52 protein-coding genes and 1 pseudogene (2 of these 53 running past the window's edge) are annotated in these 55,897 nt (G+C 71.2%); 32 read left to right on the plus strand and 21 right to left on the minus strand.

The features are described from left to right. Positions 1 to 746, plus strand: the 3' portion of a protein-coding gene (locus ACIGEP_RS01915) for a 1-deoxy-D-xylulose-5-phosphate reductoisomerase (RefSeq protein ID WP_396659943.1). The gene continues 337 nt to the left of window position 1, outside the view; 746 of the gene's 1,083 nt are visible here — the last part of the coding sequence; the start codon falls outside the window, past its left edge; its stop codon occupies positions 744 to 746. Here the strand turns inward: ACIGEP_RS01915 and ACIGEP_RS01920 are convergent, their stop codons facing one another. The 3 genes from ACIGEP_RS01920 to ACIGEP_RS01930 form a co-directional block, all read right to left on the minus strand. Continuing rightward, complete coding sequence (locus ACIGEP_RS01920) at positions 747 to 2,321, minus strand: Mur ligase family protein (protein ID WP_396659945.1); 1,575 nt, start codon at positions 2,319 to 2,321, stop codon at positions 747 to 749. A gap of 40 nt (positions 2,322 to 2,361) precedes the next feature. After that, the gene (locus tag ACIGEP_RS01925) at positions 2,362 to 3,039 is read right to left on the minus strand and encodes a DUF1775 domain-containing protein (RefSeq protein ID WP_396659946.1); all 678 of its coding nucleotides are present in this window, start codon (positions 3,037 to 3,039) and stop codon (positions 2,362 to 2,364) included. Between the two features lie 93 nt (positions 3,040 to 3,132). Then, positions 3,133 to 3,711, minus strand: a complete 579-nt coding sequence (locus ACIGEP_RS01930) for a hypothetical protein (RefSeq protein WP_396659947.1) — start codon at positions 3,709 to 3,711, stop codon at positions 3,133 to 3,135. Positions 3,712 to 3,796: 85 nt separating this feature from the next. Between ACIGEP_RS01930 and ACIGEP_RS01935 the strand changes: the two genes are divergently transcribed. Then, the gene (locus ACIGEP_RS01935) at positions 3,797 to 5,110 is read left to right on the plus strand and encodes a M50 family metallopeptidase (RefSeq protein WP_396659949.1); all 1,314 of its coding nucleotides are present in this window, start codon (positions 3,797 to 3,799) and stop codon (positions 5,108 to 5,110) included. A 9-nt stretch (positions 5,111 to 5,119) separates the two neighbouring features. Here ACIGEP_RS01935 and ACIGEP_RS01940 read toward each other — a convergent pair whose 3' ends face one another. Further along, complete coding sequence (locus tag ACIGEP_RS01940; protein WP_396659950.1) at positions 5,120 to 7,021, minus strand: chorismate-binding protein; 1,902 nt, start codon at positions 7,019 to 7,021, stop codon at positions 5,120 to 5,122. 239 nt (positions 7,022 to 7,260) lie between these two features. Between ACIGEP_RS01940 and ispG the strand changes: the two genes are divergently transcribed. Further along, the gene (gene ispG, locus ACIGEP_RS01945) at positions 7,261 to 8,391 is read left to right on the plus strand and encodes a flavodoxin-dependent (E)-4-hydroxy-3-methylbut-2-enyl-diphosphate synthase (protein ID WP_396660992.1); all 1,131 of its coding nucleotides are present in this window, start codon (positions 7,261 to 7,263) and stop codon (positions 8,389 to 8,391) included. A 45-nt stretch (positions 8,392 to 8,436) separates the two neighbouring features. Here ispG and ACIGEP_RS01950 read toward each other — a convergent pair whose 3' ends face one another. The 3 genes from ACIGEP_RS01950 to ACIGEP_RS01960 are packed head-to-tail and all read right to left on the minus strand — an operon-like array spanning position 8,437 to position 11,592. Further along, a complete protein-coding gene (locus ACIGEP_RS01950) occupies positions 8,437 to 9,456 on the minus strand; it encodes a 1-aminocyclopropane-1-carboxylate deaminase (protein ID WP_396659951.1) in 1,020 nt (339 codons plus the stop codon). Then, positions 9,453 to 10,115, minus strand: coding sequence for a GntR family transcriptional regulator (locus tag ACIGEP_RS01955; protein ID WP_396659952.1), 663 nt, complete (start codon positions 10,113 to 10,115; stop codon positions 9,453 to 9,455). The genes ACIGEP_RS01950 and ACIGEP_RS01955 overlap by 4 nt, the downstream gene beginning before the upstream one ends. Positions 10,116 to 10,161: 46 nt before the next feature. Continuing rightward, positions 10,162 to 11,592 carry an RNB domain-containing ribonuclease gene (locus ACIGEP_RS01960; protein ID WP_396659954.1) on the minus strand — a complete coding sequence of 477 codons (1,431 nt, stop codon included), beginning with the start codon at positions 11,590 to 11,592 and terminating at the stop codon, positions 10,162 to 10,164. 83 nt (positions 11,593 to 11,675) lie between these two features. On the opposite strand from ACIGEP_RS01960, the gene ACIGEP_RS01965 reads away from it, so the two are divergent. Both ACIGEP_RS01965 and ACIGEP_RS01970 read left to right on the plus strand, forming a co-directional pair. Beyond that, positions 11,676 to 12,494 (plus strand): cation-transporting ATPase, encoded by an 819-nt coding sequence (locus ACIGEP_RS01965; protein WP_396659955.1) that lies wholly within the window; start codon positions 11,676 to 11,678, stop codon positions 12,492 to 12,494. A gap of 40 nt (positions 12,495 to 12,534) precedes the next feature. Next, entirely contained in the window at positions 12,535 to 13,548 is a 1,014-nt protein-coding gene (locus tag ACIGEP_RS01970; RefSeq protein WP_396659956.1) for a hypothetical protein, read from the plus strand. Here the strand turns inward: ACIGEP_RS01970 and pcp are convergent. Continuing rightward, complete coding sequence (gene pcp, locus ACIGEP_RS01975) at positions 13,541 to 14,176, minus strand: pyroglutamyl-peptidase I (RefSeq protein WP_396659957.1); 636 nt, start codon at positions 14,174 to 14,176, stop codon at positions 13,541 to 13,543. The two genes, ACIGEP_RS01970 and pcp, sit on opposite strands and share 8 nt — an antisense overlap. Before the next feature lie 63 nt (positions 14,177 to 14,239). On the opposite strand from pcp, the gene ACIGEP_RS01980 reads away from it, so the two are divergent. From ACIGEP_RS01980 to ACIGEP_RS01990, 3 genes are all read left to right on the plus strand, one after another. Then, positions 14,240 to 16,033: a proline--tRNA ligase gene (locus tag ACIGEP_RS01980; RefSeq protein WP_396659958.1), complete on the plus strand. Its 1,794-nt coding sequence runs from the start codon at positions 14,240 to 14,242 to the stop codon at positions 16,031 to 16,033. A 61-nt stretch (positions 16,034 to 16,094) separates the two neighbouring features. Further along, positions 16,095 to 17,174 (plus strand): TIGR00730 family Rossman fold protein, encoded by a 1,080-nt coding sequence (locus ACIGEP_RS01985; protein WP_396659959.1) that lies wholly within the window; start codon positions 16,095 to 16,097, stop codon positions 17,172 to 17,174. 4 nt (positions 17,175 to 17,178) lie between these two features. Further along, positions 17,179 to 18,000 (plus strand): hypothetical protein, encoded by an 822-nt coding sequence (locus ACIGEP_RS01990; RefSeq protein WP_396659960.1) that lies wholly within the window; start codon positions 17,179 to 17,181, stop codon positions 17,998 to 18,000. Between the two features lie 3 nt (positions 18,001 to 18,003). On the opposite strand, the gene ACIGEP_RS01995 is transcribed toward ACIGEP_RS01990, so the two are convergent. Continuing rightward, complete coding sequence (locus tag ACIGEP_RS01995) at positions 18,004 to 18,804, minus strand: DUF1206 domain-containing protein (protein ID WP_396659961.1); 801 nt, start codon at positions 18,802 to 18,804, stop codon at positions 18,004 to 18,006. A gap of 120 nt (positions 18,805 to 18,924) precedes the next feature. Here ACIGEP_RS01995 and nusA point away from each other — a divergent pair, with 120 nt between their 5' ends. From nusA to rbfA, 4 genes are all read left to right on the plus strand, one after another. Continuing rightward, positions 18,925 to 19,914, plus strand: a complete 990-nt coding sequence (gene nusA, locus ACIGEP_RS02000) for a transcription termination factor NusA (RefSeq protein ID WP_396659962.1) — start codon at positions 18,925 to 18,927, stop codon at positions 19,912 to 19,914. A 9-nt stretch (positions 19,915 to 19,923) separates the two neighbouring features. Next, positions 19,924 to 20,190: a YlxR family protein gene (locus ACIGEP_RS02005; RefSeq protein WP_396659963.1), complete on the plus strand. Its 267-nt coding sequence runs from the start codon at positions 19,924 to 19,926 to the stop codon at positions 20,188 to 20,190. Positions 20,191 to 20,282: 92 nt separating this feature from the next. Continuing rightward, the gene (gene infB / locus ACIGEP_RS02010; protein WP_396659964.1) at positions 20,283 to 23,006 is read left to right on the plus strand and encodes a translation initiation factor IF-2; all 2,724 of its coding nucleotides are present in this window, start codon (positions 20,283 to 20,285) and stop codon (positions 23,004 to 23,006) included. A gap of 138 nt (positions 23,007 to 23,144) precedes the next feature. Next, entirely contained in the window at positions 23,145 to 23,579 is a 435-nt protein-coding gene (rbfA, locus tag ACIGEP_RS02015) for a 30S ribosome-binding factor RbfA (RefSeq protein ID WP_396659965.1), read from the plus strand. A gap of 9 nt (positions 23,580 to 23,588) precedes the next feature. Here rbfA and ACIGEP_RS02020 read toward each other — a convergent pair whose 3' ends face one another. Then, a complete protein-coding gene (locus ACIGEP_RS02020) occupies positions 23,589 to 24,455 on the minus strand; it encodes an A/G-specific adenine glycosylase (protein ID WP_396659966.1) in 867 nt (288 codons plus the stop codon). Between the two features lie 23 nt (positions 24,456 to 24,478). Between ACIGEP_RS02020 and truB the strand changes: the two genes are divergently transcribed. Genes truB through ACIGEP_RS02040 form a run of 4 tightly spaced genes read left to right on the plus strand, consistent with a single transcriptional unit; the run spans position 24,479 to position 27,199 of the window. Further along, on the plus strand, positions 24,479 to 25,372 hold the full coding sequence (gene truB, locus ACIGEP_RS02025) for a tRNA pseudouridine(55) synthase TruB (RefSeq protein ID WP_396659967.1): 894 nt from the start codon (positions 24,479 to 24,481) through the stop codon (positions 25,370 to 25,372). Beyond that, positions 25,369 to 25,737, plus strand: coding sequence for a hypothetical protein (locus ACIGEP_RS02030; protein WP_396659968.1), 369 nt, complete (start codon positions 25,369 to 25,371; stop codon positions 25,735 to 25,737). Before truB ends, ACIGEP_RS02030 begins: the two co-directional genes overlap by 4 nt. A 44-nt stretch (positions 25,738 to 25,781) precedes the next feature. Continuing rightward, entirely contained in the window at positions 25,782 to 26,237 is a 456-nt protein-coding gene (locus ACIGEP_RS02035) for a hypothetical protein (RefSeq protein ID WP_396659969.1), read from the plus strand. Beyond that, a complete protein-coding gene (locus ACIGEP_RS02040) occupies positions 26,234 to 27,199 on the plus strand; it encodes a bifunctional riboflavin kinase/FAD synthetase (protein ID WP_396659970.1) in 966 nt (321 codons plus the stop codon). Before ACIGEP_RS02035 ends, ACIGEP_RS02040 begins: the two co-directional genes overlap by 4 nt. A gap of 18 nt (positions 27,200 to 27,217) precedes the next feature. Here ACIGEP_RS02040 and deoC read toward each other — a convergent pair whose 3' ends face one another. Further along, positions 27,218 to 27,928: a deoxyribose-phosphate aldolase gene (deoC, locus tag ACIGEP_RS02045; RefSeq protein ID WP_396659971.1), complete on the minus strand. Its 711-nt coding sequence runs from the start codon at positions 27,926 to 27,928 to the stop codon at positions 27,218 to 27,220. Positions 27,929 to 28,166: 238 nt separating this feature from the next. Here deoC and ACIGEP_RS02050 point away from each other — a divergent pair, with 238 nt between their 5' ends. The 3 genes from ACIGEP_RS02050 (at position 28,167) to ACIGEP_RS02060 (ending at position 32,403) form a co-directional block, all read left to right on the plus strand. Continuing rightward, positions 28,167 to 30,323: a DEAD/DEAH box helicase gene (locus ACIGEP_RS02050; protein ID WP_396659972.1), complete on the plus strand. Its 2,157-nt coding sequence runs from the start codon at positions 28,167 to 28,169 to the stop codon at positions 30,321 to 30,323. Positions 30,324 to 30,416: 93 nt separating this feature from the next. Continuing rightward, the gene (locus ACIGEP_RS02055; protein WP_064001520.1) at positions 30,417 to 31,445 is read left to right on the plus strand and encodes an ATP-dependent 6-phosphofructokinase; all 1,029 of its coding nucleotides are present in this window, start codon (positions 30,417 to 30,419) and stop codon (positions 31,443 to 31,445) included. A 7-nt stretch (positions 31,446 to 31,452) separates the two neighbouring features. Further along, on the plus strand, positions 31,453 to 32,403 hold the full coding sequence (locus ACIGEP_RS02060) for a DMT family transporter (protein ID WP_396659973.1): 951 nt from the start codon (positions 31,453 to 31,455) through the stop codon (positions 32,401 to 32,403). 6 nt (positions 32,404 to 32,409) lie between these two features. Here the strand turns inward: ACIGEP_RS02060 and ACIGEP_RS02065 are convergent, their stop codons facing one another. Both ACIGEP_RS02065 and msrB read right to left on the minus strand, forming a co-directional pair. Continuing rightward, complete coding sequence (locus tag ACIGEP_RS02065) at positions 32,410 to 34,044, minus strand: protein kinase (protein ID WP_396659974.1); 1,635 nt, start codon at positions 34,042 to 34,044, stop codon at positions 32,410 to 32,412. 121 nt (positions 34,045 to 34,165) lie between these two features. Further along, a complete protein-coding gene (gene msrB / locus ACIGEP_RS02070; protein WP_396659975.1) occupies positions 34,166 to 34,570 on the minus strand; it encodes a peptide-methionine (R)-S-oxide reductase MsrB in 405 nt (134 codons plus the stop codon). Between the two features lie 87 nt (positions 34,571 to 34,657). Here msrB and ACIGEP_RS02075 point away from each other — a divergent pair, with 87 nt between their 5' ends. The 3 genes from ACIGEP_RS02075 (at position 34,658) to ACIGEP_RS02085 (ending at position 35,906) form a co-directional block, all read left to right on the plus strand. Then, positions 34,658 to 34,918 carry a DUF3263 domain-containing protein gene (locus ACIGEP_RS02075; protein WP_396659976.1) on the plus strand — a complete coding sequence of 87 codons (261 nt, stop codon included), beginning with the start codon at positions 34,658 to 34,660 and terminating at the stop codon, positions 34,916 to 34,918. A gap of 9 nt (positions 34,919 to 34,927) precedes the next feature. Then, a complete protein-coding gene (locus ACIGEP_RS02080) occupies positions 34,928 to 35,560 on the plus strand; it encodes a LytR C-terminal domain-containing protein (RefSeq protein ID WP_396659977.1) in 633 nt (210 codons plus the stop codon). A 142-nt stretch (positions 35,561 to 35,702) separates the two neighbouring features. Beyond that, positions 35,703 to 35,906 (plus strand): cold-shock protein, encoded by a 204-nt coding sequence (locus ACIGEP_RS02085; protein WP_064001526.1) that lies wholly within the window; start codon positions 35,703 to 35,705, stop codon positions 35,904 to 35,906. A 6-nt stretch (positions 35,907 to 35,912) separates the two neighbouring features. Here ACIGEP_RS02085 and ACIGEP_RS02090 read toward each other — a convergent pair whose 3' ends face one another. Next, positions 35,913 to 36,437: a DUF4303 domain-containing protein gene (locus ACIGEP_RS02090; RefSeq protein ID WP_396659978.1), complete on the minus strand. Its 525-nt coding sequence runs from the start codon at positions 36,435 to 36,437 to the stop codon at positions 35,913 to 35,915. Positions 36,438 to 36,709: 272 nt separating this feature from the next. Here ACIGEP_RS02090 and groL point away from each other — a divergent pair, with 272 nt between their 5' ends. Continuing rightward, positions 36,710 to 38,329 (plus strand): chaperonin GroEL, encoded by a 1,620-nt coding sequence (gene groL, locus ACIGEP_RS02095; RefSeq protein ID WP_396659979.1) that lies wholly within the window; start codon positions 36,710 to 36,712, stop codon positions 38,327 to 38,329. Between the two features lie 65 nt (positions 38,330 to 38,394). Here the strand turns inward: groL and ACIGEP_RS02100 are convergent, their stop codons facing one another. The 3 genes from ACIGEP_RS02100 to ACIGEP_RS02110 form a co-directional block, all read right to left on the minus strand. Next, entirely contained in the window at positions 38,395 to 38,682 is a 288-nt protein-coding gene (locus tag ACIGEP_RS02100) for a WXG100 family type VII secretion target (RefSeq protein WP_396659980.1), read from the minus strand. 113 nt (positions 38,683 to 38,795) lie between these two features. After that, a complete protein-coding gene (locus ACIGEP_RS02105) occupies positions 38,796 to 40,412 on the minus strand; it encodes a sensor histidine kinase (RefSeq protein WP_396659981.1) in 1,617 nt (538 codons plus the stop codon). 115 nt (positions 40,413 to 40,527) lie between these two features. Continuing rightward, the gene (locus ACIGEP_RS02110; RefSeq protein WP_396659982.1) at positions 40,528 to 41,220 is read right to left on the minus strand and encodes a response regulator transcription factor; all 693 of its coding nucleotides are present in this window, start codon (positions 41,218 to 41,220) and stop codon (positions 40,528 to 40,530) included. 99 nt (positions 41,221 to 41,319) lie between these two features. Between ACIGEP_RS02110 and ACIGEP_RS02115 the strand changes: the two genes are divergently transcribed. Then, the gene (locus tag ACIGEP_RS02115) at positions 41,320 to 42,681 is read left to right on the plus strand and encodes a type II CAAX prenyl endopeptidase Rce1 family protein (protein ID WP_396659983.1); all 1,362 of its coding nucleotides are present in this window, start codon (positions 41,320 to 41,322) and stop codon (positions 42,679 to 42,681) included. A gap of 21 nt (positions 42,682 to 42,702) precedes the next feature. On the opposite strand, the gene ACIGEP_RS02120 is transcribed toward ACIGEP_RS02115, so the two are convergent. Genes ACIGEP_RS02120 through ACIGEP_RS02130 form a run of 3 tightly spaced genes read right to left on the minus strand, consistent with a single transcriptional unit; the run spans position 42,703 to position 46,360 of the window. Then, positions 42,703 to 44,346 carry a DNA repair helicase XPB gene (locus ACIGEP_RS02120; protein ID WP_396659984.1) on the minus strand — a complete coding sequence of 548 codons (1,644 nt, stop codon included), beginning with the start codon at positions 44,344 to 44,346 and terminating at the stop codon, positions 42,703 to 42,705. A gap of 27 nt (positions 44,347 to 44,373) precedes the next feature. Beyond that, positions 44,374 to 46,080, minus strand: coding sequence for a helicase-associated domain-containing protein (locus ACIGEP_RS02125; protein WP_396659985.1), 1,707 nt, complete (start codon positions 46,078 to 46,080; stop codon positions 44,374 to 44,376). A 1-nt stretch (position 46,081) separates the two neighbouring features. Beyond that, a complete protein-coding gene (locus ACIGEP_RS02130) occupies positions 46,082 to 46,360 on the minus strand; it encodes a multidrug ABC transporter ATPase (RefSeq protein ID WP_396659986.1) in 279 nt (92 codons plus the stop codon). 107 nt (positions 46,361 to 46,467) lie between these two features. Between ACIGEP_RS02130 and ACIGEP_RS02135 the strand changes: the two genes are divergently transcribed. Continuing rightward, positions 46,468 to 46,851 (plus strand): cold-shock protein, encoded by a 384-nt coding sequence (locus tag ACIGEP_RS02135; RefSeq protein WP_396659987.1) that lies wholly within the window; start codon positions 46,468 to 46,470, stop codon positions 46,849 to 46,851. Then, entirely contained in the window at positions 46,835 to 47,611 is a 777-nt protein-coding gene (locus tag ACIGEP_RS02140) for a DUF3027 domain-containing protein (protein ID WP_396659988.1), read from the plus strand. Before ACIGEP_RS02135 ends, ACIGEP_RS02140 begins: the two co-directional genes overlap by 17 nt. Positions 47,612 to 47,682: 71 nt before the next feature. Here the strand turns inward: ACIGEP_RS02140 and serC are convergent, their stop codons facing one another. After that, entirely contained in the window at positions 47,683 to 48,801 is a 1,119-nt protein-coding gene (gene serC, locus ACIGEP_RS02145; RefSeq protein ID WP_396659989.1) for a phosphoserine transaminase, read from the minus strand. Positions 48,802 to 48,909: 108 nt separating this feature from the next. Here serC and ACIGEP_RS02150 point away from each other — a divergent pair, with 108 nt between their 5' ends. The 6 genes and pseudogenes from ACIGEP_RS02150 to ACIGEP_RS02175 all read left to right on the plus strand — a co-directional run. Further along, a complete protein-coding gene (locus ACIGEP_RS02150; RefSeq protein WP_396659990.1) occupies positions 48,910 to 49,614 on the plus strand; it encodes a metal-dependent transcriptional regulator in 705 nt (234 codons plus the stop codon). Positions 49,615 to 49,833: 219 nt separating this feature from the next. Beyond that, positions 49,834 to 50,697, plus strand: a complete 864-nt coding sequence (locus ACIGEP_RS02155) for a M23 family metallopeptidase (protein WP_396659991.1) — start codon at positions 49,834 to 49,836, stop codon at positions 50,695 to 50,697. Between the two features lie 305 nt (positions 50,698 to 51,002). Then, positions 51,003 to 51,500 (plus strand): HNH endonuclease, encoded by a 498-nt coding sequence (locus tag ACIGEP_RS02160; RefSeq protein ID WP_396659992.1) that lies wholly within the window; start codon positions 51,003 to 51,005, stop codon positions 51,498 to 51,500. Between the two features lie 75 nt (positions 51,501 to 51,575). After that, positions 51,576 to 53,625: pseudogene (locus ACIGEP_RS02165) on the plus strand (heavy metal translocating P-type ATPase). Between the two features lie 109 nt (positions 53,626 to 53,734). Then, the gene (locus ACIGEP_RS02170; protein ID WP_396660993.1) at positions 53,735 to 54,421 is read left to right on the plus strand and encodes a hypothetical protein; all 687 of its coding nucleotides are present in this window, start codon (positions 53,735 to 53,737) and stop codon (positions 54,419 to 54,421) included. After that, a protein-coding gene (locus ACIGEP_RS02175; protein WP_396659993.1) for a DNA polymerase Y family protein crosses the window boundary here: on the plus strand, positions 54,421 to 55,897 show its 5' portion. 107 nt of this gene lie beyond the right edge of the window; only the first 1,477 of its 1,584 coding nucleotides appear in the window; its start codon is at positions 54,421 to 54,423; the stop codon falls past the right edge of the window. Before ACIGEP_RS02170 ends, ACIGEP_RS02175 begins: the two co-directional genes overlap by 1 nt.

Here is a 55,897-nt window from a genome sequence, read left to right on the forward strand (position 1 = left end):
GCGCAGCGGCGCCCGGGCAGATCGTCCCCGTCGACTCGGAGCACTCCGCGATCGCCCAGTGCCTGCGCTCGGGAGACGGCGGCGAGGTGCGGCGCCTCGTCTTGACCGCGAGCGGCGGCCCCTTCCGCGGTCGGACCCGTGAACAGCTGCAGGACGTCACTCCTCGCGAAGCGCTCGCCCACCCCACCTGGGACATGGGTCGGGTCGTCACCACGAACTCCGCGACCCTCGTCAACAAGGGGCTCGAGGTCATCGAGGCGCACCTGCTCTTCGACGTGCCGTACGCACGCATCGACGTCACGGTCCACCCGCAGTCGATCGTCCACTCGATGGTCGAGTTCGTCGACGGGTCGACCATCGCGCAGGCCTCACCACCCGACATGCGACTGCCCATTTCGCTCGCGCTCGATCACCCGCGACGTGTCCCGGGCGTCGGCGTTCCCCTGGACTGGACGACGGCGTCGACATGGAGCTTCGAGCCCCTCGACGAGGCCGCCTTCCCGAGCGTCTCGCTCGCGAAACAGGTCGGCGCCGCCGGATCGACCTATCCCGCCGTGTTCAACGCCGCCAACGAGCAGGCCGTCGAGGCCTTCCATGACGGCGCCCTGCCCTTCCTGGGCATCGTCGACACGGTCGCGCGCGTCGTCGATGCGCACGAGGCCCCGTCCGAGCTGACGCGGGAGAGCCTCGCGGCGGCCGAACTCTGGGCGCGCTCAGCGGCCGACCGCCTCATCGCCGCCGGCTGATCACTCCGGGACGGGCCATCCCCCGCGTCGCAGGGCATCGGCGGCGGCGGCGACAGCGTCGAACGGCGTGCGGACGCCGCGGATCTCACGGTAATGCTGGTGGCCGGGTCCCGCCCACAGGATGGCGTCCCCCTCGCCGACGAGGGAGACCGCCGTCGCGATGGCCTCCTCGGGCGGGGTGACCTCGTGGATGACCGCGTCCGGGCGTGCCGCCCGTGCCCCGTCGATGAGGGCGCGCCGGATGAGAGCCGGGTCCTCGGACCGCGGGTGCTGATCGGTCACGACGAGGATGTCGCTACCCAGCGCGGCGACCGCACCCATGTCGGCGCGCTTGGTCGTGTCCCGGTCGCCGTTGGCTCCGCACACCATCACGACTCGCCCCGCGGTCACCCGGCGTACGGCGTCGAGGGTCTTCGCGAACGCGTCGGGGGAGTGCCCGAAGTCGAGGTACAGCGCCGGCCCGCTCTCGCCGGACAGCCGCTGGATGCGTCCGGGCAGATGCGCGTCGATCCGACGGTCGCCGATCAGCGCGGTCAGCGCGGTCCAGTCCCAGCCGGCCTCGAGCAGCATGACGATCGCGAGGCCCGCATTCGAGGCCATGTGGGGTCCGATGACGGGCACCGTCGTGGTGACCGAACCCGCCGGGCCCGACAGGGTGAAAGTCGTCCCGTCGGGCGTCTCGGCCACGAGGTCGACGCGCCAGTCGGCATCCACCGTCGCATCCTCGGCGATCGCGGCGGTCACGATCGTCGTCACCGGGATCTGGGCGCCCTCCGCGATCGCCATCCCGGCCGGCTGGTCCACGCACACGACCGCACGCCGAGCGCGCTCGGGCGTGAACAGCGCCGCCTTCGCCGCGAGGTACTCCGCCATGTCGGCGTAGTCGTCGAGATGGTCGTGGGAGAGGTTCGTGAACCCGGCGACATCGAAGACGAGACCGTCGACGCGGTGGCGGGTCAGGGCCTGCGCGCTCACCTCGACGAGGATCGCATCGACGTGACGCTCGCGCATGAGGGCGATCAGCGCGTGCATCTCGGAGGCTTCGGGGGTGGTCAGCCGCGAGGGGATCACCTCACCCGCGATGTGCCGCTCCGCCGTCGAGGACAGGCCCGTCGTGACGCCGAGCCCGTGCAGCATGCCCTCCATGAGATGGGTCACGCTGGTCTTGCCGTTCGTCCCGGTGACGGCCAGGAGCGGCGGGAGGTCGGCATCCGCTCCCGTCCCGTAGACGAACGCGGACAGGTCGCCCAGGCGCGCCCGGGGCTCGTCGACGACGAGCACGGGCACGCCGGTCGCGGGGAGCAGAGCGGCACCGTCGGCATCCGTCAGGATCGCCACGGCCCCCTTGTCGACGGCGTCGGGCGCGAACTCCGCACCGTGCCGGTGAGCCCCGCGGAGCGCGACGAACAGCTCTCCCTCGCGCAGATCGGCGGTCGCGAGGGTCGCACCACGGACGGACACATCCGCGAGGTCGTCCGCCGTCGCCGCCCCGAGGCGGTCGGCGACGGCCTGCAGCGGCACCGCGCGCGGGTGCGACGGCCGGAGGACGGGGGGCGGTGCGGCGGGGTTCTGCATGGTCCCACCATCATCGCATCCGGCCTCCGGCCGTCCGGGGTCAGACCCGTCGGCGGTTCAGCAGTGCCACGACGAGCGCGGCAGCCGCGAGGACGAGTGCACCGCCGCCCAGCCACGTCGCGACCGGCGCGCTCGCCGCGGCATCCTCGGCGGGCGCAGCCTCCGCGGCGCCGTGGTCGTCACCGTGCTCCGACGAACCCGCTTCCGACGCCGCGGCGACCGCGACGATCGGTGCGGGGGACTCGAGCTCCTCGGGGTCCTGACCGTCCTCGGCGATCTGGGTCCACGCGGTATCGCCCGTCTCGCAGACCTGGGTGACGGGGAACGCGATGTCGGTGTCGCCCGCGTCGGACGAGAACAGGGCGTCGAAGGATGCCGACGCGGCCAGACCGTCCTCGACGGGGGTCACGGCGGTGTAGGTCACCTGCGTGGGGGTGCCGTCGTCGCCGAGGACGCGGTCGATGGTCCAGACCCCGTCGACGACCGGGGTGACGTTGGACACACCGGCCGGGATGTCGAAGACGAGCGCCGTGGTGGGCGAGCCGTCGCATCCGTGCTGGAAGGAGAACTCCAGCCGAGAAGTGGCACCGGCGGCGGCGCCGTCGGCGTGGACGTGGACGTGCGCGGATGCCGCCAGCGGGGCGGCGAGGACGAGGGCACCGCCGAGGGCGACGCCGGTCAGGGCGAGCGCCGAACGGCGCGCGGAACGAGTGGTCATGAGTCGAGATCTCCCGTGAAGGGTGCGGGGCGCTCTTGTGGGCGCAGCCCCGCGGAGGAAAGGTGAGCAGCGTGCCGCCAGGGGGCGGCCGGCTCAGCGGGGAGGTCCGCGTCGAAGAAGGTCGGTGAGCGCGAGGCGGGGGCGGAGACCCCGCGGAGTGGCGGCGTGCAGCGCGGCAGTGCGCGGTTGCGCCGCGGGCAGCCGGGGCACGTGTGAGCGCAGAAGCGCGCGGATGCCCCGCGCCACGACCCGCAGCATCCGCTCGCCGTGGCAGACCGCCGCCGCGGTGACGATCGCGGCCGCGGCGTGACCGGTGAGCATGGTCCCGTCGAGCGGCATCGCGCCGCCGCCGGCGCCGGTGAGGGCGAGCGCCGTGTGGTGGTGGCCGGCGGCGAGGGTCGGGTGGACGTCGCCCACGAGGGCGAAAGCAGCGTGCAGGAGGGCCTGAGAGGCCGCGACGGCGAGTCCCGTGCGGACCGCGGACGGCCGCGACCCCACGATCGCCAGTGCGATCGGCCAGGCGAGCAGCATCACGGTCGCGACGAGCCAGGGCGCCGGCGCGGTCCCCCCGCCGAGGGTGTGGGCGGCGGCCGCCGTGAGCGTCGCGATCGCCGCCGCGCCGCCGGCGCGCACGACGCGCACGCGTCGCGCGTCGACAGGGCGGGGGATCACCCTCCCAGCCTAGATCCGCGACACGAGGACGACGGCGGACGAGGTCATCGCCGGCTCATAGCGTGCAGGGGTAGCGTGTCGGCTCGTGACCGTACTCGCATTCATCATCGGCGTCGTGGTGCTGGTGGTCGGGCTCGCCGTGTCGATCGCCCTCCACGAGGTGGGACACCTCGCCCCCGCGAAGGCGTTCGGCGTCCGCGTCGGCCAGTACATGATCGGTTTCGGCCCGACGGTGTTCTCGCGCCGCATCGGCGAGACCGAGTACGGCTTCAAGCTGCTGCCACTGGGCGGCTACATCTCGATGGCGGGCATGTATCCGCCCTCGGCAGCGACCACCGGCGAGGGCGAGAACGCGCGGCCGCGACGCCGGCGCCTGTTCGAGACGCTCATCCAGGACGCCCGCACCGCGAACGACGAGACGCTGAAGGGCGACGGTGCTGGCCGTGCGTTCTACCAGCTGCCGGTCTACAAACGCGTCATCATCATGCTCGGCGGGCCGGCGATGAACCTCGTGCTCGCCATCATCCTGTTCGCGATCATGTTCTCGGGTATCGGCGTGCAGACCGCGACGACGACCGTCGCCGCCGTCAACGAGTGCGTCCTCCCGGCAGGGAGTGCACAGTCGACGTGCACGGCGGATGATCCGGTGTCGCCGGCGGCGGCCGCCGGCATCCGTCCCGGTGATGTCCTCGTGTCCGTCGACGGCACCCCCGTCGAGACCTTCGCCGAGGCGTCGGCGATCATCCAGAAGTCTCCGGAGGAGACGATCCCCGTCGTCGTCGATCGCGACGGTGCGCAGCAGACACTGCAGGTCACCCCGGTACTCGCCACTCGCGAGGTCGCCGCGGCGGACGGTTCCACGACGACGGCCGAGGTCGGCTTCGTCGGGATGTCGGCGACCGTCGCGTTCGTGCCGCAGCCCATCTGGGACGGCCCACAGGCAGCCCTCGAACAGACCGGCCAGGTCGTCGGGATCATCTGGCAGCTGCCCGCCCGCGTCTACCAGACGGCCGTGGACACCGTGACAGGCGCCGGCCGTGACCCGAACGGGCCCCTCTCGGTCGTGGGGGCCGGGCGTCTGGCGGGCGAGGTCGCGGCGACGGAGACGCCCATCCTCAACCGGGTCTCGGGCATGCTCGCACTGCTGGGCTCGCTCAACATCGCCCTCTTCGTCTTCAACCTCGTGCCGTTGCTGCCACTGGACGGCGGTCATGTCGTCGTCGCCCTGTGGGACGGGCTGAAGCGCGTCTGGGCGCGGATGACCGGCCGCCGGGCTCCCGGCCCGGTCGACGCCACGAAGCTCGTCCCGATCACCTACATCGTGGTGATCGGCCTCGTCATCATGGGCGGCACGCTCATCCTCGCCGACATCGTCAACCCGGTGCAGTTGCTGGGCTGACGTGCCTCATCAGGCCTCGACGGGGCTCAGTGCGTGCGTGACGAGCCGTTCGAGCGTCGTCAGGCCGTCGCGCGAGAGGATCGACTCGAGGTGCCCCTGCACCGACGCGTACGCCGGTCCCCGCAGGGCGTAGACGTCGCCGGTCTCGGGGTCTGCGGACACCTCGGTCGCCTCCACGACGGTCGTGCCGGGATCGACCCGCGCGGTGAAGGTGTTGTAGAAGCCGATGGATGCCGGGGTGCCGAACACGTCCACGGTCTTCTGCAATCCCTGGTGCGGGCTGGCGAGCGGCGCGAGGTCGAGGCCGAGGTGATCGGCGAGGACCTGATGACTCAGGCACACCGCGAGCAGCGGTGCGCGTGCGTCGAGGCGCGAGGCCACGACCTCGCGGACGCGGGCGATGCGCGCGCTGTGCCCGTCGCGCGGGTCGCCCGGTCCCGGCCCCGACACGACGAGGTCGGCAGCGGCGACGGCCGAGGCGGAGGCATCCGACCAGTGCACGATCGTCACGTCGAAACCGAGATGGCGGAGTTGGTGGGCGAGCATCGTGGTGAATCGGTCCTCGGCGTCCACCACGAGGGCGCGGCGGCCGGCCAGCGGACCGCGTCCGGGCTCGCCCTGCGGGTTCAGCCAGAACGCGGCCAGGCGGGCGTTGCGGGAGGCGAGCAGCTCCGCGATGGCGGGGTCCTCGGCGAGCGGCCGGGAGACGGGTGCGGGGGCGTCCTCGTCGACCGTGCGGGCGACGACGTCGCGAGGGATCGCGCCGATGGCGCCGAGTACACCGGCAGCCTTGCCGTGCGTCTCGCCGACTTCGCCGTACGGGTCGGAGTGACGCACGAGCGTCGCGCCCACCGGGACCCGCAGGCGGCCGTCGACGACGTAGGCGGTGCGGATGAGGATGGGGGCGTCGAGGTCGTGTCCGCCGTCGCTGCGCGGGGTGAACAGTGCGGCGACGCCCGAGTAGTAGCCGCGGGGACTCTGCTCGTGCCGGGCGATGACGGTGCAGGCGTTCTGCATGGGGGAGCCGGTGACGGTGGGGGCGAACATCGTCTCGCGCAGGATGTCGCGCGGGTCCATCGTGCTCGTGCCGCGCAGCATGTACTCGGTGTGGGTCAGACGGGACATCTCCTTGAGGTGCGGACCCGTGATGCGGCCGCCGTCGCTGCAGACGGCCGACATCATCTTCAGCTCCTCGTCGACGACCATGAACAGTTCCTCGGTCTCCTTCGTCGAGGAGAGGAACTCGGTGAGGGTCTCGGCGGTCGCGCCGCCCGCGGGGTGCCGGAAGGTTCCCGAGATCGGGTTCATGGTCACGATGCCGCCCTGCGCACTCACGTGCGCCTCGGGGCTCGCACCGACCGCGAGGTGGTCGGGTGTCGACACGAGGAACGTCCAGTAGGCGCCGCGTTCGTGCTCGAGCAGCGCACGGAACCAGGTGAGACCGGCGGCGAGAGGATCGCCGCCGACCTGCGCAACGTAGTCCCGGCGGATGACGAAGTTGGCGCCTTCTCCCCGGCCGATCTCGTCGGCGATCACCCGGCGGACGATGTCGGCGTACGCCTCATCGTCGATGTCGAAGCCCGCGTCGTGCAGGGCGACGGGAGCGGCCGGCAGCTGCTCGAGCGCGTCCGCGAGCGGCAGGGAGTGCCGTTCGCCGACGACGAGGCAGCGCAACGGGGCACCGTCGTCGTGGCACGCGAAGCCGCGCTCCACGACCTGGCGGAACGGGACGAGGGCCAGGACCTCACGCGGGGAACCCGCCCGGTCGGTGAGGGGGATGTCGGCGAGTAGCTCGACGTCGACGACGTCGCCGGTGAGCACCTCGACGGTCGCGCCGTCGCGGGCGAGGAGGGCGAAAGGCGTGCCGCTCGCGGCGAGGTCGGCGAGGATGATCGGGGCGGTGCCGGTCATGGGGGATCTTCCGTTCGGGGCGGTCGCCGGGTAAACGAGAAACGACCGCCGGGCTGTCAGCTCAGGCGGTCGTCGGGATGCACGTGGCGTCCGCCTCAGGCGGAGCGCCACCACGTGCGGTTCGCGAACATGGGGCCGAACCTACCACAGGCGACCCTCGCGGCATCCTCTCGGCCAGCTGCCGTGCCCGAGCGCCCCCCGCGGCTTAGGCTGGAACCGTGCCAGCTGTCAACATCGGGATGCCCCGCGTGCCGGAGGTCCTCGCGCCTCGTCGCAAGAGCCGTCAGATCAAGGTGGGGAAGGTCCTCGTCGGTGGGGATGCTCCGGTCAGCGTCCAGTCGATGACGACGACCCCCACCACGAACATCAATGCGACACTGCAGCAGATCGCGGAGCTCACCGCCTCGGGCTGCGAGATCGTCCGCGTGGCCGTCCCTCATCAGGCCGACGCCGATGCGCTCAAGATCATCGCGATGAAGAGTCAGATCCCGGTCATCGCCGACATCCACTTCCAGCCGCGCTACATCTACACGGCGATCGATGCTGGCTGCGGCGCGGTGCGGGTGAACCCCGGAAACATCCGCGAGTTCGACGGCAACGTCGGGCAGATCGCGGCCGCGGCGAAAGCGGCCGGAGTGTCGCTGCGCATCGGCGTCAACGCCGGGTCGCTCGACAAGCGGATTCTCGACAAGTACGGCAAGGCGACGGCGGAGGCCCTCGTCGAGAGCGCCGTGTGGGAGGCATCCCTCTTCGAGGAGCACGACTTCCACGACTTCAAGATCTCGGTCAAGCACAACGACCCCGTCGTCATGGTGAAGGCGTACCGGTTGCTCGCCGAGCGGGGCGACTGGCCCCTCCACCTCGGCGTCACCGAGGCCGGACCCGCCTTCCAGGGGACGATCAAGAGCGCGACGGCCTTCGGCATCCTGCTGGGTGAAGGCATCGGCGACACGATCCGCGTCTCGCTCTCGGCGCCCCCGGCCGAAGAGGTCAAGGTCGGGCACCAGATCCTGCAGTCCCTCAACCTCCGCGAGCGCAAGCTCGAGATCGTCTCCTGCCCCTCGTGCGGTCGTGCCCAGGTCGACGTCTACACCCTCGCCGACAACGTCACCGAGGGTCTGAAGGACATGACGGTGCCCCTGCGGGTCGCCGTCATGGGTTGCGTCGTGAACGGCCCGGGCGAGGCCCGCGAGGCCGACCTCGGCGTCGCGTCGGGCAACGGCAAGGGGCAGATCTTCGTCAAGGGCGAGGTCATCAAGACCGTTCCCGAAGAGGACATCGTCGCCACCCTCATCGAGGAGGCGAACCGCCTCGCCGACGAGATGGGACCCGACGCGCCCCTCGGGACGGCGCAGGTCGTCACCTCCTGACACGACACGGATGCCGAGGGCCGGGCCCCCGGCATCCGCTTCTCGTCAGCTCCAGAGAGAGTGGTAGGCGTTGATCGCCGGCTGCCCGCCGAGGTGTGCGTACAGGACGGTCGAGTCCTTCGAGATGTCGCCGCCCTTCACGAGGTCGATGAGGCCGGCGAGCGACTTGCCCTCGTAGACGGGGTCGGTGATCATCGCCTCGAGCTGCGCGCCGAGGGCCATCGCCTCCATCGTCGAGTCGACGGGGAGGCCGTAGAGCTCGCCCGCCCATCCCTCGAGCACCTGGATCTCGTCGTCGCGGAGGTCCCGCCCGAGTTCGATGAGCTCCGCGGTGTTCCGGGCGATGCGCGCGACCTGGTCGCGCGTCTTCTGCAGCGTGGCAGAGGCGTCGATGCCGAGGACCCGGCGCTTCACCCCGGTCAGCTCCTCGAGGGCGGCGAAGCCCGCGATCATGCCCGCGTGCGTGGAGCCGGTCACCGTGCAGACGATGATCGTGTCGAAGAACACACCCAGCTGCTTCTCCTGCTCGGCCACCTCGAACGCCCAGTTCGCGAATCCCAGGCCGCCCAGTCGGTGCTCAGAGGCCCCCGCGGGGATCGGGTAGGGGGTGCCACCGGCATCCTCCACCTCCTGCAGCGCCTGCTTCCAGGAGTCACGGATCCCGATGTCGAATCCTGCGTCGTCGAGGCGGGAGTCGGCGCCCATCATCCGCGACAGCAGGATGTTGCCCACCTTGTCGTTGACGGGTTCGTCCCAGGGCACCCATTTCTCCTGCACCAGGCGGGCCTTCAGACCCAGGTGAGCGGCGACAGCGGCGACCTGACGCGTGTGGTTCGATTGGTAGCCCCCGATGGACACGAGGGTGTCGGCGCCGCTGGCGAGGACGTCCGGGACGATGTACTCGAGCTTGCGGGTCTTGTTGCCGCCGAAGGCGAGGCCGCTCGAGACGTCCTCTCGCTTGGCCCAGAGTTCGGCCCCGCCGAGGTGCTGGGTCAGACGCTTCAGGTGGTGCACCGGGCTCGGCCCGAAGGTGAGCGGATGCCGGGGGAACCGGTCGAGGATCACGGGGTCTCCTGGGGGGTGGGGTCGGTGAGGAGGTCGAGCCACAGGCCCTCGGCGACGGCCGCCGCGGCCTGGGCGTCACGCGCGGCGCAGTGACGGATGAGTTCGGCATGGCGGGCCGCGGAGGCGTTCGCGTCGTTCGAGGCGAAGCGCAGGCGTTCGGCGCGCTCGAGGACGGGGCCGTAGAGGGCGAGGACCGTGCGGACGGCCTCGTTGTCGGCGCGATCCACGGCGACCGCGTGGAACTCGTGGTCGGCCAGGAGCGCCGCGGTCGTGTCGCCGGCGTCGTGCGCGGCGACGAACGCGTCGTTGGCCGTCCGCATCCGCTCGATGTCCTCGTCGGTGAAGCGCGGGGTGGCTTCGACGACCGCGATGCGGTGCATCGCGGCGACGACCGCTGCCGCGTCCCGGACCTTGCGGTCGTCGACGGGCGCGACCACGGTCGACCGCCCGGGAAGGGCGAGCACCAGTCCCGACCGCGCCAGATCGAGGAGCGCCTCGCGGACGGGTGTGCGGGAGACGCCGAGCCACGCGGCGAGCTCGACGTCACGCAGCTGCTCGCCGGGCGCGAGGGTCCCGTCGACGATCGCGTCGCGCAGCCGCGCGCGGACCTCGTCGCGCAGCAGTCCGCGCGGTGGGAGGGAGGTGGAGGGAACCGGCATGCAATATATTGCACACGTCCCCCCTCGCCGATGCAAATCGACGCGCTCAGGCGACGGCGAACTCGACCCGCCCGGCGTTGATGTCGGTGGCGACCAGACGCACCCGGACGGCGTCGCCGGGCTCCGCGTCCACCCCAGGGAGGGTCGTCTCCACGGGTGGCGACGCGAGGGCGATCCGGGCGCCGTTCTCACGGCGACGCAGGACGATGGCGTCGAAGACCTCGCCTTTCCGTCCCGACAGGACAGCAGCGGCGACGTGGTCGATCGCGGCGGCATCCACCTGCGAAGCGACCCGCGACGAGCGCTCCATCACCTCGGGAAGCTCTGCGAGCGACGCGCGGACCTCGCCCGGCACCTCTCGACCGTTCGCGAGCGCGTGGCACACGAGCAGCGACCACCGGTCGACGAGGCGACGTAGGGGAGCGGTCGTGTGCGCGTAGGGCGCGGCGATGGCCGCCTGGGTGGTGAGTTCGGGCAGGTCGCCGTCGAAGACGGTGTAGCCCGCGCCGCGGAAGAGCCCCGCCGCCTGCTCGCGCAGGGCACGCCCGATCGGCGTCGCGGGGAGGTCGCGGAGATAGTCCCCGTACGCGACCTCCGCATGCCACGGCACACCGAGTGCGACCGTCTGAGCCCGGAACGCCGCGACATCCGCGTCGGATGCCGGTGGCATCGTCCGCAGGATGCCGACCCCGCCGGCGAGCATGAGCTCGGCTGCGGCCATTCCGGTGAGCAGCGAGACCTGTGCGTTCGCGTCTTCGAGCGGCACACCCGCATCCGCCTCGAGGTCGTAGCCGCCCGGAGTCGTGACGACCCGGATCTCGGGCAGGTTCAGGCTGGCGCCGCCGCGTTCGCTCTCGCGGCAGGCGCGTTCATCGCCGAACCACACCAGGTTCGCGATGGTGGCCGGGGCGTCGCGGCGTTCGAGCGCCGCCTGTGCATCGACGTACGACCACTGAGCGCGGGAACGGATGACCGCCCGGGTCAGCGTCGTGACGAGCGGGCGGGCTCCGGCATCCACCTCGAAACGCCAGACGAAGGCGCGACGGTCACGGTCGGGCAGGAGCGACGCGGCATCCTCGCCGAGCACGGCGGGGTGGAGCGGGATGCGGCCGTCGGGTGCGTAGATGGTCTGACCGCGCCGGCGGGCCTCGGCGTCCACCGCCCCGCCGAAGGGAACGAAGGCGGGGACATCGGCGATCGCGTAGTGGAGGATGCCGCCCTCGGCCGTCCGCTCGAGGTGGAGGGACTGATCGAGATCGGTCGAACCTTCGGGGTCGATCGTCAGGAACGGGATGTCCCGCAGGTCGGTCAGCTCGGCGGAGGGGACCGCCGCGACCTCGCGCGCCGCTCGCCCCGCTTCGGCCTCGACGGGAGCGGGGAACCCATCGGGGAGATCGAATCGATCGCGCAACGACGCGAGGGCCGCACGCAGCTCCGACGCGGGAGGGGAGACCAGGCGAGCGCGGCGGGAGGGCACGCGGTCAGTGTAGGCCGGGTCTGTCAGGGGGTTCCTCAGAACCGTCCAGGGCGCCCATAGCGCCGATGCATACCGTTATCGGCATGAGCAAGCTCTCGCGTCTGATCGGAATGGCGGCCAAGGCCCTGGATTCCTCCTCGTCGTCGGCCTCGACAGCCGGCCGGCCCACCGGAGCGGGGGACTGGCGCGGTATGGTCCGCTCCGCTGCGGACGCCATCGCGGGAGATGGCCGGGGCGCTCCCGACACCCGGACGGCCGCGCCGAGCTCCGCCGGCTCGCCGGTGGGCCTGACGCCGCCGCCCGCAGGCGCCCCGGCATCGGCAGCCACGGGTCGACTGTCGGCGGCGGACCGCCAGGCCATCGCGCGCTACGACTACCTGCTGCAGACCGCCGATCCTCGTCAGGTGGAGCAGATCCACCGCGAGGCGTTCGCGCGGCTGACACCCGAGCAGCGAGCGCACGTGCAGTCCCGGATGGCGACGGAACTGCCCGCCGGCGAACAACCGCTCTCGTCGTCTCCGGCGGACCTCGCGCGTGCCGCGGCGCGCGGGGAGGCGACACGGCCCGGGATGCTCCGAGGGCTCCTGGCCCGTGCCGGGTCGAACGGCGGTGCGGGGCGCCTGGCGGGAGGGGCCGCGATCGGCGTCGGCGCGGGCGTCCTCGGAGCGGTCGCCGGCGGCGCCATAGTCACGTCGGTCGCCGGTCCTCTCCTCGCCCAGGCCGCGGGTCTCGGCGTCGACTTCGACGCGCTCGCCGCCGGGATGGATCTCGAGGGGATCGCGGGGGACACCCTCTCGGGTGTGGGGGAGCAGGTCTCCGGGCTCGGTGAGCACGTCTCCGGTCTCGGTGACGACCTGGGCGGCTTCGCGCTGCCCGGCCTGGACGACATCTTCGGGCGCTGAGTTCCTCGCCTGCGTGGGCGCCATGGAATAGGGTCGCCCCATGCGCCGCCGGGGGAACATCGGACGTCATCGGGTCATCGCTGCGGGCGCGGCTGCTGCGCTCACCGCTCTTCTCGCGACGGGCTGCGCGGGCCCGATCGCTGCCGCCCCGTCGCCCGGCCCGACGTCGGCGCCCACGGCATCCGCCGGAGAGACACCGTCACCGGAGGCGACGGATGCCGCCGCTCGAGGGATCTCGTCGACGTGCGACGAGATGCTCGCGGATTCCGCACTGAGCGAGGCGACGGGGTCCGCGGGCGCGACGGAGCCGGACGGGCTGTGGTCCACCGCGGCCGAGGTGGCGGGCGGACTCGTCTGCGGGTTCGACTCCGACGCGCTGTCGGGCACCATCGTCGCGCTCCCCGCCGATCGGGCGGAATCGCTGGTCGCCGGAGCGGAGGCCGAGTGCGCCCCGTCCTACGACGCGATCGAGTGCATCGGGACCGGGGCTGCTGCCGGCATGGTGGTCGCCGTCTCGTTCCTCGCGGCGGAGCAGACGCCGGCCGAGACCGACACCGTCGTGCGGCTGCGCGACGCAGCCCTCGACGCCGTACGCGCCGCTGACCGGACCCCGCTCGCCGAGCCGGCGGCCGCACCCCCGTCCTGCACCGATCTCGCCGAGATCGTCGACCCCTCCGCCGTGCTGCGCGCCGACGAGGTGTTCCCGGAACCGATCATGGAAGGGGACTTCCCGTTCGATCGACGGACCGTCGAGGCGGCGGATCTCCTTCGTGCCTGCGACTGGTCCGAGCTCACCGATTCCCGGGAGTTGCAGGTCGTCATCGTGCCGGGCGCTGCGGGGACGTGGGAAGAGGTGAGTGACCGGTTCGGCGGCACGACCGGGGCGATCGACGGCGCGGACGCCGCGGAGGTCCAGGAGGACAACCGAGCACGCCTGCTCGTACGCGGAGCGGACGCCCTGATCCTGGTCGAGGGTCGGTTCGGCGACCCGGAGCGCGGCGTGAGCGCGGATGACCTCCGTTTCGTGGCGGAGAAGCTCCTCGCCCTCAGCTGATCTCGCCGCCGACCGCGTCGATGTCGGCCTCCGCACCAAGCGACACCCGGACCGCCACCTCGAGTGCGTCGACGAGCAGATCGAACGGCAGTGACGGTGCGCCGTCCGGGCCGCTCCCGTCCGCCCACGGCACGTGGACGAAGCCCGCTCGCAGCGATGTGCCGGCGCCGGCGTGCAGGGCGGCGTACATCACCGCGTTGCACACGAACGTCCCCGCGGTGTGCGACACCGACGACGGGATGCCGTGCTCCGCGAGCGCCGCATCGATCGCCTTGACGGGGAGCGTGGCGAAGTACGCCGCGGGTCCGCCGTCGACGACCGGAGCGTCCTGCGGCCGGTGACCCTCGTTGTCGGGGATGCGGGCGTCAGCGAGGTTCACGGCGACGCGCTCGGGCGTCACCGTCGCGCGCCCGCCGGCGAGCCCCGCGCCGATGACGATGTCGGGCCGGTGCTGCTCGAGGAGCGCGGCCAGGCGGGCCGTCGCGGCGTCGAAAGCGACCGGCAGGATGTCGGTCACCAGGCGCTCCGGCCCGGACCAGCGCGCGGCGACCGCGCGGACGGCGTCGCCGGAGGGGTTCACCGCGTCGCCCGCGAACGGTTCGAACCCGGTCAGCAGGACGGTGCGCATCGTTCCAGGCTAAAGCGCCCTGACGCCACGGCGGTCGGGTGCGCGCACCTAGACTTGTCGCTCGTGGTCACCCGTCTCTCGACATACTTCCTCCGCACGCTCCGCGAAGACCCGGCCGACGCCGAGGTCACCAGCCACCGTCTGCTGGTGCGCGCCGGCTACATCCGCCGCGCCGCGCCCGGTATCTTCACGTGGCTGCCGCTGGGGCTGCGCGTCAAGGCGAAGCTTGAGCAGATCATCCGCGAGGAGATGGCGAACGCCGGGGCGTTCGAGGTCCACTTCCCGGCCCTCCTGCCGCGCGACCCCTATGAGCAGTCCGGACGCTGGACGTCCTACGGCGATGGCATCTTCCGTCTGCAGGACCGCAAGGGTGCCGACTATCTCCTCGCCCCGACACATGAGGAGATGTTCACGCTCCTCGTGAAGGACCTCTACTCGTCGTACAAGAACCTGCCGCTGACGATCTTCCAGATCCAGGACAAGTACCGCGACGAGGCGCGCCCCCGTGCCGGTCTGCTGCGCGGTCGCGAGTTCACGATGAAGGACGCGTACTCGTTCGACTACACCGACGAGGGCCAGGACGTGTCCTACCAGTCGCAGCGCGATGCGTATGAGCGGATCTTCACGCGCCTCGGTCTCGAGTACGTCATCGTCGCCGCGGACAACGGGCTCATGGGCGGTGCGCGCAGCGAGGAGTTCCTCCACCCGATCGCCGTCGGCGAGGACACCTTCGTCCGTTCGGCCGGCGGATACGCGGCCAATGTCGAGGCCTTCGCCACCGTCGTGCCCGACGCCCTGCCGATCAGCGACGGCGCGCCCGTGGTCTTCGACTCGCCGGACACCCCCACCATCGAGACGCTCGTCGCCCATTCGAACGCCCACCTCGATGCACCCGCCCCCGGCATCGCCGGTCCCGCGACCGACGGCGCGCACACCTGGACAGCGGCGCACACGCTCAAGAACGTCGTTCTGGCCCTCACGCACCTCGACGGCGCCCGCGAGCTCGTGGTCGTGGGTCTCCCCGGCGACCGCGACGTCGACGACAAGCGCGCCGAGGTCGCCTTCGCTCCCGCCGCCGTCGAGGCGGCGACCGAGGCGGACTTCGCGAAGCACCCCGGTCTCGTGAAGGGGTACATCGGCCCCTGGTCGACGAACGGCCCGGTCCTGGGCGAGGAGTCGGCCACGGGCATCCGCTACCTCGTCGACCCCCGCGTCGTCGACGGCACCGCCTGGGTCACGGGTGCGAACGAGCACGAGAAGCACGCGCACTCCGTCGTCATGGGCCGCGACTTCACGGCCGACGGTGTGATCGACGTCTCGGACGTGCGCGCCGGGGACCCGGCTCCGGACGGATCGGGTCCGGTCGAGCTGGCGCGCGGCATGGAGATCGGGCACGTCTTCCAGCTCGGGCGATTCTTCGCCGAGACGCTCGGGCTCAAGGTGCTCGATGAGAACGGCAAGCTCGTCACGGTCACGATGGGGTCGTACGGCATCGGTGTGACGCGCATCCTCGCGATCCTCGCCGAGCTGAACAACGACGACCGCGGGCTCGTCTGGCCCGAGTCGATCGCGCCGTTCGACGTGCACGTCGTCGCGACCGGTCGCGACGCGGCCGCGTTCGAGCTGGCCGAGAAGCTCGCCGCCGACCTCGAGACCGCCGGTCGCGATGTGCTGCTCGACGACCGGCCGAAGGTCTCGCCGGGCGTGAAGTTCGGCGACGCCGAGCTCGTCGGTGTGCCGTGGATCCTCATCGTCGGACGCGGTGCCGCCGAGGGACAGGTCGAGCTCTGGGATCGCCGCACGGGCGAGCGCTCTACGCTGGCCGCCGCTGAGGCGGTCGCGGCGCTCACCGCCTGAGCTGCGGCATCCGTCGTCATCCGTTCACCCGACGGATGCCGGATCGTGACAGCCTGGGAGGATGTCGCCGAGTTCCGCCTCCACCCTCGACGGGGACGTCACCGACGCCGTCCGCGCCCTCCTGACCGAGGCGGGTGTGACCGACGACGCCGATCTCGTCGCCCGCATCCTCGTCACGGGTCTCGGGATGGGTGTCGACGACACCGACCGGCTCGATCTGAAGATCGCTTCGGCCGCGCTCGCCGAGATGCGATCGGCGTTCGCGCTGTTCGCCCCCTACCGGGGGACCCCCAAGGTGACGATCTTCGGATCGGCGCGCACCCGCCCCCACGACCCGCTGTACCGGGCCGCCGCCGACATCGCCGGCGCACTCGCGCAGCGCGGCTGGATGGTGGTGACGGGCGCCGGTCCCGGCATCATGCAGGCCGCCGCCGAGGGTGCCGGGCCGGACCACTCGCTGGGGGTCTCGATCCGGCTGCCGTTCGAGGAGAAGCCGAACGCCGTGATCGCCGAAGCCGACCGCGTCGTCGCCATGAAGTACTTCTTCACGCGCAAGCTGATGCTCGTCAAGGAGTCGCGAGGTTTCGTCTGCGTCCCGGGAGGCTTCGGCACGCTCGACGAGCTGTTCGAACTGCTCACGCTGCAGCAGACCGGCAAGGCCGAGCCGACGCCGATCGTGCTGCTCGACGCGCCCGGGGGCACGTTCTGGCAGGGGCTCAAACGTTTCGCGACCGACCACCTGATCCCGTCGGGGGTGATCTCGCCGGACGACCTCGATCGCGTGTACGTGACCGACTCGGTGGAAGCCGCCGAAGCCGAGATCACCGGCTTCTGGCGCAACTACGACTCGCTGCGCTGGATCGGTTCCCGCCTCGTGCTGCGACTGTGCGCGGAGCCGACGGATGCCGAGGTCGCGGATCTCAGCGAGCGGTTCTCCCATCTGCTGACCGGCGGACGCATACAGCGCACGGCTCCGCTGCGCCGTGAGCGGCAGGACGACGACCGGCTGGAGCTGCCGCGGCTGCTCCTGGACTTCGACCGGCACCGCATCGGCGAGCTGCATCACCTCATCCGCGCGATCAATGCACTGCCCTCGGCGCCTGCGGCGACCCCGCCGACCGAACCGCACGCCGTACCCTGAGCGCATGATCCGGATGCCGCGTCGCGCCGTCCTGGCGGTGCTCCTCGCGGCGGCGCTCGCCCTTCCGGCCGGCTGCGCGTCGGCGCCGATGCCGGCCCCGACCCCCGACCCGGCCGTCCGGGTGTGGCTGCATCAGGAGCGCTCGGACGAGGCCGCCCGCAGGGCTCAGGTGCGGATCGCGAACGACTCCTCGGGTGCGCTCGACGTGCGGAGCGTCCGTCTCGTCGACGACCGCCTCGGCTCCCCCATCGAGGCGGAGGGGTGGACGGTCGGTCCCGGCGAGTCGGTCGACGTGCCCGTGACGCTCCCGGTGGTCGCCTGCGAAGACGGGTCGCCCGACCGATCCTGGGAGCTCTCCCTGATCGACGGCGAGAGGCTGCGGGGCACGCTCGACGATGCCCTCGGCTTCTTGGATCGGCTCCGCAGCAGGGAGTGCCTCGCCGCGGAGGTCGCCCGTGCGGTGCGGGTGACGTGGGGCGACCTGCGCGTGTCGGCGTCCGGGGACGCGGCGCTGCCGCTGCGGATCGAGACGATCGACGCCGAGGCCGATGTCGAGGTCGTCGCCGTCCGGTCCACGAACCTGCTGCAGTTCGGCCACGGTGTGGCGACCTACCCGGTCGAGGGACGCGTCGGGACCCTCGAGGTTCCGCTCGCGCCGCAGCGGTGCGATCCGCATGTGGTGCAGGAGGACAAGCGGGGGACCGTCTTCGGCGTGGACGTCGAGGTGCGCGGAGAGACGGGCCGGATCGAAGTGGCGGCGGGGGAGCGCAACCGGGCGCGGATCCTGACGTGGGTCGCCGAGACCTGCCGATTCGGCGAGCAGTGAGCGTCAGAGCTTCGCGTAGCGCGTGCGCAGGAAGCTGAACACCGCGTAGACGACGAGGCCCAGTCCCACGAGGAAGACGAGGACGGGGCCGATCATCTGCTCGAGGAGGGCCTCGATCGCGGCGTCGAAGCCGCCGGCGGCTGCGGAATCCTGCTTCACCGCCGCGACGATGAGGAGGATCCCCACGATGAGCACCGACATCCCCTTGCCGATGTATCCGAGGATCCCCGACGCCGTCACCGCCGCACCCATTGCACCGCCGGGGATGGTCACCTGCTTGTCGAAGGATCGACGGACCCCGATCGAGGCGAAGACGAGGGCTCCGATCACCAGGCCGGCGCCGGCCGCGGCCACGACGAAGACGCCGCCGGGCGTGTCCAGCAGGCCGCGCGTGATCTGCTGCGCGGCGCGGTCGCCGTCGGGGCGGGCGCCGAGCGCGATGGTGATCGCGATGGCGCCCAGGGCGAGATAGACGAGCGACTGGCCGGCCGCCGAGCCGCGCCGTCCCCAGGCCGCGGCATCCTTGCCCTCCGCGAGGAACGCCCGCAGAGCCTGGAACAGTCCCAGGGCCGTGAGGAGGAGCCCGAGGATCCACACGAGCAGCAGGCCGAGAGGAGCCTGGAGCAGGGCTGTGAAGACCCCCGCCTGGTCGGACTCGCCGCGCCCGCCGAAGGAGATGACGATGACGACGATCCCGAAGACGAGGTGCACGACGCCGTTGGCGGCGTAGCCTCCGCGCGCCAGCACCCGCGCGACGGGAGAGCGGCGCACACTGCGCGCGGCATCCTCCACGGCATCGGTCATCCGTCGATCTTCTCAGGTCGTGCGCGGTCCGATCGGGTAACGTTGATGGGATGCCGCGACGCACCGGGAGACCGGGCGTGATCGCGGCGCCGTGTTGAGCAACTGAAAAGGGAGGCACCTGTGGACATCGACCTGGGGCTGCTGCGGACTGTCGAGCGCGAGCGGGAGATTCCGTTCGAGGAACTGATCCGGATCATCGAGCAGGCCATCCTGACCGCTTACGCGAAGCACACCTCTCCCGACGGTGAACTCCCTGACGGCGCGCGCGCCCACCTCGACCGCAAGACCGGTCACGTGGCGGTGTACATCCCGCTGCGCGACGAGGAGGGCGCGGTCATCGGCGAGGAGGAATCCACGCCCGACGACTTCGGCCGCATCGCCGCCTTCGCCGCCAAGCAGGTCATCAGTCAGCGCCTGCGCGACATCGCCGACGACGCGGTGCTCGGCGAGTTCAAGGGCAAGGAGGGCGACATCGTCGCCGGTGTGGTCCAACAGGGCCCGAACCCCCGCATGGTGCATGTCGACCTCGGCACGATCGAGGCGATCCTGCCCCCCGAGGAGCAGGTCCCCGGAGAGGACTACGCGCACGGCTCGCGCCTGCGTGTCTACGTGACCTCGGTGTCCAAGGGACTGAAGGGCCCGCAGATCACCGTCTCGCGCACGCACCCCGGTCTCGTCCGCAAGCTGTTCGCCCTCGAGGTCCCCGAGATCGCGTCGGGCGTCGTCGAGATCGTCTCGCTCGCGCGTGAAGCCGGCCACCGCACCAAGATCGCGGTCAAGGCGAACGACCCCGCCGTCAACGCCAAGGGCGCCTGCATCGGTGAGCTCGGCCGTCGCGTGCGCGCGGTCACCGAGGAGCTCGGCGGCGAGAAGATCGACATCGTCGACTACGACGAGACGTTGCCCAAGTTCGTCGCCAACGCCCTCTCGCCGGCCAAGGTGACCTCGAGTTTCGTGCTCGATCAGGCCACGAAGGCCGTGCGCGCGCTCGTCCCCGACTACCAGCTGTCGCTCGCGATCGGGAAGGAAGGGCAGAACGCCCGGCTCGCGGCCAAATTGACCGGCGCGAAGATCGACATCCAGCCCGACAGCATTCTCGACGAGTCCTGACGCGGTAGGATGGAAGCTGTTCGAACGTGCGTGGGATGCCGCGCGCGTGCCCCCCGGTCCTCGTTGCTCCGCATCGTGGCCCGGGACGGTGCCCTCGTCATCGACGAGAAAGCCGTCCTGCCGGGTCGGGGCGCGTGGGTGCATGACACGGACCGGTGCGTGAGCACCGCCCTCACACGACGCGCATTCGGACGCGCACTACGGGTATCCACTCCACTGGACACAGTGGAACTGGATGCGCGGACCACCAGAGAACCCCTCCAGCGAAACGGCTGAACGGCTATGGACACAAAGTGAACGGCTCGAAATGAGACCCGTCCGCGAATGACGGTCCGCCCTGTCCGGGGCGGGCCCCAGACAGGAGAATTGTGGCAAAACCACGCGTGCACGAGATCGCTTCCGAGCTCGGCGTCGACAGTAAAGTCGCCCTCGCGAAGCTGAAGGAGCTCGGCGAATTCGTCAAGAGCCCCTCATCCACCATCGAGCCCCCCGTGGCTCGCAAGCTCCGCGCCGCCCTCGAGGCGGAAGGCGTGAAGGCACCTGCCGCCGCGCCCGCGAAGCCCGCGGCGAAGGCCCCGGCATCCGGTGCGACCCCCGGGCCGCGCCCGTCGGCACCCAAGCCCGCGCCAGCTCCCGAGCCCGCTGCTCCCGAGCCCGCAGCGCCCGCTCAGCCCGCCGCTGAGAAGCCGGCCACGGCGGCACCCGAGGGCGGCGCGCCGAAGCCCGGCGCCCCCGCTCCCGCGAAGCCGGCGTCCCAGGCCCCGCGTCCCGGCGGCGCTCCGCGTCCCGGCAACAACCCCTTCGCGAGCTCGCAGGGCATGGGTCAGCGTCCCGCCGGCCCGCGTCCCGGCAACAACCCCTTCGCCTCGGCGCAGGGCATGGGTCAGCGTCCGACCCCCGGCAACATCCCGCGTCCGCAGGCGCCGCGTCCCGGCGCTCCGCGTCCGGGCGCGCCGCGTCCCGGTGGTGCTGGTCGCCCCGGTGGCGGCGGACGTCCCGGTGCACCGTTCCAGCAGCGTCCGGGTGGCCCCGGTCGCCCCGGCGGCGGTGGCGGCTTCGGCGCTCCGCGTCCGGGAGCCCCGGCCGGTGGTTTCGCCGGTCGTCCCGGTGGCGGCGGTGGCCGCGGTCGTGGACCCGGCGGCGGTACGGCCGGTGCCTTCGGTAAGGGCGGCGGCAAGTCGAAGCAGCGCAAGTCGCGTCGGGCGAAGCGGCAGGAATTCGAGATGCGGTCGGCGCCGGTCGTCGGCGGCGTCAACGTCTCCAAGGGCAACGGCGAGATCATCCGGCTGCGCCGCGGCGCGTCGATCGCGGACTTCGCCGACAAGCTCGAGGCTCTGCGCGGTTACACCGTTCAGCCCGGCACCCTGGTGACGATCCTCTTCAACCTCGGCGAGATGGCCACGGCCACCGAGTCGCTGGACGAGGCGACGTTCGAGATCCTCGGCGAGGAGCTCGGCTACAAGATCCAGATGGTCTCGCCCGAGGACGAGGACAAAGAGCTCCTCGAGGGCTTCGGTCTCGACCTCGAGGCCGAGCTGGAGGCGGAGGACGAGGACGACCTCGAGATCCGTCCTCCCGTGGTCACCGTCATGGGCCACGTCGACCACGGTAAGACCCGACTGCTCGACGCCATCCGTCAGACCAACGTGGTCGCGGGCGAGGCCGGCGGCATCACGCAGCACATCGGTGCGTACCAGGTCTGGACCGAGCACGAGGGCATCGAGCGCGCCATCACCTTCATCGACACCCCGGGTCACGAGGCGTTCACCGCCATGCGTGCCCGTGGTGCGCAGGTGACCGACCTCGCGATCCTCGTGGTCGCGGCCGACGACGGCATCATGCCGCAGACGGTCGAGGCGCTGAACCACGCGCAGGCGGCGAACGTGCCGATCGTGGTCGCGGTCAACAAGGTCGACAAGCCCGACGCCAACCCGGCCAAGGTCCGCCAGCAGCTCACCGAGTACGGCCTGGTCGCCGAGGAGTACGGCGGCGACGTCATGTTCGTCGACGTCTCGGCGCGGCAGAACACCGGCATCCAGGACCTGCTCGACGCCGTGCTGCTCACCGCCGACGCGGGCCTGGACCTCACGGCCAACCCGAACAAGGCGGCACGCGGTGTCGCGATCGAAGCGAAGCTCGACAAGGGTCGCGGTTCGGTCGCCACGGTGCTGATCCAGTCCGGAACGCTCCGTGTCGGCGACGCGATCGTCGCGGGCACCGCGTACGGACGCGTCCGCGCCATGATCGACGAGAACGGCGATGCGGTCGACGAGGCCTACCCGTCGCGTCCGGTCCAGGTGCAGGGTCTGAACTCCGTGCCCCGCGCCGGCGACGTCTTCATCGTCACCGAAGAGGACCGCATGGCCCGCCAGATCGCCGAGAAGCGTGAAGCGGTCGAGCGCAACGCCCAGCTGGCCAAGGCCCGCAAGCGCATCTCGCTCGAGGACTTCACCCGTGCTCTCGAAGAAGGCAAGGTCGAGTCGCTCAACCTCATCATCAAGGGTGACGTCTCGGGTGCCGTCGAGGCGCTCGAGGAGTCGCTGCTCAAGATCGAGGTCGACGACAGCGTCCAGCTGCGCATCATCCACCGCGGTGTCGGTGCGATCACCGAGTCGGACATCAACCTGGCGACGATCGACAACGCGATCGTCATCGGCTTCAACGTCCGTCCCGACACGAAGGCCCGCGAGCGTGCCTCCCGCGAGGGCGTGGACGTCCGGTTCTACTCGGTCATCTACAACGCGATCGACGACGTCGAGCAGTCGCTCAAGGGCATGCTCAAGCCGGAGTTCGAAGAGGTGCAGTCGGGTGTCGCCGAGATCCGCGAGGTGTTCCGCTCCTCGAAGTTCGGCAACATCGCCGGTGTCATCGTCCGTTCGGGCACGATCACGCGCAACGCCAAGGCGCGGGTCATCCGCGACGGCGTCGTGATCGCCGACGGCCTGGCCATCGAGTCGCTGCGCCGGTTCAAGGACGACGTCACCGAGGTCCGCACGGACTTCGAAGCCGGTATCGGCCTCGGCAAGTACAACGACATCCAGATCGGCGACGAGATCGAGACGACCGAGATGGTGGAGAAGCCGCGCGGCTGATCCTCAGGTCGCTACGGACTCGGATGTCCGTCCTCGGCAAGAGCGGGGCCCCTACCCCGATTGCCTCGGACGGACATCCGAGTCCTCCGCAGTTTCCGGCCAGCCGTATCGCGGGCCGGGTAGAGAAGGAGAAGGACTATGGCCGGGGAACGGCAGGCACGGTTGGCGGACCGCATCCGCGTGCTCATCGCGGAGCGACTCGAGAAGGGGCTGCGCGACCCGCGGCTCGGATTCGTCACGATCACCGACGTGCGCGTCACGGGTGACCTGCAGCACGCGTCGGTGTTCTACACCGTCTACGGCGACGACGAGGCCCGCGAGGGCACGGCTGCGGCATTGAAGGCGGCGACGGGGATGCTGCGCAGCGAGGTCGGGCGTCAGCTCGGCACGCGTCTCACGCCCTCGCTCGAGTTCATCCTCGACGCGCTGCCCGAGAACGCCGGTCACATCGAGGACCTGCTGCGCGAGGCGCGCGAGCGCGACGCGGCCGTGGCGGGCATCGCGGCGTCGGGCACCTACGCCGGTGAGACCGACCCGTACGTCAAGCCGCGCGAGCTCGACGACGAGGACTGAGCGGCACGGTCACCGGGGCAGGTGCAGCGCACCGTCCGTGACCTCCACCAGCCCGTCGGCGATCAACGAGTCGATGGCCCGATCCCGCTGCGCGGGGTCCGGCCACTCCGAGGCCACCTCGTCCGCAGGGACGGGGTGGCCTTCGGCATCCCGGAGCACCCTCATGACCGCGCCACGCGCCTGGCGGTCGCTGCCCTCGTAGCGCGCCTGCTTGCGCCTGTCGTCGCCGGTGTCGGGGTATCCCGCCGCGCGCCAGGCGCACAGTTCCCGGAGCGGGCACACCCCGCAGCGGGGTGACCGCGCCGCGCAGACCACCGCGCCGAGTTCCATCGCGGCGGCGTTGACGACCGCCGCATCGTCATCGTCTTCGGGGAGGATCGCGGCCATCGCCGTCAGATCGCCCTTGCCGGGCGGACCGGGCTGCGATCGTCCGTCGACGGCCCGGGCCAGGACGCGGCGGGTGTTCGTGTCGACGACGGGATGCCGGTCCCCGTACGCGAAGACCGCCACCGCGCGTGCCGTGTAGTCGCCGATCCCGCTGAGGGCCAGGAGCGACTCCACGTCGCGGGGGACGATCCCGTCGTGACGGTCGCGGATCTCCGTCGCGGCCCGGTGCAGCCACAGCGCCCGGCGGGGGTAGCCGAGGTTCGCCCACAGCCGCACGGCGTCGGCCGGGGGAGCGGCAGCGAGGTCGGCGGGGGTCGGCCAGCGCTCGAGCCACTCCTCGAGCCGGGGGATGACGCGCGCCACCGGGGTCTGCTGCAGCATGAACTCGCTGACGAGCGTGCCCCATGCCCCGAATCCCTCGCGTCGCCAGGGCAGGTCGCGGGCGTTCTCGCGGTACCACGCGATGAGCGCTGAGGCGAGGTCGGGCACCGCTCCAGCCTAGGCTGGAAGCCATGCAGCAGACCCAGGGGAGCGGCGGGATCCTCCTCGTCGACAAGCCGGGCGGCGTGACCAGCCACGACATCGTGGCGCGCGCCCGCCGTGCGCTCGGCACCCGCAAGATCGGCCACGCCGGCACGCTCGACCCCATGGCGACCGGCCTGCTCGTCCTCGGCGTCGGCCACTCGACCCGGCTGCTCACGTACGTCGTCGGGCTCGACAAGACCTACGAGGCCACGATCCGCCTCGGGGTGGCCACCGACTCCGACGACGCCGACGGCGTCGAGACGGCGCGAACGGATGCCGGTGGTGTCGCCGACGAGGCGATCCACCGCGGCATCCGATCACTGACCGGGGCGTTCTCGCAGGTGCCGAGCACCGTGTCGGCCATCAAGGTCGGCGGGCGTCGCGCCTACGACCTCGCCCGCGCGGGCGAGCAGGTCGAACTGAAGGCGCGGGAGGTCGTAATCAGCCGGTTCGACGTGCGCGGCATCCGTCGGGGGGACGGGGTCGTCGACGTCGACGTCGTCGTGGACTGCTCCAGCGGCACCTACATCCGTGCGCTCGCGCGCGACCTCGGCGCCGACCTCGGGGTGGGCGGCCACCTCATCGCGCTGCGTCGCACGCGGATCGGACCCTTCGAGGTCGCCGACGCCGTCACCGAGCTGACCCCCGATGCGCCGCTGCAGGATGCCGCGGATGTCGCGGCATCCCTGCTCGGGGCGTTCCCGGTCACCGCGGACGAGGCGAGGGACCTCCGCCACGGCAAACGCCTGCTCGGGGCGGTGGACCGGCTGCAGACCGAGACCCCCGCCGCGATCGCCCCCGACGGCACGCTCATCGGGATCGTCGGTCGACGCGGCGACGACGTGAAGAGCCTCATGAACATGCCCGAGGAGCAGCCGTGATCGCCTGGTTCACCGTCGTCCAGATCGCGGTCGCCTGCGCGGCGGGGCTGCTGTGCACCGTGCTCGGGCTCGCCGGGCGCCGCCCGAGCGACCTCTCGGTGGGCACGCAGGCCCTCGTGCTGCTGCTGCTCATCGTGCAGGTCGTCATCGCGATCATCGCCCCGCTCGCGGGCAACCCGCCGACCGGCGACCTGCTCGAGTTCTGGGTGTACCTGGTCTCTGCGGTCCTCATCCCGCCCGCAGCGGTCGCGTGGGCCCTCGTCGAACGTGGTCGCTGGAGCACCGTGGTCATGGGTGTGGCCGCGTTCGCGATCGCGATCATGATCTGGCGCATGAACGTCATCTGGACGGTGCAGGTCGCCTGACCCGGGCAGACCGGTCGCCGCGGCGGTCGTAGGATTGAGGTGCCATGCCTGAGACCGCGCCGACCTCGACCGCTTCCTCGGCCGCACCTCGGCGTCGGATGACGGGTATCGGTCGCGTCCTGGTGGTCGTCTACGCGATCATGGCGCTCGGCGCGACGGGTCGCTCGTTCGTCCAGATCGTCCGCGAGTTCGACGAGGCCCCGCTCGCCTACTCGCTGTCGGCGCTCGCGGCCCTCGTCTACATCCTCGCGACCCTCGCGCTCATCTTCAGCGCGTCGGAGCGGTGGTACCGCGTCGCGTGGGCGGCCATCGTCTTCGAGCTCGTCGGCGTGCTCGTCGTCGGGACCCTCTCCCTGACGCATCCCGAACTGTTCGATCACCCGACGGTGTGGTCGGGGTACGGCATCGGCTACGTCCTCATCCCGCTCGTGCTGCCGTTCCTGGGGCTGTGGTGGCTCATCGCCCACCGACGCGTCCGTCCCGCGGGGGGCTCCGCATGATCGTCTTCCGCGACCCTGCCGAGGTGCCCGCGGGCTTCGGGCCGAGCGTCGTCGCCATCGGCAAGTTCGACGGCGTGCACTCCGGCCACCGCGCCGTGATCGACCGTGCGCGCGTCGCCGCGATGGACGCCGGCGCGCGGGTGGTCGCCGTCACCTTCGACCGCAACCCGCTCGCCCTGCTGCGACCCGACCGCTGCCCGGAGCCGCTCGTGAGCGTCGAGCAGAAGATCGCCCTCCTCGCCGACTCCGGCGTCGACGCGGTCCTGGTGCTGCGCTTCGATGAGGCCCTCGCGGGCCTCGCGCCCGAGGACTTCGCCCGGCGGGTCCTCGTCGACGCCCTGCACTCGGTCTGCGTCATGGTCGGCGTCGACTTCCGGTTCGGCCGTGAGGGAGCGGGCGACCCCGCGTTCCTGGCGACCTTCGGCGCGGCGCACGGCTTCACCGTCGACGTCGTCGGAGACGTCCAGGGAGGCGGCCGCCGGGTCTCGTCGACCTGGGTGCGCGAGATGCTCGCCGCCGGCCAGGTCGAGGACGCGGCACGCCTGCTCGGGCGTCCGCACGCCGTCCGCGCCGAGGTCGTCCACGGACTGCAGCGCGGCCGGGAGCTGGGCTACCCCACGGCCAACCTGTCGCAGACCGCCGAGGGGTTCATCCCCGCCGACGGTGTGTACGCCGGTTGGCTGATCGATGAGGGGGCGGATGCCGGGCGCGTCCGGCCCGCGACGCGATACCCCGCCGCGATCTCGGTCGGGACCAATCCCACGTTCGACGACGTGCCGCAGCGGCAGGTCGAGGCCTACGTCCTCGACGAGACGGACCTCGACCTTTACGGGCACACCGTGCAGGTGCAGTTCACCGCGCGCATCCGCGGGATGGTCCGCTTCGAGGGTATCGAAGCCCTCATCGATCGCATGGATGCCGACGTCGCCGAGGTCCGGGCCGCGCTGCAGCCCGGGACCTGAGGGACGGAGCTTTGGGGGTCAGTACGACGAGGAGTCGACGGCCCCGGTGGCCCGATCGCCCGCGTCGACACGGCGAGCCTCGCCGAGGATGACGGCGCTGCCGCTCGTGCCGAGTCGCGTCGCGCCGGCCTCGAGCATGGCGATCGCGTCGGCGTAGCTGCGGACGCCGCCCGATGCCTTCACCTCGACGTCCGCACCCACGGTGCGGCGCATGAGCTGCACGTGCGGCACCGTCGCGCCGCCGCCGGCGAACCCGGTCGACGTCTTCACGAAGTGCGCGCCGCCCGCCTCGGTGAGCCGGCTGCCGCGTTCGATCTGCTCGTCGTCGAGCAGAGCGGTCTCGAGGATGACCTTGGTGATCCGGCCACCGGCTGCCTCCACGACCGCGCGGATGTCGTCGACCACGACGTCGTCGAAGCCGGAGCGCAGGGCGCCGATGTTCACGACCATGTCGACCTCGCTCGCGCCGTCGGCGACCGCCTGGCGCACCTCGGCCACCTTGGCCGCGGTCGAGGTCGTCCCGTGCGGGAAGCCGATGACCGTGCCGACCGCGACGCCCGTGCCGGCGAGTCGCTCCACGGCGTGGCGGATGTCGCTCGGGCGCACGCACACGCTGAACACACCCCATTCGGCGGCGATGTCGAGCTCAGCGTCGACGTCGGCGCGCGTGAGCTCCGGCTTGAGGATCGCGTGGTCGATGGTGGCGGCGAGTTCGCGTTCGGTGGGCATGTCCACCAGCGTACGCGGCGGCGTGCTCGATGCCGGCGCGCGCCGTCTGCGGGCGGCGCCGGCGAGGCGCTAGAATGGCGGTAAGGGCCCGTCCCGTCGCCGCAGCTCGCAGAAGCGAGTACCCGCAGCCGTGACGACCCGGGGACCACATCCGCGCCGCGACCGACCTCGCGGCCCCGCACACCGTCGTCTCGTACGACGCTCGCCGGCATCCGCCGGTGTCACGCTCAGGAGGAGCATGCCGACCACGGCAGCCACCGCCCCCAAGACCGCCGCTCGGCGTCGCCGGGGATCATCGTCGCGCCGAGACGACGAGGCACCCCTCATCCCGATCCTCGCCCGCAAGGTGCGTGAGGTCGAGGCCAAGTCCCAGCGCGGCAAGCTCGGGCCGACCAACCGCGTCAAGTTCCAGGTGATCGCCTTCCTCGTGCGTGAGGAGCGCGCGCGGGTGAAGGCGGCGGCCGACATCGCCGACGGCGCCCGCGCCGAGCTGCTGAAGCGTCTCGACGGCGTGGCGACGATCCTCGCGAAGACCGCTGCCCGCGACACCTCGCTCATCCAGCTGCTCGAAGTCGACCAGGCGACGTCGCCGGTCGCGCGCCGCATGCGCCGCGACTGGCTGCTCGAGTCCGGGGCGGAGTTGCCCGAGGACGAGCTGATCATCACCGACGCGAAGCCCGCGCAGGCGCCCGTTGTTCCCGAGGCGATCGCCGACCGTCAGGTCGTCCCCCCGCAGGTCGAGGCCCGCAAGGAGTCGAACCCGTTCCTCGCGCCCGATGTCGCCCTCCGCGCGCCGGTCGCGACCCCGCGACGTCGGCTCGACGGCTGGGAGCTGATGGGGCCGCTCTACAAGGCCTTCGAGACGGGCGCCGGAGGCGGGGCCGCGTCGATGGACCTCCCTCTCGTCCCCGAGTTCGACCGCATCTCGCCCAGAGGCCTCGACGTCATGCCGCACCAGTCGCGGTTCCTCGAGGCCGTCCGCACCGGACACCGCAGCTTCCTGCTCGCCGATGAGCCGGGTCTCGGCAAGACCGCGCAGTCGGTGCTCGCGGCATCCGTCGCCGACGCCTACCCGCTGCTGGTCGTCGTCCCGAACGTCGTGAAGATGAACTGGGCGCGCGAGGTCGAGCGGTGGACCCCGCAGCGTCGCGCGACCGTGATCCAGGGCGACGGCGAGACCATGGATGCCTTCGCGGACGTCTTCATCGTGAACTACGAGATCCTCGACCGCCACCTGTCGTGGCTCAGCTCGATCGGGTTGAAGGGCATGGTCGTCGACGAGGCCCACTTCATCAAGAACCTGACCTCGCAGCGCTCGCGGAACGTCCTGGCCCTCGGTTCCCGCATCCGCGAGCAGGTGCGCGACCCGCTGCTGCTCGCTCTGACGGGAACCCCGCTCATCAACGACGTCGAGGACTTCGACGCGATCTGGCGCTTCCTCGGCTGGACCAACGGAGAGAAGCCCGGCCCCGAGCTGATGGCTCGCCTCGACGAGACCGGTCTGACCCCCGCCGACAAGGCGTTCTACCCCGAGGCCCGCTCCGCGGTCATCTCGATGGGCATCGTCCGACGCAAGAAGAAGGATGTCGCCGCCGACCTCCCCGACAAGCTCGTCGCCGACCTCCCCGTCGAGCTCGACGACGAGTTTGGCCGCTCGATCCGCGCTGCCGAACGCGAGCTGGGCGAGCGACTGGCGGCGAAGTACCGTCGCATCATCGAGGCCCGCGGCGACCGCGTCATCCGCGGCGACGTCGACGACGACATCGTGCGCCTCGTCGCGCACGGCGAGCTCGAAGAAGCCAAGGCCGCCGGCTCGGGCTCCGAGAACGTCTTCACGATGGTGCGTCGCATCGGCCAGGCGAAGTCCCACCTGGCCGCCGACTACGCCGTGCAGCTGCAGCGCTCGGTCGGCAAGGTCGTCTTCTTCGCCAAGCACATCGACGTGATGGATGCCGCCGAGGCGCACTTCGCGTCGGCCGGACTCCGTACGGTCTCCATCCGCGGCGATCAGACCACGCCCGTCCGCCAGCAGGCGATCGACGCGTTCAACGGCGACCCGGACGTCGCCATCGCGGTGTGCTCGCTCACGGCTGCCGGCGTCGGCCTGAACCTTCAGGCAGCGTCCAACGTCGTGCTCGCCGAGCTCAGCTGGACGGCCGCCGAGCAGACGCAAGCGATCGACCGCGTGCACCGCATCGGGCAGGACGAGCCGGTCACCGCCTGGCGCATCATCGCGGCGCACACGATCGACACGAAGATCGCCGAGCTGATCGACAGCAAGCAGGGGCTCGCACAGCGCGCCCTCGACGGCGACGCGGTCGACCCCACATCGAGCGACTCCGTGCAGCTGTCGGCGCTCATGCACCTGCTGCGGCAGGCGCTCGGCGCCGCCTGAAGCCGCTCGGCTGGCAGGCGATGCCGTCGCGGCGATAGTGTCATCGAGGCAGCGTCGCCCCCAGCACCAACCCGAGATCACCTAAGGACCCTCATGAAGATCGGTATCCTCACGAGCGGCGGCGACTGTCCAGGACTGAACGCCGTCATCCGGGGCATCGTGCTGAAGGGCACGACGACGTACGACATCGAGTTCGTGGGCATCCGCGACGGCTGGCGCGGCGTCGTCGACGGTGACTTCTTCCCCCTCACCCGTCACGAGGTGAAGGGCCTGTCCAAGGTTGGCGGGACGATCCTCGGCACGAGCCGGACGAACCCCTACGAGGGTCCGCGCGGCGGCGCCGAGAACATCTCCAAGACCATGTACGGTCACCGCCTCGACGGCATCGTCGCGATCGGCGGCGAAGGCACGCTCGCCGCCGCCGACCGGCTCCACAAGGACGGCATCAATGTCCTCGGCGTGCCCAAGACGATCGACAACGACCTCCACGCCACCGACTACTCGTTCGGCTTCGACACCGCCGTGAACATCGCGACCGAGGCGATGGACCGCTTGCGGACGACCGGCGACTCGCACCAGCGCTGCATGGTCGCCGAGGTGATGGGCCGTCACGTCGGCTGGATCGCGCTGCATTCGGGCATCGCAGCGGGCGCGCACGTCATCTGCATCCCCGAGCACCCGATGTCCATCGACGAGATCGCCGAGCAGGTCCAGAAGGCGCACGACCGCGGTCGTGCCCCGCTCGTCGTCGTCTCCGAGGGCTTCACCCTCACCGGCATGGACGAGGCCTACAGCGACAAAGGCCTCGACGCCTTCAACCGTCCCCGTCTCGGCGGGATCAGTGAGATCCTCGCCCCCGAGATCGAACGCATCACGGGCATCGAGACCCGCGCGACCGTCCTCGGGCACATCCAGCGCGGCGGATCGCCGTCGGGCTTCGACCGCGTGCTCGCCACGCGGCTCGGCCTCCACGCGGCGGATGCCGTCGTCGACGGCGCCTGGGGTCAGATGGTCGCCATGCAGGGGACCGAGATCGTGCGGGTGCCCTTCGCGGAGGCGCTCGGATCGCTGCACACCGTGCCGGCGCACCGTTACGAAGAAGCCGCCGCGCTGTTCGGTTGAGCGCGCGGTGACGAGCGCGTCATCGCCGTCGTCGCGGCTCGCGCCGGCGCTGCTCGGAGCGGTGTCGGTCGGCATCCTGACCGCCGTCCAGGCGCGCATCAACGGTCAGCTCGGCGTGCGCCTGGAGCACGCGATGGCGGCCGCCGTCATCTCGTTCGGCAGCGGACTGCTGCTCATCGCTCTCGTCTCGCTCCTGACCCCCGCAGGCCGTCGCGGCGCGGTCGTGCTGACCCGCGGCATCCGTGAACGCAGTATTCCGTGGTGGATGCTGGTGGGCGGCGCCGCGGGAGCGCTGACGGTCGGCACGCAGGCCGTCGCCGTCGGGATCGTGGGGGTGTCGCTCTTCACGGTCGGCATCGTCGCGGGACAGATGGTGGGCGGTCTGATCCTCGACCGCGTCGGCTACGGGCCGGGCGGAGTCGTCGCTGTCACTGTGCCGCGCCTGGTCGGCGGCGCGCTCGCGCTGGCCGCGGTGGGGGTCGTGCTGATCTCGGGGGACGGACTCGCCGGGGTGCCCGTCTGGATGGTCGTGCTCCCCGTGATCGTCGGTGCGGGGCTCGCCTGGCAGCAGGCGACCAACGGGAGACTGCGCGCCCGCGTCGGGACCCCGGTCACGGCCACGCTGGTGAACTTCACGCTCGGCACGGCGATCCTCGCGGTCCTGGCCGCGATCGTCACGATCGTCGACGGTCCGCCGGCGGCGCTCCCGACCGAGCCGTGGCTGTACCTCGGCGGTGCGCTGGGCGTCGCGTACATCGTGCTGTCGGCGGCGATCGTCGCCAGGACGGGAGTGCTCCTGTTCGGCCTGGCGGCGGTGTCCGGCCAGCTGCTCGCGTCTCTCGCGCTCGACGTCCTCTGGCCCGCTCCGGCCGGTCCCGGCGTGGTCATCGAGGCCGTCACGGTCGTCATCGGGCTGGCGTCGGTGTTCGTCGCGGCGTTCTGGCGCGTGCGGCGCTGAGGCGGGTCAGCCCGTCGGCGCGGGCGACGGTGCCTCCGGCGCCGGACTGTCCGCCGGATCGGGCTCGGTCACGGTGTTGTCGGAAGGCGCGGGGCTCGGTTCAGCGGGGTCGGCGGCGCCGTCTTCGGTGACGCCCTCGTCGGAACCGTCGGTCGTGCCGGTGTCGTCCGCGGGATCGGTGGCGCCGTCGTCGGGTGTCGCCTCGTCGTCGGGCGTCGCCTCGTCGTCGGGCGCCTCGGTGGTCTCTTCCGGCGTCGGCGTCGCCTCCTGCTCCGGCGTCGTACCCGTGTCGCTGACCGTGTCGACCTCCTCGGGGGTGTCGTCCTCGACCACGGGAGCGGTCGGGCTGACCCCCGGCGTCGGGTCGGTGACGGGAGCCGGGTCCGCCGGAGTCACCTCGTCGCCGCCGGCGGTGAGGGCGAGGATGCCGCCGGTGCCGGCGACCAGCGCCGCCGCGGCCGCCGCGGTGATCCAGACCGCCGCCCGCCGCCGCGAGCGTCGTCGGGTCCGGCGGCCGGCCGGAGGCATGGCTCCGTCGTTCTGCGAGGCAAGGGGCGCCGAGGCAGGCGCCGCCGATGCGTCCGTGGCAGATGCGTCCGCCACCGGGGTGCGCGTCGCGTCGGCGGCAGGCAGGGCCTCGGTCGCGATGGCGAGCAGGCTCGTGGGAGCCGTTGCGGGCTCGGACCGAGCGGGAGCGGCGGCGCCGGCGGGCGGGAGCGCCTCGGTCGCGGCATCCGCCGCCGTTGCACCGGCGACCGCCGCCACCGCGGGCGGAGCGGGCAGCGCGGGTGCGGGATCGTCCTCCGGCGCGGCCGCGGCGAGCGAGCGCGCACGCATCGCGACCTCGAGCGCCGTGGGGCGATCGAGGGGGTCGACGCGGGTCATCTCCCGGAGAAGTTCCTGCCAGTCCGGCTCGAGTGCCGACGGAATGACCGGCGGGGCGTCGAGTCTGGCCAGGGCGGTCGCGACACCAGCCGCATCCGGGAAGGCGCGTGTCCCCGTCAGCGCCTCGATGAGGACGAGCCCGAGAGCGTAGACGTCGGCGGGCGGTGCCGGGTCGACGCCCCGCACCTGCTCGGGCGCAAGATAGGCGGCCGTGCCGACCACCTCACCGGGATTGGTCACCCGGGCTGTGTCGACGAGATAGGCGATGCCGAAGTCGGCGAGTTTGGCGCGGAATTCCTGATCGGGCAGGTGCGAGGGTGCGAGCAGCACGTTCGAGGGCTTCACGTCGCGGTGGACGACGCCGGCTCCATGGGCGACATGAAGGGCTTCGCCGAGCTCGGCGGCCATCGTCACCGCCGCGGACGGCGTCAACGGGGACTGGGCGATGCGCGTCGTGAGGGTGGGTCCCTCGACGAGTTCCATCACGAGATAGGGCGGGTCGGCATCGAGCTGAGCGTCGTAGAGCGTCACCAGCGACGGGTGATTGAGGGCAGCCAGCACGCTGACCTCGCCGCGCGCACGGCTGTCTGCAGCGACCCCGTCGGCACCCGAGCGCACGATCTTGATCGCGACCTCGCGCCCGAGGACGACGTCGACGCCGCGGTGGACGTCGGCCATGCCGCCGCGTCCCAGTGTCTCGCCGAGGCGGTAGCGCCCGCCCAGCAGGTCGTCGGCGGGGTCGGTGCTGTCGGGCATGTGCATCCTCCGACCGCGGCGACTCTCACCGCGCTCGCCCCCTCGCTAGATGCGACAGGCCGCGACGACACCAGGGTTGACGGTGTCGACGCGGCCTGCAAGCGGACGTGCGCCGCCGGGGTCAGTCGTTCTTCGGGGCGAACGAGAGCGACAGCGAGTTCATACAGTAACGGTCGCCCGTGGGGGTGCCGAAACCGTCCGGGAACACGTGCCCCAGGTGCGAACCGCAGTTCGCGCAGCGCACCTCGGTGCGCACCATCCCGTGACTGCGGTCCTCGATGAGCTGGACCGCCTCGGGGCGGACCGACTCGTAGAAGCTCGGCCAGCCGCAGTGCGAGTCGAACTTGGTCCCGCTCTGGAACAGCTCGGAGCCGCACGCCGCACAGGTGTAGAGGCCGGCACGGTCCTCGTCGAGGAGTTCGCCGGTCCACGCGCGCTCCGTTCCCGCCTGCCGCAGGACGGCGTACTGCTCGGGAGTCAGCTCCTCCCGCCACTGCTCGTCGGTCTTCTCCACGCGATAGCTCATGTGTTCTTCCTTCCCTCGACATATTCAACCGGACGAACCGCCCCGATGTTCCGCTGTGGCGGACGACGACCGTCGTACCGTGGGGGAGTGCCCCTCTCAGATCGCGACCGCGCCGTGCTCGACTTCGAGTCGCAGTGGCCTGGGCACTCCGGTGCGAAGGAGGAGGCGCTGCGCGCCGAGCTCGGTCTGACGCCCGCACGCTACTACCAATTGCTCGGACGGATCTTGGACTCGGCGGATGCCGTCAGCTACGACCCGGTCCTCGTCCACCGGCTGCGGCGACTCCAGGTCGCGCAGGAACGGGAGCGCCGCTCCCGCGCCAGGATCCTCCCGGCATCGGCCCGGTAGCATTCTCGGGTGCCGTCTCCGACCTCCCCGCCCGAGCCAGAGCAGCCCACCTCCGCGGAACCCTACGCATCGGCGGTGCGCGCCGCCGCGAAGGACCGCTTCGACGACGTGCCGCGTCACCCGGCCCGGGTCGGCGCGCATCGGGCGGAGAACCCGCGACTGCGCGTGGGGGTCATCGTCCTCTGGTCGGTGGTCGCCACCGTCGCGATCGTCGCGGCCGGTGTGCTCAGCACGATGTTCGCGACCGGTCGTCTCGACTTCGCTCCTCGCCCGGAATCCACCAGCACATCGCAGGTGGTCGCCCCGCAGATCGACACGTCGTATCAGGTGCTCGTCCTGAACGCGACGCCCGACGCCGCGCTGGGGGAGGCCGTGCGGAGCGACGTGATCGCGGCGGGATGGGCGGAGGCGGACGTCGAAGAGAGCAACGCCAGCTCGGACGACTTCCCGACCACGACCGTCTACTACGGCACCGCGGCCGACGAGGCTGCCGCCCGAGGATTGGCCGACGCGATCGGCGGTGCGGAGGTCTCGCTCGACGACACCTACCAGGTCGTCGCACCGCCCGAGACGGCGAGCGCGGGCGGCGAGCCGCGCTCCCAGCTCGTGGTGGTCGTCGGGGTGGACTTCGGCTCGGAGTGACCCCGCCCGCGGCGGCGTGATCGCCCCGTGTTTCGCTGTCGTAAACACTTCGGTTCAGCGGTGTCAACAAAGCCTGGAACCGCCGAATCCAGCACTGCGGCGTGGCTAGCATTTCGATGTCCCACAGCTTCAGGAGATTCGCATGACCCAGGGAACCGTCAAGTGGTTCAACGCCGAGAAGGGCTTCGGTTTCATCACCCTCGGTGACGGACAGGATGTCTTCGTCCACTACTCGAACATCGAGATGTCGGGGTTCCGTGTGCTCGAAGAGGGTCAGGCGGTCGAGTTCACCGTCGGGACCGGGCAGAAGGGCCCCCAGGCGGAGTCCGTCCGCGTCGTCGCCTGACGGCGGTCAGCCGTCGTATCGGCGCAGGAAAGGTCCGCTCACCTCGGGAGGGTTCAGCTCCGTCGCGGACAGATTCTCGACGGCCTCCCTCTCGTCGCCGTCGGTGACCGAGACGAAGAGCGTGACTCCGTCCAGCAGATGTCCGCGTGCCGCCCTCACGGCGGCGAGTGCCGCGATGAGGGCGGCGATGTGCTCCTCGAACCAGTCGTCCGCGTCGTCGGCCGTCTCGTCGATGACTCGCGCCACCGCCTCGAAGTGCTCCCAGCCGACCAGCTCGTCGCGCCATTCGGCGGTGTCCCACCGCAGGTAGGCGTCGTACCCGGGTTCGGAGAGGTCGCCGCTCATCGCCGCGGCTGCTCGTCGTCGTCGGTGGTGCTCGACGGTGGTCACGCAGAGACCGGGACTCATCCCGCCGTCGTCGGTGGTCAGGGCGACGGCGTACAGGTGCTCACCGGCGAGTGAGGAGATCGCGTCGTCGAAGGCCGCGAGAGTCGCCTGCTGCAGCATCCTGCGAATGATCTCGCGGCTCATCGCAGGAGATCTCGTGTCGTCGGCATCCGGTCCTCCGTGCGGGCGGGGATGGCGCCGTTGCGGTGATCGGCGCGACGAGTCCCACCGTATCGCCGGCGAGCTCGTAGCGGGCGGATGCCGAGTGGTCGCGGCGCGGTCGCGGCGGCTTGCACTCCCTAGGGTCGAGTGCCAGAATGATTTAGCACTCACTCATCCTGAGTGCCAGAACTATCCCGCTCCCAGTCCCTGGGGGCACGGTACTGAACCTCACGTCCGGGAGGGACGACACACTTATGGCAAAGATCATCGCTTTCGACGAGGAGGCCCGTCGCGGCCTCGAGCGCGGCCTCAACACCCTGGCCGACGCCGTCAAGGTGACGCTCGGCCCCCGCGGCCGCAACGTCGTGCTCGAGAAGAAGTGGGGCGCCCCCACGATCACGAACGACGGCGTGTCGATCGCCAAGGAGATCGAACTCGACGACCCGTACGAGAAGATCGGCGCGGAGCTCGTCAAGGAGGTCGCGAAGAAGACCGACGACGTCGCCGGTGACGGTACGACGACGGCCACCGTCCTCGCCCAGGCGCTCGTGCGCGAGGGCCTGCGCAACGTCGCAGCCGGCGCCGACCCGATCTCGCTCAAGAAGGGCATCGAGAAGGCCGTCAAGGCTCTCTCCGACGAGCTGCTCGCCGGTGCGAAGGAGATCGAGACCAAGGACCAGATCGCGGCGACGGCATCCATCTCGGCCGCCGACCCCGAGATCGGCGCCCTGATCGCCGAGGCCATCGACAAGGTGGGCAAGGAAGGCGTCGTCACCGTCGAGGAGTCCAACACCTTCGGCACCGAGCTCGAGCTCACCGAGGGCATGCGCTTCGACAAGGGCTACATCAACCCCTACTTCGTCACCGACGCCGAGCGTCAGGAAGCGGTCTTCGAAGACCCGTACATCCTCATCGCGAACCAGAAGATCTCGAACATCAAGGACCTTCTGCCCGTCGTCGACAAGGTGATCCAGGACGGCAAGGAGCTCCTGATCATCGCCGAGGACGTCGAGGGTGAGGCTCTCGCGACCCTGGTGCTCAACAAGATCCGCGGCATCTTCAAGTCGGCCGCCGTCAAGGCCCCCGGCTTCGGCGACCGTCGCAAGGCTCAGCTGCAGGACATCGCGATCCTCACCGGCGGCCAGGTCATCACCGAGGAGGTCGGTCTCAAGCTCGAGAACGCCACCCTCGACCTGCTCGGCCGTGCGCGCAAGGTCATCATCACCAAGGACGAGACCACCATCGTCGAAGGTGCCGGTGACGCGTCGCAGATCGAGGGTCGCGTGACCCAGATCCGCCGCGAGATCGAGAACACCGACAGCGACTACGACCGCGAGAAGCTGCAGGAGCGTCTGGCCAAGCTCGCCGGCGGCGTCGCCGTCATCAAGGCGGGCGCGGCCACCGAGGTCGAGCTCAAGGAGCGCAAGCACCGCATCGAGGACGCCGTCCGCAACGCGAAGGCGGCCGTCGAGGAGGGCATCGTCCCCGGTGGTGGCGTCGCGCTGATCCAGGCGGGCGAGAAGGCTTTCGCCAGGCTCGAGCTCGAGGGTGACGAGGCCACCGGCGCGAACATCGTGAAGGTCGCCATCCAGGCTCCGCTGAAGCAGATCGCGCTGAACGCGGGCCTCGAGCCCGGTGTCGTCTCGAACAAGGTCGCCGAGCTCCCCGCGGGTCAGGGCCTCAACGCCGCCACGGGCGAGTACGTCGACATGTTCGCGGCGGGCATCATCGACCCGGCCAAGGTCACCCGCTCGGCGCTGCAGAACGCCGCGTCGATCGCCGGCCTGTTCCTGACGACCGAGGTCGTCGTCGCCGACAAGCCCGAGAAGGCTGCGGCGCCGGCAGGCGACCCGACCGGCGGCATGGACTTCTGATCCTCCGCTGATCCGTCACGAAGGGCCCCTCCTCCGGGAGGGGCCCTTCGTCGTTCCGGGCGGTGTCAGCGGAACATCCCGGCGGCGGCCATCTCGGTCTGCGCGTACTGCTGACCGACGGCGCCGAGGGCCGTGCTGATGTCGGCGAGGGCGGCGTCGAGTTCGCGCTGTGCCGCGCGCCAGCGCTCGACCACGGACTGGAAGGCGATCGACGCGCTGCCGGTCCACGACCCCTGCAGCTGGGTCAGGTGTCCGAGCATCGCGGTGGTCTCGGACTGGACGCGGTCGCCGGTGGCGCGGATCGTGCTGGTGGCGGCGAGGACGGCATCGCTGTCGACGGTGAAGGTGGACATGACGGTTCCTTTCGATCGGATGCCGTCACGCTAGGAGCGATCCTCCCCTCACCCTCGTGCTGCCGCGGAAGCCGGGGGAGTCGGGGGAGGCGAACCGCCCTGGGGAGGAGGTCTCAGGCCTCGGGTCGCGGTGTCCGCGGCAGCGGCTGCGTCGTCAGATCCAGGGCCGCACCGGCGGTCGCACGATCGACGGCGAGCGGCAGCCACACCGTGAAGGTCGCACCGCCACCGGGGGTGTCGGTGACCTCGATGGTGCCCTGCAGCGTGGTCACGATCGACGCGACGATCGACAGGCCGAGCCCGGATCCGCCGGTCTCACGGGTACGCGACGAGTCCGCTCGCCAGAAGCGCTGGAAGATCTTGGCGCGGATCTGCTCCGGGATCCCCTCGCCGTGATCGGCCACCGAGATCCAGCCGCGCGACGACTCGAGGTTCGCACCCACGGCGAGCTCGATCGGCGACCCTTCGGGCGTGTAGCGGCGGGCGTTGCCGAGGAGGTTCGCTACGACCTGACGGATGCGGTTCTCGTCGCCGAGCACGATCGGGGCGACCTCGGGAGGCGCGGGCATGACGATGGGGGTCGTCACCAGGGCGGGGGGAGGGGCATCCGTTCGTCCCCGCCGGCGGAGGAGGCGTCCGGCACCGGCGATCGGCCCGCCGCGGCGCTTCGGCGACTCGGCGTCGGGCTCGGACAGGATCGCCAAGGGGATCGCCGCCGTCGGCGCCTGCCCCGTGAAGGTCACCTCGCGGTCGGGGGCCGCGGCGCGCGCGTCCAGCGCGGCGTCACGGGCGATGGGGCGGAGGTCGACCGGAACGACCGTGACGTCGCGCTGCTCGTCGAGGCGGGCGAGGGCGAGCAGATCCTCGACCAGTGCCCCCATCCGGATCGCCTCCTTCTCGATGCGCTCCATCGCCTGCGCGGTCTGCTCGGGATCCTGGATCGCCCCCATCCGGTAGAGCTCCGCGTAGCCGCGGACTGTCACGAGCGGTGTGCGGAGCTCGTGACTCGCATCGCCGATGAATCGCCGCATCCGGTCGACGGTCGAATCGCGTTCACCGAGGGCCTCGTCGATGCGATCGAGCATGACGTTCACCGCGGTCTTGAGGCGCCCCACTTCGGTTCCCGGCGCGATGTCGCTCATGCGCTGGCTGAAGTCACCCTTCGCGATGGTCATGGCCGTGGATTCGACCTGCCCGAGCCCGCGGAACGCGAGGGTCACGAGACCGCGGGTGAGGACGGCGCTGCAGAGGATCGTGAACAGGGCGAGCGCCGTGTAAATGCCGATGTAGTTGGCGACGGTGCGGTTGACCTCGTTGAGGGGGAGGGCGACGAGCTGCGTGTAGTAGTCGCGCGAGCCGGGGATCGGGAGGGTGTCCACGCTCGCGCGGTAGCGCACGGTGCCGTCGGCGGACGCGAGGTCGAAGGGCGCCGTCCCATTGAGGACGGTCTGGTCGAGGGAGAACGTGGTGGGGAACCGCGGCGGCGACAGTGAGGAGTCCCCGCCGGCGACGGCCAGCAGCTGACCGTCTCCCTTGCCGCTGTACACCGCGACGGTGAAGTCGGTCGGCGCCGCTGCGATGGGGGTGAAGCTCGCCTCGCCGTCGTCGATCGTGACGTTCATGAGGTTGCTCGCGATGTCGGTCGTCACCGTCTGGGTGAGGGACTGGTCGACGGAGTTCAGCTGCGCGTTGCGCAGGAAGATCATCGTGCCGACGCCCGCGCCGATCATCCCGAAGGCGAGGACGCTGACGGTGACCCCGGTGACCTTCGCGCGCAGGCTGAGACCGCGCCACCAGCGGGTGACGCGGTCCTGCTTCTCGGTCGGGCCCAGGGGGCGCCTCCGTTCAGGTGGTGCGGTCGGCCTTCAGCATGTATCCGAAGCCGCGCTTGGTCTGGATGAGCGGCTCGGACGAGTGCGGGTCGATCTTGCGGCGCAGGTAGGAGATGTAGCTCTCGACGATGCCGGCGTCGCCGTTGAAGTCGTACTCCCACACGTGGTCGAGGATCTGCGCCTTGCTGAGCACCCGGTTGGGGTTGAGCATCAGGTAGCGCAGGAGCTTGAACTCGGTGGGGGACAGGTCGATCGAGACGTCGCCGACCTGGACGTCGTGCGTGTCCTGGTCCATCGTGATCTCGCCGGCCTTGATGATCGAATCCTCGTCGGCCTGCATCGTGCGACGCAGGATCGCCTGGATGCGGGCGACGATCTCGTCGAGGCTGAAGGGCTTGGTGACGTAGTCGTCGCCACCGGAGTTGAGGCCCTCGATCTTGTCCTCGGTGGCGTCCTTGGCGGTGAGGAAGAGGATGGGGGCGGTGTACCCCGCGCCGCGGAGGCGCTTGGTGACGCTGAACCCGTTCATGTCGGGCAGCATGACGTCGAGGATGATGAGGTCGGGTTCTTCCTCGAGGACGGCCGAGATGGTCTGAGCGCCGTTCGCGACGGCGCGGACCTGGTATCCGGCGAACCGAAGACTCGTGACCAGCAGGTCCCGGATGTTCGGCTCGTCGTCGACGACGAGGATTCGCGCAGCGGTCATGTGCCCATACTGGCACCGGAATCCATCGGTTTGCTGGACATTCCCGCGTCGGGTCGCCTCAGGGTACGATCCCCGTTCCGGGTGAGACAGGATGGGACGGTGACTGTTCCGCAGCCCCGACCTCCGCACCCCCTTCCCGCCGACGCGACCGGGGACGGTCTCGCGTTCCACCGTCTCGTCTTCGCGCGCGAGCGCCGGGGCTGGTGGGTGCCGCTGGTCACCGGCATCCTCGGCGTCGTCTTCTTCCTCGTCGGCTCGCTGGTGATCGGTCTGCTGTTCGGCATCCTCGTGTTCGCCGCCGACCCCACCGCCGGTGCCGATGCGATGCTGCGACGACTGACGGTGATGGATGTCACCGATCCGGTCGGCCTCGCGGTGATCCTGCTGTCGCTCGCGATCCTCTGGCCGTCGTATCTGTTCGCCTCGTGGATCGTCGCCGGCAAGGGCATCGGCCGCATCTCGTCGGTCGCGGGCCGGCTGCGGTGGCGGTGGATGCTGCTGTGCACCGGAGCCGCGGTCGTCGTCTACATCGTGGTCTCGGCACTGACCTTCCTCATCCCCGTCGACGAGAGCTCGGGGGGTACCCTCGTCGCCCCTCAGGACAACGCGTCGTTCGTCGCGTCGCTGCTGGTCGTCCTCCTGCTCGTGCCGTTCCAGGCGACCGCGGAGGAATACGTCTTCCGTGGGTACCTCATGCAGACGGTCGGACGCTGGCTGCGGCATCCCGCCTGGGCGATCCTGCTGCCTGTTCCGCTCTTCGTCCTCGGGCACGTGTACGACGTGCTGGGGCAGACGAGCGTCGCGGTGTTCGCGATCGCGGCGGGGTGGCTCACCTGGCGCACCGGCGGTCTCGAGGCGGCGATCGCGCTGCACGTGATCAACAACATCGTGGCGTTCGGGTTCTCGGTCTTCGGGCTCAGCGACGCCAACGCGACCGACACGACGGTGATGGGACTGGTGTCGTCGGTCGTCATGATCGCCGTCTACGTCGGGGTCGTCGAATGGCTGTGGCGACGCGGGGACGGTCGACGCACGCTGCGTCTGACACCCGCGCCCGAGCCTGTCTACGCGCCGCCCGTGTACGGACAACTGCCCTACGGCCAGCCTCCCGCGTACGGGCAGCCCCCGGTCTATGGCCAGCCCTCGGTGTACGGCCAGCCGCCGGTGTACGGGCAGCCGCCCGTGTCCGGCCAGCCTCCCGTCTACGGTCAGCCACAGTACGGGCAGCCGCCGATGTACGGGCAGCCGCCGGTGACGCCGGCGCCCGATCCGACACCGGCCGAGCCCTACACCGGTCCGCCCCTGCAGCCGCATCAGGCGCCTCGGTGGGGCGAGTACGCACCGACCCCCGACCCCTCGCGGGCGCCGGACGCGCCGTCGGGCGATCCGAGCCCCGCGCCGGACGGCTCCGGCACGTCGGGTGGCGGCGGGGCATCCGGGTCGAGCTCGTCCTCCGATTGAGGCGATCGGCCCCGGCGACGCTCAGGCGGCGCGCAGGTCGTCGGCGTCGAGGATCGTGTAGCTGTAGCCCTGCTCGGCGAGGAACCGCTGGCGGTTCTGCGCGAAGTCCTGGTCGACCGTGTCGCGGGCGATGAGCGTGTAGAAGCTCGCCTTGTGCCCGTTGGACTTGGGTCGCAGCAGGCGGCCGAGGCGCTGGGCCTCCTCCTGCCGCGAGCCGAACGAGCCCGAGACCTGGATCGCGACAGAGGCGTCGGGCAGATCGATCGAGAAGTTCGCGACCTTCGAGACGACGAGCACCGGGATGCGGGCGTGCCGGAACGCGTCGAACAGCTCCTCGCGCTCGTCGACCGGCGTCGAGCCCGTGATCTTCGGCGCCCCGAGCTCCTCGGAGAGCACGTCGATCTGGTCGAGGTACTGCCCGATCACGAGGATCTGCTCACCCTCGTGCTTGGCGACGAGGTCGCGGACGACGTCGATCTTGGCGTGCGCCGTCGCCGCGAGGCGGTAGCGCTCGTCATCGGCGGAGGCGGCGTACTCCAGCCGGTCGGATGCCGGCAGGTCGATGCGCACCTCGTAGCAGACCGCGGGGGAGATGAACCCCTGGGCCTCGATCTCCTTCCACGGCGCGTCGAACCGCTTGGGGCCGATGAGGCTGAACACGTCCCCTTCGCGACCGTCTTCACGGACGAGCGTCGCGGTGAGACCGAGCCGGCGCCGCGCCTGCAGGTCGGCCGTCAGCTTGAAGACGGGTGCGGGGAGCAGGTGCACCTCGTCGTACACGATGAGCCCCCAGTCGAGCGCGTCGAGCAGCGCCAGGTGCGCATACTCGCCTCTCCGCTTCGCGGTGAGGATCTGGTAGGTCGCGATGGTGACCGGCTTGACCTCCTTGACCTGGCCGGAATACTCGCCGATCTCCTCGGGGGTCAGTGAGGTGCGCTTGAGCAGCTCGTCGCGCCACTGGCGGGCGCTGACGGTGTTGGTCACGAGAATGAGGGTCGTCGTCTTCGTGTCGGCCATCGCCGCCGCGCCGACGAGCGTCTTGCCGGCACCGCAGGGGAGGACGACCACACCCGAGCCGCCCTCGCTGAAGATGTCGACGGCCTTGCGCTGGTACGGGCGCAGCGTCCAGCCGTCCTCGTGCAGCTCGATCTCGTGCGGGGTGCCGGGGGTGAAACCGGCGTGGTCCTCGGCGGGCCAGCCGATCTTCAGCAGTTCCTGCTTGATCTGACCGCGCGCCCAGGCGTCGATGACGTAGGTGTCGGGGGTCGGGTGGGCGATCAGGAGCGGCTGGATGCGGCGGTTCCGCGCGATCTCGGCGAGCACGGCCTTGTCGGTGGAGCGGAGGATGAGCGTGCCCTCGTCGTCGCGCTCGATGACCAGGCGGCCGTAGCGGCCGACGGTCTCACGGATGTCGATCGACACCGACGGCGGCACGGGGAACTTGGCCCAGCGTTCCAGCGTCGCCAGCATGTCCTCGGCGTCATGCCCGGCTGCGCGCGCGTTCCACAGCCCGAGCCGTGTCACGCGGTAGGTGTGGATGTGCTCGGGGGCGCGCTCGAGCTCGGCGAAGATCGCGAGCTCGTGGCGAGCGTTCTCCGCGTCGGGGTGCGCCACTTCGAGCAGCACGGTGCGGTCGCTCTGAACGATGAGGGGGCCGTCAGCCATAACGAGCAAGTCTACCGGCCCGTCCGGTCACACCGGGCGCACGCTCACGATGCTCGACAGGGGCAGGGTGCGTTCGACGTCGGCGGCGCGGTCGCGGCCGCGCAGTCGGCCGCCGCCCAGCCCGGCCGCCTCGAGGGTGACGTCGCGTGAGGAGCCGTCGGGCATCCGCACCGTGATCTCGATCGTCGCGCGGGTGCGGACGGCCTGGTCGAGCTCGCGTTCGAGCCAGGCGGCATCCGCGTCGTCCGACAGGCTCGCCCGCAGGGTCTCGATGAGGGTGCGGTAGCGCTCGGATGCCGGGGCTCCGGGCGACTCGCTCTCGACGATCTCCTGCCGGCCCGGGGTGCGGGGTGCGCCGTCGGCGTCCACCGCGAGCACCGGATAGCGAGCGTCGGCGAGCATCCGGGACGTCGTGTCGGCACTGATCCGCGTCACGAGGTCGGCACCGTCGGGCACGAGTCCGAGCGGGCGCAGCGCCTGATCGACGCCGATCGCCTCGAGCAGGTCCGCGTCGCCCGAGAGCCGCGTCCACCCCTGCCAGTCGGGGCCGACGCGCAGCCGGCCGTGCCGCGCGGCGGCGCGCTCGATCTCGTAGGCGAGCGGCTGCGGCACGCCGGTGAGCGACAGGGTGGCGAGGAACTCGGTGAGGGATGCCGCGGTCTCCCCGGCGGCGAAGGCGGCGCCGATCGTCTCGGCCGTGAACCGGTAGGTCGCCGCCTGGGCACGGGACTCCCGCCGTGCCGTGGCGCGCAGACGCAGATCGAGCTGCGGCTCGAGCGGGCCGGGGGCGATCGCGGTGAGGTCGTTCTGCAGATAGACCTTGTCGACCTCGTGGGGGAGGAGCGAGCGCAGGGTGGCGGCGTCGGCATCCGCCCCACCGGCGAGTCCTGCCGCCCACGCCGGCGGTGTGCCGTCGGGGGCGGTCATCGCCCACTGCGTCAGCATCGCGGCCAGTCGCGTGACCCGGTCGGGCCAGGAGGGGTCGAAGGGGTGGGCGCCGGCCCACTGCGCGGCGGGGCGCCATCCGCCCTCGGGCGTCCGCAGCGCAGCCGGGAGTCGATCGCGCAGGCGATGGGCGACGTCGAGCCACCTCTCGAGGGTGCGCGTCTCGAGCCACCGCATCCCCGCATCGGAGATCGACCAGGTGCGCTCCGATCCTGACAGCAGCCCCGCCTGCGCCGCGATCGCGACGAGCGTGTCGGCGCCGTCCGGGGTGTGCGCGGCCCCGGTCTCGACGAGGCGTCGACGGTCGCCGGCACTCAGCGCGCCCGAGCCGATGCGTCCCAGGGGGCTGCGTGTCGTGGCGTGGAGGATGTCGGCGAGCGACGCGACGGCGTCGAAGGCACGCTCGGCGCTCGCGGCATCCGACTCCGTGCCGCCGTCGAACACGGCCGGTGCCGCGATCGGAGTCGCGGCGTCGAGCGCGGCCGCTACCGCATCGTAGGGGCGGCCGCTCTCGTCGGCGAGGGCGCGGGCGACGAGGCCGTCGCGGACCGAGGGGGCGACCGCGGTGCCGCCGCTGACCGCTGCCTGGAGTGCGGCGGCCTCGAGGTCGGAGACGTCGGCGAGAGCGCGGGTCAGGTGGGCGGGATCCAGCAGCGCATCGGCAGCATCGAAGAAGTCGGTCCACGACGTGCCGGGCGAGATGTGCCGGGCGTCGAGCAGAGCGGCGAGGGCATCCGGATCGAGCGTCGCGAGGCGGGTCGCGAGGGCACGAGCGTCGGAGGCGGTCACGTCAACGACCCTTGTTCGCCCGTCCCCGTCTGACGAAGGTCATGATCAGCAGCGCCAGCAGGAGCGCGAAGGCCACCGGCGGGGCGACGTACACGATCAGCGTCACGACGGGCCAGACACCCGTCGCGAAGTCGGCCTGCTCGAGGCCCCCCGGGCCGGAGGCGATGATGATCGCGAAGAAGCAGATGACCGAGAGCACCAGCAGCCCCAGGGACATGAACGCCAGGATGCGGTCGATGCGACGGACGGGAAGGTCACCGGCCGAGGGCGGAGTGGTCATCCGATCAGAGTAGCGGCTCGCCGGCGTGACGTAGTCTGGGGGATGGGGCTGAGACGGTCCCACTTTTCCATGCCCGCACGCGGGCTCGAGCAGCGAGGTTTCGACACATGCCCACCGGCAAGGTCAGGTTCTACGACGAGGCGAAGGGATTCGGCTTCATCACCGGCGACGACGGTCAGGACGTCTTCCTGCACGCGACGGCGCTCCCCGCAGGGACCACGACGATGAAGCCCGGCACGCGCCTGGAGTTCGGCGTCGTCGACGGCCGCCGCGGTCTTCAGGCGCTCGCCGTCCGCGTTCTCGACGCTCCCGTCAGCCTCAGCAAGCGCAACCGTCCCAAGGCCGACGACATGGCGGTCATCGTCGAGGACCTCGTGAAGCTCCTCGACGGCATCGGCGGCGACCTGCGCCACGGCCGCTACCCGAGCACGTCGCACGGCAAGAAGGTCGCGGCGATCCTGCGCAAGGTTGCCGATGACCTCGATGCCTGAACAGCCCGACGAGGCTGACGCCCTCGCGCAGCCAGAGGTCGACACCGCTGCGCAGCCCGAGGTCGACGCCGCTGCGCCGGCCGAGTCCGACGCGATCGAGCCCGGTGCGAGCGAACCGGACGTCGCCGAGGGCGAGACCGCCGCTGCGGACACTGTCGCGGAGGAGCCGGTCGCCGTCGACCCGCGTCTGTTCGACGCGCACGATCTGGCGCGCGCGGCACTGCTCGAGGTGACCCCGGAATCGACGATCGGCGAGGCCGCCGGATACGTCGTCGAGGACGGCGGCGTCGTCTCGCTGCGGTTCGCGAACCGGATGGACGGCTACCCCGGGTGGTTCTGGACTGTGAGCGTCGCCGTCGTCGAGGGCGCCGAGCCGACGGTGCTCGAGGTCGAGCTCCTTCCCGGCGACGGAGCGCTGCTCGCCCCCGAGTGGCTGCCCTGGGCCGAGCGCCTCGCCGAGTACCAGGCCGCCCAGGCCGCCGCCGGCGAGGGTGACGAGTCCGCGGAGGACGACGACGACGACGAGGACGATGTCGACGACGTCGACGCGGCCGACTTCGACACCGACGGGTCCCCGATCCTGCACGCCGGCGACGTGGACGGCGTGGACATCGACGAACTCGACGACACCGCGGGCGCGCCCGGGGAGGATGACGACTCGGACGACGTCGACGAAGCCGCGGATGCCGACGACGACGAGTCGGACGACGACGAGCCGGGCGACGACGAGGATTCGCGGGAGTCGCTGCGCGAGTACTGACGCGCGGTATCCGCTCTCATACGGACGCGGCCCCGGGGATCACTCCTCGGGGCCGCGACTGTATGCAGGGGTCAGTCGGCGAGGTGCTCGACGGTGTAGTCGATGGCTCCGATGAGGGTGCGGACATCGGACGGCTCGATCGAGACGAAGGTCGCCACGCGCAGCTGGTTGCGGCCGAGCTTGCGGTACGGCTCGGTGTCGACGATGCCGTTGGCACGCAGGCTCTTCGCGATCGCGGCGGCATCGATCGACTCGTCGAAGTCGATCGTGACGACGACGGGGGAGCGGTCCGCGGGGCTCTGGACGAACGGGGTCGCGAAGGATGCGGCATCCGCCCACTCGTAGAGCGCACCCGACGACTCCACCGTGCGGGCGCCCGCCCAGGCGAGCCCGCCGTTGCTGTTTATCCACTGCAGCTGCGTGTCGAGCAGCTGCAGGGTCGCGATGGCGGGGGTGTTGAGGGTCTGCTGCAGGCGCGAGTTGTCGAGCGCGTTCTTGAGGCTCAGGAACTCGGGGATGTACCGACCGGATGCCGCGACCCGCTCGATCCGCTCGATGGCGGCCGGCGAGACCGCGGCGTACCAGAGGCCGCCGTCGGAGCCGAGGTTCTTCTGGGGTGCGAAGTAGTAGACGTCCGTCTCGGTCACGTCGAAGTCGATACCGCCGGCGGCGCTCGTCGCGTCGACGACGGTCAGCGCGCTGGCGTCGCCGTGGACGCGGCGGATCGCCGTCGCGACACCGGTCGAGGTCTCGTTGTGCGGCCAGGCGTAGACGTCGACGCCCTCGACCGCCTCGGGGGCGGCGCTCGTGCCGGGCTCGGCCTTGCGGACATCCGGTGCCTCGAGCCACGGCGCACCGGCAGCGGCGGCGAACTTGCCGCCGAACTCGCCGAAGACGAGGTTCTGCGCGCGCTTCTCGATGAGCCCGAACGCCGCGGCGTCCCAGAACGCGGTCGAGCCGCCGTTGCCGAGGATGATCTCGTAGCCCTCAGGCAGGCGGAGGAGCTCGGCCAGGCCGGCGCGGGTGCGACCCACGAGGTCCTTCACCGGCGCCTGACGGTGCGAGGTGCCGAACAGCGTCGACCCCTGCGTGACGAGCGCCTCGAGCTGCTCGGCACGGACCTTGGACGGACCGCAGCCGAAACGGCCGTCGACGGGGAGGAACTCGGGGGGCAGGGTCACAGTCGCCATGCCGAGAAGTCTAGGGCGCGAGCCCCCGCCGCCCCGGCCGCGTGACGCCCGGTGACCGGATGCCCGATAGGCTGGGGACGCACTGTCTCCCGCGCGAAAAGGCCCCTGATGACCGACCTCATCGACACCACAGAGATGTATCTGCGCACCATCCTCGAGCTCGAGGAAGAGGGCATCACGCCTCTGCGCGCGCGCATCTCGGAGCGCCTCGGGCACTCGGGCCCGACGGTGTCGCAGACGATCGGCCGGATGGAGCGCGACGGTCTCGTCGTGGTGTCCGAGGACCGCAAGCTCGAACTCACCGATTCGGGGCGCCAGAAGGCGGTCGACGTGATGCGCAAGCACCGCTTGGCCGAGCGCCTGCTGTCGGACGTCATCGGTCTGGACTGGGCCTACGTCCACGAAGAGGCCTGCCGGTGGGAGCACGTCATGAGCGAGCTCGTCGAACGCCGCCTGATCGAGCTGCTCGACCACCCGACCGAGTCGCCCTACGGCAACCCGATCCCGGGGCTCGACCAGCTGGGCGATGTTCCCGCCAACGCCTTCGACAGCGGAGTCGTGGGGCTCGTCCGCCGACTGACGGATGCCGGTGGCCCGATCACGGGCAGTGTCCGCCGTCTCGCGGAGCCGATCCAGGTCGACCCCGAGCTGCTCGCCCAGCTGCGCGATGCCGGCGTCGTGCCGGGTCGCACGGGCTCGTTCCGCTTCAACGAGGGCTACGTCCTCGTCGAGATGGACGGTGTCGACGAGGCGCTCGAACTGCCCGTCGAGGTCGCCTCGCACCTCTTCCTCGTGGACGTCCGCGAGCTCTGAGGCCCGTTCGCCCGTCCCGGTTCGGGGCCGGTAGCGTGACATATTCGTTACCTTCGGGTAGCCTCGGAGAGTCCATCGGCGAGAAGCCCGCCACGGACCGCTCCGCGAGTTGCCTCTCCGGCTCGTCATTCGCGAAGTGCCCCGTACATCTGTGCCCGACACTGAGTGCCGACGAGCCAGCATCCTGCCAGCAGGGATGCGGAGGCGCCGGAGGACAGCTTGGCTGAAGAGTTCCACCCGTCGAACGAGATTTCTGAGGCGTCGACGGCCCCCCGCAAAGGTCGCCTGAGCCGCCGCGTCGCTGCGAAAGCGCCCGCGACCCGTTCGACCGCCGCCCGTCCGCACCCCGTCCGCAGCTTCATCACCGTCGCCGCCGTCGCCGGGATGGTCGCGACGGTCGCCATCCCCGCCTTCGCGGCGGCCGACCGCGGCGACGTCGCCGAGGCGCGCACGCTGCAGCAGGTCTCCGCCGACGACGCGCAGTCGCTCGTCGTCGCCTCGGAGGGCAGTCCCGAGACCCTCGAGCGCGGTGGATACTCCGCCACGACCCCTGAGGAGATCGCAGCCGCCAAGGCCAAGAAGGCCGCCGAAGAGGCCGCCAAGGCCGCGCTCGCCGCCCGCCTCGCATCGGCGAGCGCGTCGAGCTCGCGGTCCTCGAGCTTCTCGTCCGCCGTGCCCCTCGTCGCACCGGGATCGGGCACGGTCCGTCGCCCGCTTGCACACTTCAACAACTTCGGCACCCCGTACGCCGGACACAAGGGCACCGACTACATGGTCGGTCGCGGCGAGCCGATCTACGCGGTCGCCGACGGTACCGTCGTCGCCTCGTCCGAGTCCGGACCGGGCTGGGGCGTGTACGTGAAGATCGCCCACAACATCGGCGGCACGAGCGTGACCTCGCTCTACGCGCACATGGACTGGGGTACGCGTCGCGTCTCCGTGGGCGACAAGGTCTCGGCCGGCCAGCTCATCGGCCAGGTCGGCTCGACCGGGCGCGCCAACGGCACCCACCTGCACCTCGAGATCCGCGTGAACAACGGCTACACCAACGCCGAGTCGTGGCTGCAGGCCAACGCGGGCTGACGACACACGGCATCCGTTCGTCTGCTGTTCGCCCTCGGGCATCCCCGGGTGTATTAGCCTGACCCCGACGCTCGTTCGAGCCGAGGGGAGCCGCATGGACATCCAACCCCGCATTCGCAACCGGAATGCGCTAGGTCGGCATGTGCTGCGGCATCGTGTGCACGATTGCCACGACGTCGGTCGTGCGATGAAGGCGCTGTCATCATGACAGCGCCTTTTTTCGTACCCGCACCCCTCTCGACCCGCGCCGCGTCGACACAACGGAAGGCCGCTGAAGCCGTCACGGCAGTTCGAGAGGACACCCCATGCGCACCCTGGTGCTGAACGCAGGTTACGAACCCCTGGCCGTCGTCTCCTTCAAGCGAGCGCTCGTGCTCGTGATGACGGAGAAGGCCACCATCATCGAGCGCGTCGAGGAGGATCCCGTCTGGGGGACCCGTGACGTGTACGACCGTCCCGCCGTCATCGTGCTGACGCGCTATGTGCGGATCCCCGCCGGACGCCGTGTGCCCGTCACGCGCCGCGGGGTGCTGCGGCGCGACGGGAACCGCTGCGCGTACTGCGGCAAGAATGCGACGACGATCGACCATGTGCTGCCCCGGTCGCGCGGGGGAGCCGACTCGTGGGAGAACCTCGTGGCTGCGTGCCTGCGGTGCAACAACGTGAAGGGTGACCGGACGCCCCAAGAGATGCACTGGGAGCTGCGCTGGACCCCGTCGGCTCCGCGCGGCGCCGGGTGGCGCGTGCGCGGAACCGAGCGCACCGACCCGGCGTGGGAGCCGTACCTGGCGCTCGCCGCGTAGAGGCGCGGCGGAATACGGGCGCGATCTCCGTGTTGTGTCGTCTATACCCCTAGGGGGTATGGCGGAGGGAGCGACATGGCCGGGGCGCACGATCACACGGGGCACGCGATGCACGGCGGGCACACGGGGCACGGCGGGCATGACATGCACGGCGGGCACGGCGACCATGCCGGTCAGTTCCGGCGGCTGTTCTGGATCAACCTGCTGATCGCGGTCCCGGTGGTGGCGGCATCCCCGATGTTCGCGATGATCCTCGGCTACGAGGTGACGGGGTGGATGCGGTGGGTCGCCCCCGTGCTCGGGACCGTGATGTTCGTGTGGGGCGGCCGACCGTTCCTGACCGGCGCCGTCTCGGAGCTGCGACGCCGCTCGCCGGGGATGATGCTGCTGATCGCGTTGGCGATCACAGTCGCGTTCCTCGCGTCCTGGGGGGGCGAGCCTCGGCATCCTTCACCACGAACTCGAGTTCTGGTGGGAGCTCGCACTCCTCATCGTCATCATGCTGCTCGGTCATTGGATCGAGATGCGGTCGATCGCGCAGACGAGCTCGGCTCTGGACTCGCTCGCGGCGTTGCTGCCCGACGAGGCGGAGCGCGTCGACGGTGACGCGGTCGTCACCGTCGCACCGAGCGAGCTGCGGGTCGGCGACATCGTCGTCGTCCGTCCCGGGGGGAGTGCCCCTGCGGACGGCCGGGTGGTCGACGGCCGTGCGGAGATGGACGAGTCGATGATCACGGGCGAATCCCGCCCCGTCGTGCGGAGCGTGGGCGATCCGGTCACCGCCGGCACCGTGGCGACCGATTCCGGGTTGCGTGTCGAGGTCACGGCGACCGGTGACGACACGGCGTTGGCCGGCATCCGTCGCCTCGTCAGCGACGCGCAGAACTCGACGTCGCGGGCGCAGCGCATCGCCGATCGCGCCGCGGCGCTGCTGTTCTGGTTCGCGCTCGGTGCCGCCGTCGTGACGGCGCTCGTCTGGACGCTGATCGGGATGCCGGACGAGGCGGTCGTGCGGACGATCACGGTCCTCGTCATCGCCTGCCCGCACGCGCTCGGCCTCGCCATCCCGCTGGTCGTCTCGATCGCGACCGAACGCGCGGCGCGCGGCGGTGTGCTCGTGACCGATCGGCTCGCCCTCGAGGCGATGCGGACGGTCGACACGGTGCTGTTCGACAAGACCGGCACCCTCACGAAGGGCGAGCCGGTCGTCGCGGAGGTCGCGGCATCCGCTCGGCTCGGTGAGGACGAGGTGCTCGCCCTCGCCGCAGCGGCGGAGGCGGACAGCGAGCATCCGCTGGCGCGCGCGATCGTGCGCGCCGCGAGGGAGCGCGGGCTGAGCGTGCCGGCGGCGACGGGGTTTTCGTCGTCGCCCGCGGTGGGGGTCACGGCATCCGTCGACGGCGCGTCGGTGCGGGTGGGTGGTCCTCGCCTGCTCGAGGAGATCGGGGCGAGAGAAGTGGATGCCGCAGAGGCGTGGCGCGCGGACGGGGCGATCATCCTGCACGTCGTGCGGGACGGCGAGGTCGTGGGCGGGCTGAAGCTCGCGGACGAGGTGCGGCCGGAGTCGCGTGCGGCCGTCGACGCGCTGCACCGGCTGGGCGTGCAGGTGGTCATGATCACGGGTGACGCCGAGGCGGTGGCGCGGTCGGTGGGTGACGAGCTCGGGATCGATCGGGTGTTCGCGCAGGTGCGTCCCGAGGACAAGTCCGACGCGGTCGCCGCCCTCCAGGCGGAGGGGCGGAAGGTCGCGATGGTCGGCGACGGCGTCAACGATGCGCCGGCATTGGCGCGCGCCGACGTCGGGATCGCGATCGGGGCGGGGACCGATGTCGCGATCGCCTCGGCGGGTGTCGTGCTGGCGGGGTCGGATCCTCGCAGCGTGGTGTCGGTGATCGCGCTGTCGCGCCGCTCGTATCGCAAGATGCAGCAGAACCTGTGGTGGGCGGCGGGGTACAACCTGCTGTCGGTGCCGCTTGCGGCGGGTGTGCTCGCGCCGGTCGGGTTCGTGCTGCCGATGTCGGTCGGCGCCGTCCTCATGTCGCTGTCGACGGTGGTCGTCGCGCTGAATGCGCAGCTGCTGCGGCGGATGGACCTGCGGCCGGAGGTCAGCGTCCGCGAGGTGTGAGGCGGGGGTGATGGGAGCGGGGGGCGATGTCGGAGGGCGTGCGTATCTTCGAACTCGACCGCTTGAGTCACTCGAACAAAGCTTCTACCATGTCGAGGTGAGATCCATCGTGCGCACCACCGCCACTGCCCAAGAGGTGCAGCGGTTGCGTGCGCAGATGGCCCAGATCCAGGGGCGCAAGCTCGATGCGCCGCCCCTTCCCACCCATCCTGCCCTGGCCGAGCTGCTGCCGGGCGGGGGACTGCGCCCCGGTTCGTCGTATGCGATCGGTGGCTCGATGTCGCTGCTGTTCGGTCTGCTGGCGCAGCCGTCGCAGACGGGCAGCTGGTGCGGTGTGGTCGGGATGCCGGGGTTCGGCGCCGAGGCGGCCGAGAAGGCGGGGGTCGACCTGACGCACCTCGTGCTGATCCCCGAGCCGGGGCCGCGCTGGCTCGCGGTGACCGCGACGATCGCCGACGTGCTGCCGGTGGTCGCGGTGCGTCCGCCGTCACGGGCGAAGGATGCCGAGATCTCGCGGCTCGCGGCACGCATGCGCGAGCGCGGGGTCGTGCTGCTCGTGCAGGGTCCGTGGCCGCAGACCGAGGCGATGATCGATGTGACGGATGCCCAGTGGTCGGGTCTCGGCGACGGGTACGGCGTGCTCGAGGGGCGCGAGCTGACCGTCACCGTGACGAGCCGGCGCTTTCCGGTGCCGCGGTCGTCGCGGATGCTGCTGCCCGCCCCGGACGGCGCGATCGCGGTGCGCGAGCAGCCCGTCGCCCCGGTGGTCGATCTGCCGATGCGGGCGGTGAGCTGATGGATCCCGCACTCGTCGACACCGGCACCGCGCCGGTCCGCAGCCTCGTCGTGTGGGTGCCGGACTGGCCGGTCGTCGCGCTCGCCCGCGAGGGGCTCGCCGACTCCGCGCAGCCGATCGCCGTGTTCGCCAAGGGGATGGTTGCGGCGACCTCGCCGGCCGCACGCGGCGACGGGGTGCGACGAGGGATGCGGCGCCGCGATGCGCAGGCGCGGTGCCCGCAGCTGCAGGTGGTCGACGCCGACGACGCGCGCGACCACCGCACGTTCGCTCCCCTCATCGCCCGGCTCGAGGAGATCGCCCCCGGTGTGCAGCTGCGCGAACCGGGACTGTGCGCCCTGCGGGTCAAAGGGCCGGCACGGTTCTACGGCGGCGAAGCGGGCGCGGCGACGGCGCTCACCGGCGCGCTGGCCGAGCTCGGCGTGCACGATGTGCGGGCGGGGGTGGGCGACGGCCCGTTCACGGCGGAGCAGGCGGCGCGGGCGACCGGCACCGACGCTCCGCTGCGGATCGTGCCGCCGGGCGCGGCGGCCGCGTTCCTGTCGCCGCTGCCGGTGTCGGCGCTCGAAGACGAGGGGATCGCGAGCCTGTTCGCGCGTCTCGGCATCCACACGCTCGGTCAACTCGCCGCGCTGCCGCCGCAGCGGCTCGTCGAACGCCTCGGTCCCCGCGGGGCTCGGCTGCACGCGCTGGCGTCGGGGCTCGACTCGCAGCCGGTGCAGCCGCGCACACCCCCACCCGAACTCGAACGCGAGGTGAGCTTCGAGCCGCCGCTCGAGATCGCCGACCAGGTCGCGTTCGGCATCCGACTGGCGGCGGAGCAGTTCATCTCGGGGCTCGGCGCCGTCGACCTCGTCTGCACCGAGCTGCGCGTCGCGCTGACGGGCGACCGCGGCGACCACAGCGAGCGCGTGTGGCTGCATCCGGGGGCGTTCGATGCGGCCGCCGTCGTCGATCGGGTGCGCTGGCAGCTCGCCGAGCGCGGGCTGAAGAGTGCCGTCGCAAAGGTGCGGATCGCGCCCGAGAAGGTGGACGCGGCATCCCATCACGTGACGGGGCTGTTCGGCTCGGGCCCTGAGGAGCGTGTGCACTCCGCTCTGTCGCGGGTGCAGGCGATGCTCGGGCACACCGGGGTGGTCACCCCGCAGGTCGGGGGTGGGCGCTGGCTCGCGGAGCGGCAGGTGCTCGTACCGTGGGGGGACCGTGCCGTCATCGCCGAGCGGGCGCGGCCGTGGCCGGGGAGCCTGCCCGACCCGCTGCCGGCGACCGTGTTCCCCGAGCCGGTACCGGTCGCCGTCATCGATCGCGACGACGACATGGTCGCCGTCGACGGCCGTGGCGAGCTGACGGCCGAGCCGATCGCGCTGATCCTCCCCGGAGCGCCCGACGCGTCGGGGGCGCGCAAGCCCCGGCATCCGCGTCGCATCTCTTCGTGGGCGGGGCCGTGGCCGGTCATGGAGCGGGGGTGGGATGCCG

Origin of the sequence: Microbacterium sp. NPDC077663 (assembly GCF_044542795.1) — a bacterium.
Taxonomy (GTDB): Bacteria; Actinomycetota; Actinomycetes; order Actinomycetales; family Microbacteriaceae; genus Microbacterium.

Excerpts from the sequence above, each read along its gene's own strand:
- ACIGEP_RS01920 (WP_396659945.1), bottom strand. The coding sequence starts at position 2,321 with ATGCAGAACCCCGCCGCACCGCCCCCCGTCCTCCGGCCGTCGCACCCG.
- ACIGEP_RS01925 (WP_396659946.1), bottom strand. The coding sequence starts at position 3,039 with ATGACCACTCGTTCCGCGCGCCGTTCGGCGCTCGCCCTGACCGGCGTC.
- ACIGEP_RS01940 (WP_396659950.1), bottom strand. The coding sequence starts at position 7,021 with ATGACCGGCACCGCCCCGATCATCCTCGCCGACCTCGCCGCGAGCGGC.
- ispG (WP_396660992.1), top strand. The coding sequence starts at position 7,261 with ATGCCCCGCGTGCCGGAGGTCCTCGCGCCTCGTCGCAAGAGCCGTCAG.
- ACIGEP_RS01955 (WP_396659952.1), bottom strand. The coding sequence starts at position 10,115 with ATGCCGGTTCCCTCCACCTCCCTCCCACCGCGCGGACTGCTGCGCGAC.
- ACIGEP_RS01965 (WP_396659955.1), top strand. The coding sequence starts at position 11,676 with ATGAGCAAGCTCTCGCGTCTGATCGGAATGGCGGCCAAGGCCCTGGAT.
- ACIGEP_RS01970 (WP_396659956.1), top strand. The coding sequence starts at position 12,535 with ATGCGCCGCCGGGGGAACATCGGACGTCATCGGGTCATCGCTGCGGGC.
- pcp (WP_396659957.1), bottom strand. The coding sequence starts at position 14,176 with ATGCGCACCGTCCTGCTGACCGGGTTCGAACCGTTCGCGGGCGACGCG.
- ACIGEP_RS01985 (WP_396659959.1), top strand. The coding sequence starts at position 16,095 with ATGTCGCCGAGTTCCGCCTCCACCCTCGACGGGGACGTCACCGACGCC.
- ACIGEP_RS01990 (WP_396659960.1), top strand. The coding sequence starts at position 17,179 with ATGATCCGGATGCCGCGTCGCGCCGTCCTGGCGGTGCTCCTCGCGGCG.
- ACIGEP_RS01995 (WP_396659961.1), bottom strand. The coding sequence starts at position 18,804 with ATGACCGATGCCGTGGAGGATGCCGCGCGCAGTGTGCGCCGCTCTCCC.
- ACIGEP_RS02005 (WP_396659963.1), top strand. The coding sequence starts at position 19,924 with ATGGAAGCTGTTCGAACGTGCGTGGGATGCCGCGCGCGTGCCCCCCGG.
- rbfA (WP_396659965.1), top strand. The coding sequence starts at position 23,145 with ATGGCCGGGGAACGGCAGGCACGGTTGGCGGACCGCATCCGCGTGCTC.
- truB (WP_396659967.1), top strand. The coding sequence starts at position 24,479 with ATGCAGCAGACCCAGGGGAGCGGCGGGATCCTCCTCGTCGACAAGCCG.
- ACIGEP_RS02035 (WP_396659969.1), top strand. The coding sequence starts at position 25,782 with ATGCCTGAGACCGCGCCGACCTCGACCGCTTCCTCGGCCGCACCTCGG.
- ACIGEP_RS02040 (WP_396659970.1), top strand. The coding sequence starts at position 26,234 with ATGATCGTCTTCCGCGACCCTGCCGAGGTGCCCGCGGGCTTCGGGCCG.
- deoC (WP_396659971.1), bottom strand. The coding sequence starts at position 27,928 with ATGCCCACCGAACGCGAACTCGCCGCCACCATCGACCACGCGATCCTC.
- ACIGEP_RS02050 (WP_396659972.1), top strand. The coding sequence starts at position 28,167 with ATGCCGACCACGGCAGCCACCGCCCCCAAGACCGCCGCTCGGCGTCGC.
- ACIGEP_RS02055 (WP_064001520.1), top strand. The coding sequence starts at position 30,417 with ATGAAGATCGGTATCCTCACGAGCGGCGGCGACTGTCCAGGACTGAAC.
- ACIGEP_RS02065 (WP_396659974.1), bottom strand. The coding sequence starts at position 34,044 with ATGCCCGACAGCACCGACCCCGCCGACGACCTGCTGGGCGGGCGCTAC.
- msrB (WP_396659975.1), bottom strand. The coding sequence starts at position 34,570 with ATGAGCTATCGCGTGGAGAAGACCGACGAGCAGTGGCGGGAGGAGCTG.
- ACIGEP_RS02085 (WP_064001526.1), top strand. The coding sequence starts at position 35,703 with ATGACCCAGGGAACCGTCAAGTGGTTCAACGCCGAGAAGGGCTTCGGT.
- ACIGEP_RS02090 (WP_396659978.1), bottom strand. The coding sequence starts at position 36,437 with ATGAGCCGCGAGATCATTCGCAGGATGCTGCAGCAGGCGACTCTCGCG.
- groL (WP_396659979.1), top strand. The coding sequence starts at position 36,710 with ATGGCAAAGATCATCGCTTTCGACGAGGAGGCCCGTCGCGGCCTCGAG.
- ACIGEP_RS02100 (WP_396659980.1), bottom strand. The coding sequence starts at position 38,682 with ATGTCCACCTTCACCGTCGACAGCGATGCCGTCCTCGCCGCCACCAGC.
- ACIGEP_RS02105 (WP_396659981.1), bottom strand. The coding sequence starts at position 40,412 with ATGATCGGCGCGGGCGTCGGCACGATGATCTTCCTGCGCAACGCGCAG.
- ACIGEP_RS02110 (WP_396659982.1), bottom strand. The coding sequence starts at position 41,220 with ATGACCGCTGCGCGAATCCTCGTCGTCGACGACGAGCCGAACATCCGG.
- ACIGEP_RS02120 (WP_396659984.1), bottom strand. The coding sequence starts at position 44,346 with ATGGCTGACGGCCCCCTCATCGTTCAGAGCGACCGCACCGTGCTGCTC.
- ACIGEP_RS02130 (WP_396659986.1), bottom strand. The coding sequence starts at position 46,360 with ATGACCACTCCGCCCTCGGCCGGTGACCTTCCCGTCCGTCGCATCGAC.
- ACIGEP_RS02135 (WP_396659987.1), top strand. The coding sequence starts at position 46,468 with ATGCCCACCGGCAAGGTCAGGTTCTACGACGAGGCGAAGGGATTCGGC.
- ACIGEP_RS02140 (WP_396659988.1), top strand. The coding sequence starts at position 46,835 with ATGACCTCGATGCCTGAACAGCCCGACGAGGCTGACGCCCTCGCGCAG.
- serC (WP_396659989.1), bottom strand. The coding sequence starts at position 48,801 with ATGGCGACTGTGACCCTGCCCCCCGAGTTCCTCCCCGTCGACGGCCGT.
- ACIGEP_RS02150 (WP_396659990.1), top strand. The coding sequence starts at position 48,910 with ATGACCGACCTCATCGACACCACAGAGATGTATCTGCGCACCATCCTC.
- ACIGEP_RS02160 (WP_396659992.1), top strand. The coding sequence starts at position 51,003 with ATGCGCACCCTGGTGCTGAACGCAGGTTACGAACCCCTGGCCGTCGTC.